The 57,671-nt window shown below is 33.7% G+C and carries 55 protein-coding genes (2 of these 55 running past the window's edge); 16 read left to right on the forward strand and 39 right to left on the reverse strand.

Translation table 11 applies throughout. The features are described 5' to 3' along the window. Together HYN56_RS12650 and HYN56_RS12655 are read right to left on the reverse strand one after the other, a co-directional pair. On the reverse strand, nucleotides 1-891 hold the start of the coding sequence (locus tag HYN56_RS12650) for a hypothetical protein (protein WP_109192505.1). Its footprint begins 2,949 nt before the window's first position; 891 of the gene's 3,840 nt are visible here — the first part of the coding sequence; its start codon is at nucleotides 889-891; the stop codon falls past the left edge of the window. Nucleotides 892-922: 31 nt separating this feature from the next. After that, nucleotides 923-1,543 (reverse strand): hypothetical protein, encoded by a 621-nt coding sequence (locus HYN56_RS12655; RefSeq protein ID WP_109192506.1) that lies wholly within the window; start codon nucleotides 1,541-1,543, stop codon nucleotides 923-925. A 410-nt stretch (nucleotides 1,544-1,953) separates the two neighbouring features. Between HYN56_RS12655 and prfA the strand changes: the two genes are divergently transcribed. Then, entirely contained in the window at nucleotides 1,954-3,030 is a 1,077-nt protein-coding gene (gene prfA / locus HYN56_RS12660; RefSeq protein WP_109192507.1) for a peptide chain release factor 1, read from the forward strand. A 1,286-nt stretch (nucleotides 3,031-4,316) separates the two neighbouring features. Then, nucleotides 4,317-5,648: a DUF5723 family protein gene (locus tag HYN56_RS12675; protein WP_109192510.1), complete on the forward strand. Its 1,332-nt coding sequence runs from the start codon at nucleotides 4,317-4,319 to the stop codon at nucleotides 5,646-5,648. Between the two features lie 411 nt (nucleotides 5,649-6,059). Here the strand turns inward: HYN56_RS12675 and HYN56_RS12680 are convergent, their stop codons facing one another. The 11 genes from HYN56_RS12680 to HYN56_RS12730 all read right to left on the reverse strand — a co-directional run bounded on the left by HYN56_RS12680 (nucleotide 6,060) and on the right by HYN56_RS12730 (nucleotide 12,683). Next, nucleotides 6,060-6,434 carry a hypothetical protein gene (locus tag HYN56_RS12680; RefSeq protein WP_109192511.1) on the reverse strand — a complete coding sequence of 125 codons (375 nt, stop codon included), beginning with the start codon at nucleotides 6,432-6,434 and terminating at the stop codon, nucleotides 6,060-6,062. A 32-nt stretch (nucleotides 6,435-6,466) separates the two neighbouring features. Then, nucleotides 6,467-6,823, reverse strand: a complete 357-nt coding sequence (locus tag HYN56_RS12685; protein ID WP_109192512.1) for a hypothetical protein — start codon at nucleotides 6,821-6,823, stop codon at nucleotides 6,467-6,469. A 46-nt stretch (nucleotides 6,824-6,869) separates the two neighbouring features. Beyond that, nucleotides 6,870-7,154, reverse strand: a complete 285-nt coding sequence (locus HYN56_RS12690) for a YtxH domain-containing protein (RefSeq protein WP_109192513.1) — start codon at nucleotides 7,152-7,154, stop codon at nucleotides 6,870-6,872. A gap of 51 nt (nucleotides 7,155-7,205) precedes the next feature. Next, entirely contained in the window at nucleotides 7,206-7,358 is a 153-nt protein-coding gene (locus HYN56_RS12695; RefSeq protein ID WP_109192514.1) for a lmo0937 family membrane protein, read from the reverse strand. Between the two features lie 39 nt (nucleotides 7,359-7,397). Beyond that, entirely contained in the window at nucleotides 7,398-8,042 is a 645-nt protein-coding gene (locus tag HYN56_RS12700) for a porin family protein (protein WP_109192515.1), read from the reverse strand. Nucleotides 8,043-8,078: 36 nt separating this feature from the next. Further along, nucleotides 8,079-8,648 (reverse strand): DUF4142 domain-containing protein, encoded by a 570-nt coding sequence (locus HYN56_RS12705; protein ID WP_109192516.1) that lies wholly within the window; start codon nucleotides 8,646-8,648, stop codon nucleotides 8,079-8,081. Between the two features lie 258 nt (nucleotides 8,649-8,906). Further along, a complete protein-coding gene (locus HYN56_RS12710) occupies nucleotides 8,907-10,691 on the reverse strand; it encodes a sensor histidine kinase (protein WP_109192517.1) in 1,785 nt (594 codons plus the stop codon). Between the two features lie 10 nt (nucleotides 10,692-10,701). After that, nucleotides 10,702-11,151 carry a response regulator gene (locus HYN56_RS12715; protein ID WP_109192518.1) on the reverse strand — a complete coding sequence of 150 codons (450 nt, stop codon included), beginning with the start codon at nucleotides 11,149-11,151 and terminating at the stop codon, nucleotides 10,702-10,704. A gap of 21 nt (nucleotides 11,152-11,172) precedes the next feature. Then, nucleotides 11,173-11,724 carry a helix-turn-helix domain-containing protein gene (locus HYN56_RS12720; protein WP_091491510.1) on the reverse strand — a complete coding sequence of 184 codons (552 nt, stop codon included), beginning with the start codon at nucleotides 11,722-11,724 and terminating at the stop codon, nucleotides 11,173-11,175. Nucleotides 11,725-11,881: 157 nt separating this feature from the next. After that, nucleotides 11,882-12,067 carry a CsbD family protein gene (locus HYN56_RS12725; RefSeq protein ID WP_091491509.1) on the reverse strand — a complete coding sequence of 62 codons (186 nt, stop codon included), beginning with the start codon at nucleotides 12,065-12,067 and terminating at the stop codon, nucleotides 11,882-11,884. A 142-nt stretch (nucleotides 12,068-12,209) separates the two neighbouring features. Beyond that, on the reverse strand, nucleotides 12,210-12,683 hold the full coding sequence (locus tag HYN56_RS12730) for a Dps family protein (protein ID WP_109192519.1): 474 nt from the start codon (nucleotides 12,681-12,683) through the stop codon (nucleotides 12,210-12,212). Nucleotides 12,684-12,875: 192 nt separating this feature from the next. Between HYN56_RS12730 and pyrF the strand changes: the two genes are divergently transcribed. The 3 genes from pyrF (at nucleotide 12,876) to HYN56_RS12745 (ending at nucleotide 17,152) form a co-directional block, all read left to right on the forward strand. Beyond that, complete coding sequence (pyrF, locus tag HYN56_RS12735; RefSeq protein WP_109192520.1) at nucleotides 12,876-13,697, forward strand: orotidine-5'-phosphate decarboxylase; 822 nt, start codon at nucleotides 12,876-12,878, stop codon at nucleotides 13,695-13,697. Nucleotides 13,698-13,822: 125 nt separating this feature from the next. Next, the gene (locus HYN56_RS12740; protein ID WP_109192521.1) at nucleotides 13,823-14,623 is read left to right on the forward strand and encodes an ABC transporter substrate-binding protein; all 801 of its coding nucleotides are present in this window, start codon (nucleotides 13,823-13,825) and stop codon (nucleotides 14,621-14,623) included. Nucleotides 14,624-15,658: 1,035 nt separating this feature from the next. After that, the gene (locus tag HYN56_RS12745; RefSeq protein ID WP_109192522.1) at nucleotides 15,659-17,152 is read left to right on the forward strand and encodes a catalase; all 1,494 of its coding nucleotides are present in this window, start codon (nucleotides 15,659-15,661) and stop codon (nucleotides 17,150-17,152) included. Between the two features lie 171 nt (nucleotides 17,153-17,323). On the opposite strand, the gene purU is transcribed toward HYN56_RS12745, so the two are convergent. From purU to HYN56_RS12765, 4 genes are all read right to left on the reverse strand, one after another. Then, nucleotides 17,324-18,178: a formyltetrahydrofolate deformylase gene (gene purU, locus HYN56_RS12750; RefSeq protein ID WP_109192523.1), complete on the reverse strand. Its 855-nt coding sequence runs from the start codon at nucleotides 18,176-18,178 to the stop codon at nucleotides 17,324-17,326. 107 nt (nucleotides 18,179-18,285) lie between these two features. After that, nucleotides 18,286-19,005, reverse strand: a complete 720-nt coding sequence (locus tag HYN56_RS12755; protein WP_109192524.1) for a DUF4197 domain-containing protein — start codon at nucleotides 19,003-19,005, stop codon at nucleotides 18,286-18,288. 218 nt (nucleotides 19,006-19,223) lie between these two features. After that, nucleotides 19,224-19,574, reverse strand: coding sequence for a hypothetical protein (locus tag HYN56_RS12760; protein ID WP_109192525.1), 351 nt, complete (start codon nucleotides 19,572-19,574; stop codon nucleotides 19,224-19,226). A gap of 194 nt (nucleotides 19,575-19,768) precedes the next feature. Next, nucleotides 19,769-21,328: a L,D-transpeptidase family protein gene (locus HYN56_RS12765; RefSeq protein ID WP_109192526.1), complete on the reverse strand. Its 1,560-nt coding sequence runs from the start codon at nucleotides 21,326-21,328 to the stop codon at nucleotides 19,769-19,771. A 295-nt stretch (nucleotides 21,329-21,623) separates the two neighbouring features. Between HYN56_RS12765 and HYN56_RS12770 the strand changes: the two genes are divergently transcribed. Then, on the forward strand, nucleotides 21,624-25,064 hold the full coding sequence (locus HYN56_RS12770; protein WP_109192527.1) for a methylmalonyl-CoA mutase family protein: 3,441 nt from the start codon (nucleotides 21,624-21,626) through the stop codon (nucleotides 25,062-25,064). Between the two features lie 506 nt (nucleotides 25,065-25,570). Here the strand turns inward: HYN56_RS12770 and HYN56_RS12775 are convergent. Then, nucleotides 25,571-25,885, reverse strand: a complete 315-nt coding sequence (locus HYN56_RS12775) for a hypothetical protein (RefSeq protein ID WP_109192528.1) — start codon at nucleotides 25,883-25,885, stop codon at nucleotides 25,571-25,573. 208 nt (nucleotides 25,886-26,093) lie between these two features. Here HYN56_RS12775 and HYN56_RS12780 point away from each other — a divergent pair, with 208 nt between their 5' ends. Together HYN56_RS12780 and HYN56_RS12785 are read left to right on the forward strand one after the other, a co-directional pair. After that, entirely contained in the window at nucleotides 26,094-26,507 is a 414-nt protein-coding gene (locus HYN56_RS12780) for a helix-turn-helix domain-containing protein (RefSeq protein ID WP_109192529.1), read from the forward strand. Nucleotides 26,508-26,574: 67 nt separating this feature from the next. Further along, nucleotides 26,575-27,192, forward strand: coding sequence for a hypothetical protein (locus tag HYN56_RS12785; protein WP_109192530.1), 618 nt, complete (start codon nucleotides 26,575-26,577; stop codon nucleotides 27,190-27,192). 419 nt (nucleotides 27,193-27,611) lie between these two features. Here HYN56_RS12785 and HYN56_RS12795 read toward each other — a convergent pair whose 3' ends face one another. The 4 genes from HYN56_RS12795 to HYN56_RS12810 form a co-directional block, all read right to left on the reverse strand. After that, nucleotides 27,612-27,998, reverse strand: coding sequence for a secretion protein (locus HYN56_RS12795; protein WP_109192532.1), 387 nt, complete (start codon nucleotides 27,996-27,998; stop codon nucleotides 27,612-27,614). A gap of 388 nt (nucleotides 27,999-28,386) precedes the next feature. Next, nucleotides 28,387-28,788: a T9SS type A sorting domain-containing protein gene (locus HYN56_RS12800; protein WP_109192533.1), complete on the reverse strand. Its 402-nt coding sequence runs from the start codon at nucleotides 28,786-28,788 to the stop codon at nucleotides 28,387-28,389. Nucleotides 28,789-29,292: 504 nt separating this feature from the next. Beyond that, the gene (locus tag HYN56_RS12805) at nucleotides 29,293-29,694 is read right to left on the reverse strand and encodes a T9SS type A sorting domain-containing protein (RefSeq protein WP_109192534.1); all 402 of its coding nucleotides are present in this window, start codon (nucleotides 29,692-29,694) and stop codon (nucleotides 29,293-29,295) included. A gap of 572 nt (nucleotides 29,695-30,266) precedes the next feature. Then, on the reverse strand, nucleotides 30,267-30,632 hold the full coding sequence (locus HYN56_RS12810; protein WP_109192535.1) for a DUF3244 domain-containing protein: 366 nt from the start codon (nucleotides 30,630-30,632) through the stop codon (nucleotides 30,267-30,269). A gap of 449 nt (nucleotides 30,633-31,081) precedes the next feature. On the opposite strand from HYN56_RS12810, the gene HYN56_RS12815 reads away from it, so the two are divergent. The 3 genes from HYN56_RS12815 (at nucleotide 31,082) to HYN56_RS12825 (ending at nucleotide 33,702) form a co-directional block, all read left to right on the forward strand. Further along, nucleotides 31,082-31,954, forward strand: coding sequence for an AraC family transcriptional regulator (locus HYN56_RS12815; protein WP_091491483.1), 873 nt, complete (start codon nucleotides 31,082-31,084; stop codon nucleotides 31,952-31,954). A 265-nt stretch (nucleotides 31,955-32,219) separates the two neighbouring features. Beyond that, nucleotides 32,220-33,089 carry an alpha/beta hydrolase gene (locus HYN56_RS12820; RefSeq protein WP_109192536.1) on the forward strand — a complete coding sequence of 290 codons (870 nt, stop codon included), beginning with the start codon at nucleotides 32,220-32,222 and terminating at the stop codon, nucleotides 33,087-33,089. A gap of 91 nt (nucleotides 33,090-33,180) precedes the next feature. Beyond that, a complete protein-coding gene (locus HYN56_RS12825; RefSeq protein WP_109192537.1) occupies nucleotides 33,181-33,702 on the forward strand; it encodes a hypothetical protein in 522 nt (173 codons plus the stop codon). A 71-nt stretch (nucleotides 33,703-33,773) separates the two neighbouring features. On the opposite strand, the gene HYN56_RS12830 is transcribed toward HYN56_RS12825, so the two are convergent. Continuing rightward, nucleotides 33,774-34,745, reverse strand: a complete 972-nt coding sequence (locus HYN56_RS12830) for a TerC family protein (RefSeq protein ID WP_109192538.1) — start codon at nucleotides 34,743-34,745, stop codon at nucleotides 33,774-33,776. A 400-nt stretch (nucleotides 34,746-35,145) separates the two neighbouring features. Beyond that, nucleotides 35,146-36,162, reverse strand: coding sequence for a glutamine synthetase beta-grasp domain-containing protein (locus HYN56_RS12835; protein ID WP_012024410.1), 1,017 nt, complete (start codon nucleotides 36,160-36,162; stop codon nucleotides 35,146-35,148). 428 nt (nucleotides 36,163-36,590) lie between these two features. Between HYN56_RS12835 and HYN56_RS12840 the strand changes: the two genes are divergently transcribed. The 3 genes from HYN56_RS12840 to HYN56_RS12855 all read left to right on the forward strand — a co-directional run bounded on the left by HYN56_RS12840 (nucleotide 36,591) and on the right by HYN56_RS12855 (nucleotide 40,843). Further along, nucleotides 36,591-38,780 carry a glutamine synthetase III family protein gene (locus tag HYN56_RS12840; protein WP_109192539.1) on the forward strand — a complete coding sequence of 730 codons (2,190 nt, stop codon included), beginning with the start codon at nucleotides 36,591-36,593 and terminating at the stop codon, nucleotides 38,778-38,780. A 417-nt stretch (nucleotides 38,781-39,197) separates the two neighbouring features. After that, nucleotides 39,198-40,376: an AIR synthase related protein gene (locus HYN56_RS12850; protein WP_109192541.1), complete on the forward strand. Its 1,179-nt coding sequence runs from the start codon at nucleotides 39,198-39,200 to the stop codon at nucleotides 40,374-40,376. A 110-nt stretch (nucleotides 40,377-40,486) separates the two neighbouring features. Continuing rightward, nucleotides 40,487-40,843, forward strand: coding sequence for a hypothetical protein (locus tag HYN56_RS12855; RefSeq protein ID WP_109192542.1), 357 nt, complete (start codon nucleotides 40,487-40,489; stop codon nucleotides 40,841-40,843). Nucleotides 40,844-40,892: 49 nt separating this feature from the next. On the opposite strand, the gene HYN56_RS12860 is transcribed toward HYN56_RS12855, so the two are convergent. Beyond that, on the reverse strand, nucleotides 40,893-41,516 hold the full coding sequence (locus HYN56_RS12860) for a M949_RS01915 family surface polysaccharide biosynthesis protein (RefSeq protein WP_109192543.1): 624 nt from the start codon (nucleotides 41,514-41,516) through the stop codon (nucleotides 40,893-40,895). Nucleotides 41,517-41,645: 129 nt separating this feature from the next. Between HYN56_RS12860 and HYN56_RS12865 the strand changes: the two genes are divergently transcribed. Then, a complete protein-coding gene (locus HYN56_RS12865; protein ID WP_109192544.1) occupies nucleotides 41,646-43,979 on the forward strand; it encodes a GH92 family glycosyl hydrolase in 2,334 nt (777 codons plus the stop codon). 214 nt (nucleotides 43,980-44,193) lie between these two features. Then, the gene (locus HYN56_RS12870; RefSeq protein ID WP_109192545.1) at nucleotides 44,194-44,637 is read left to right on the forward strand and encodes a hypothetical protein; all 444 of its coding nucleotides are present in this window, start codon (nucleotides 44,194-44,196) and stop codon (nucleotides 44,635-44,637) included. A 52-nt stretch (nucleotides 44,638-44,689) separates the two neighbouring features. On the opposite strand, the gene HYN56_RS12875 is transcribed toward HYN56_RS12870, so the two are convergent. From HYN56_RS12875 to HYN56_RS12940, 14 genes are all read right to left on the reverse strand, one after another. Next, nucleotides 44,690-46,546 (reverse strand): M61 family metallopeptidase, encoded by a 1,857-nt coding sequence (locus tag HYN56_RS12875; RefSeq protein WP_109192546.1) that lies wholly within the window; start codon nucleotides 46,544-46,546, stop codon nucleotides 44,690-44,692. A 112-nt stretch (nucleotides 46,547-46,658) separates the two neighbouring features. Continuing rightward, on the reverse strand, nucleotides 46,659-46,937 hold the full coding sequence (locus tag HYN56_RS12880) for a DUF2805 domain-containing protein (RefSeq protein ID WP_109192547.1): 279 nt from the start codon (nucleotides 46,935-46,937) through the stop codon (nucleotides 46,659-46,661). 121 nt (nucleotides 46,938-47,058) lie between these two features. Beyond that, on the reverse strand, nucleotides 47,059-47,886 hold the full coding sequence (locus tag HYN56_RS12885; protein WP_109192548.1) for a sterol desaturase family protein: 828 nt from the start codon (nucleotides 47,884-47,886) through the stop codon (nucleotides 47,059-47,061). Nucleotides 47,887-48,065: 179 nt separating this feature from the next. Further along, nucleotides 48,066-48,773 carry an aquaporin Z gene (gene aqpZ / locus HYN56_RS12890; RefSeq protein WP_109192549.1) on the reverse strand — a complete coding sequence of 236 codons (708 nt, stop codon included), beginning with the start codon at nucleotides 48,771-48,773 and terminating at the stop codon, nucleotides 48,066-48,068. Nucleotides 48,774-48,801: 28 nt separating this feature from the next. After that, on the reverse strand, nucleotides 48,802-49,158 hold the full coding sequence (locus tag HYN56_RS12895) for a DoxX family protein (protein WP_109192550.1): 357 nt from the start codon (nucleotides 49,156-49,158) through the stop codon (nucleotides 48,802-48,804). 87 nt (nucleotides 49,159-49,245) lie between these two features. After that, the gene (locus HYN56_RS12900) at nucleotides 49,246-50,145 is read right to left on the reverse strand and encodes an EamA family transporter (RefSeq protein ID WP_109192551.1); all 900 of its coding nucleotides are present in this window, start codon (nucleotides 50,143-50,145) and stop codon (nucleotides 49,246-49,248) included. A 213-nt stretch (nucleotides 50,146-50,358) separates the two neighbouring features. Continuing rightward, entirely contained in the window at nucleotides 50,359-51,501 is a 1,143-nt protein-coding gene (locus tag HYN56_RS12905) for a peptidylprolyl isomerase (RefSeq protein ID WP_109192552.1), read from the reverse strand. A gap of 37 nt (nucleotides 51,502-51,538) precedes the next feature. Further along, nucleotides 51,539-52,615 carry a peptidylprolyl isomerase gene (locus HYN56_RS12910; protein WP_109192553.1) on the reverse strand — a complete coding sequence of 359 codons (1,077 nt, stop codon included), beginning with the start codon at nucleotides 52,613-52,615 and terminating at the stop codon, nucleotides 51,539-51,541. A gap of 15 nt (nucleotides 52,616-52,630) precedes the next feature. Beyond that, on the reverse strand, nucleotides 52,631-53,287 hold the full coding sequence (gene gldI, locus HYN56_RS12915) for a gliding motility-associated peptidyl-prolyl isomerase GldI (protein ID WP_109192554.1): 657 nt from the start codon (nucleotides 53,285-53,287) through the stop codon (nucleotides 52,631-52,633). A gap of 7 nt (nucleotides 53,288-53,294) precedes the next feature. Continuing rightward, nucleotides 53,295-54,302 (reverse strand): DHH family phosphoesterase, encoded by a 1,008-nt coding sequence (locus tag HYN56_RS12920; protein WP_109192555.1) that lies wholly within the window; start codon nucleotides 54,300-54,302, stop codon nucleotides 53,295-53,297. Nucleotides 54,303-54,610: 308 nt separating this feature from the next. Further along, the gene (locus tag HYN56_RS12925; RefSeq protein ID WP_109192556.1) at nucleotides 54,611-55,855 is read right to left on the reverse strand and encodes a voltage-gated chloride channel family protein; all 1,245 of its coding nucleotides are present in this window, start codon (nucleotides 55,853-55,855) and stop codon (nucleotides 54,611-54,613) included. 138 nt (nucleotides 55,856-55,993) lie between these two features. Continuing rightward, the gene (locus tag HYN56_RS12930; RefSeq protein WP_109192557.1) at nucleotides 55,994-56,374 is read right to left on the reverse strand and encodes a RidA family protein; all 381 of its coding nucleotides are present in this window, start codon (nucleotides 56,372-56,374) and stop codon (nucleotides 55,994-55,996) included. A 148-nt stretch (nucleotides 56,375-56,522) separates the two neighbouring features. Beyond that, nucleotides 56,523-56,828, reverse strand: coding sequence for a chaperone modulator CbpM (locus HYN56_RS12935; RefSeq protein ID WP_109192558.1), 306 nt, complete (start codon nucleotides 56,826-56,828; stop codon nucleotides 56,523-56,525). Beyond that, a protein-coding gene (locus HYN56_RS12940; RefSeq protein ID WP_109192559.1) for a DnaJ C-terminal domain-containing protein crosses the window boundary here: on the reverse strand, nucleotides 56,818-57,671 show its 3' portion. The gene runs 76 nt beyond the window's last position; only the last 854 of its 930 coding nucleotides appear in the window; the start codon falls outside the window, past its right edge; its stop codon occupies nucleotides 56,818-56,820. The genes HYN56_RS12935 and HYN56_RS12940 overlap by 11 nt, the downstream gene beginning before the upstream one ends.

Consider the following 57,671-nt stretch of genomic DNA (forward strand, 5'->3'; position numbering starts at 1 on the left):
ATCTTCATTATTACTTTGAAGGTTGATGACATATTGTGTTAAATCTAATGAGGATTTCTCTTTAAAATCATAATATAGTACTCGACTTGATAATATCAAACTTTCGTGATTTTCCTCCACAGGTCTAAACATTTCGAATAAAATTCTTGTTTTGCCAAGACCAGAAAGGCCTATTAATCTGATAGTTTCTTTTTTTTGTTTAATAGAATTAACTATTATAGTTTTTAATTTATTTATATAATCATTTTGATGAAATCTTTGAGAGGAATCAAATTCTAAATTCCAATCATTCCAGTTTTTAAAAGGTCTATATTTTTCTTTCTGATTTTTTAGTATATATAAAGTTGTTTCTTCAATTTTGCTAACAATTGTTTTTACCAGCTGACTTTTTATATCATCACTGTTTTTACTTTTTTTATTGTAAGTATATTCTATAGGGAATCTTAAATGTCTGATATCAAATGTAACATTTGAATTGTCTTTGCTGGGTGATCCATAAAATGAATTAAGAATTCCAATTATTCTTTCTGGGCCAACAGCATCATATGCTATTCCATATTCTATCAAAACATTATCATTGTGGGCTGGTTTATATTTTTGATTTTCAAATGTTTTTTTTAAAAACTTAATAAAGCATGAGGTATGATTGACAATTGATAAATCTGCAATAAAAATATCGCAATTCGGAATTCTTTCATCCATTATTTTATTTGGAATAGATGGGGATCCAGATAGTCCTCTAGTGCCTTCTTGAATTATATAATTTATACTTTTTAGGTTTTCTCTGTGTTCTAATTCATTGACAGCTTCGTGTAAGCATGTTAATATGAAATCTTTATTATATTTTGCTTCGGTGCTAAGTTGCCAAGAAAAAAAAATTTTTATTTGCATTTTTTATAGAATAAAATTAGAATCTTATCGCCTAATTTGGAGAGGTTGTTTGTGGAACTGTTTTGCCTAGAATTAAAGTTAAAAACACAAAACTAATTATTAACTGTATTATTGTTATGTGGTAACTTGTTGTTGTGTGAGGTGTTACGTTTGGATATTCTGCTGTTAATGAATTAGCGCAACTAAACCACATGGCGTCTATACTGCTAGATTTATTCTGAAGCCATGTAAACTCGCTATTATATGGGAAACGAAATAAGTAAGCAAAGCAAAGATTAGAAAAACCTATTGATAAAATTAATGTTATAAATCTGCGTCTTACTCTGTCTATAAGAAAAGATTCGGTGTTCATAGCTTGCTTGTCCCAAATATGATGATAAAAGTAGGTATATAGATTTGTAAAAATTAAATACCAAGTAAATATAGTAAAGTAAATATTCGTTAATCCAATCTTCATTGCATACAAAATTAAGAGCCACTTTAATAAAATAAAAAAATCCACGACATATCTTTCAACTGTCGATTTTTTATCGTTATTGCTATTACGAAAAAAAGAATAGACGGCTATGAATTTTAAAAATTCTACAATTGAAATATATTTTAAGTTTTCTATTAAAAATTTTGATATTATGTAGATGGGACCGTTTTTCATATAAATATTTTTTGAATTGTAATTAAATTGTAAAACTTTATTAGTAACAAAAATTAAACAAACATCGTCTTTATTTAAAATTAATTAGTAGGTAAAAACACCTGATTTTTATAATTTTTTTGATAAAGCTAAACTCTTTAAATTCAAATTCATTACGGAAAACCGTAAACCATATCATAAAAAACAAAACACCTAGCCCTGATAGCAGCGGCATCCTTTTTAGGCAAACGAAAAAGATCTTATTAAAGCCGTAAACCTTCTGCCTAAAAAGATATAGCGGATAGCAGGAATTAGCTCCTAAAAACCATCCTAATTCCACGAAACATTCAACTTAAATCCCTCAAAAAATAACCACTAGAAAAATCAATAAAAATTTTGTAATTTTGCCGTCCAATAAAAGGAATTAGAAAATGTTAGATAGACTTCAATATGTAAAGCAGCGTTTTGATGAGATTTCGGATTTGATTATTCAGCCGGATGTTATTTCTGATCAAAAACGTTACAAACAGCTTAACCAGGAATACAAAGGGATAAAAGCTCTGGTTGAAAAGAGAGAAGAGTACATCATAGTTTTAGCCAACATCGACGAAGCAAACGAAATTATTGCTGACGGAAGTGATGCTGAAATGGTGGAAATGGCCAAAATGCAGTTGGATGAAGCAAAAGAACGCCTGCCGGAATTGGAGGAGGAAATCAAATTCATGCTGATTCCTAAAGATCCTGAAGACGCGAAAAACGTTATGGTGGAGATCCGCGCCGGAACGGGTGGGGACGAAGCGAGTATTTTTGCAGGAGATTTATTCAGAATGTACACGAAATACTGTGAAACACAAGGATGGAGAACATCTGTTGTAGATATGAACGAAGGAACTTCCGGAGGTTTCAAAGAGGTTATTTTTGAAGTTACTGGAGAAGATGTGTACGGAACTTTGAAGTTTGAAGCTGGTGTGCACCGTGTACAGCGTGTACCTCAGACCGAAACTCAGGGACGTGTACATACATCGGCTGCAACGGTTATGGTATTGCCGGAAGCAGAGGAATTTGATGTTCAGGTAGATATGAACGATGTTCGTGTCGATTTCTTCTGTTCGTCAGGACCTGGTGGGCAGTCGGTAAATACTACGAAATCGGCTGTACGTTTAACGCACATTCCGACAGGATTGGTGGCGCAATGTCAGGATGAGAAATCACAGCACAAGAATAAAGATAAAGCTTTAATGGTATTACGTTCTCGTTTGTACGAAATGGAATTGGCCAAAAAGCAGGAAGAAGATGCTAAAAAACGTAGTTCTCAGGTAAGTTCCGGAGACCGTTCGGCTAAGATTCGTACGTACAACTATGCACAAGGACGTGTAACCGATCACCGTGTTGGTTTAACACTTTACGATTTGGGAAACATCATGAACGGTGATATCCATAAAATTGTTTCTGAGCTTCAGTTGGTTAATAACATGGAGAAATTGAAGGAAGCTTCGGAAGTTTACTAACATGAACTTCTTAGGTTCTGAGATGCTAAGATACTAAGGGACTAAGTTTTCCCTTTAAACATATAATTAAGCCGAACTTGCGTTCGGCTTTTTTTTGGAAAAAACTGCCAATCTTTGTGGAGTTTCTAGTGTGATCTTTCCTTCGTCAAGATGACAAAAAAGAATAAAAGCGTATTGATTGAAAACATAGCCAGTGGTTTCAACCACTGGAACGCAAAGTGTATATCCGCCAAATTCGCTAAATCTGCGAGAAACAACACGGCCAATCTTTGTAGAGTTTCTTGCGGAGATTCCTCCTTCGTCGGAATGACATATATTGTGGTAATTCGTAGAAAGGAAAAAAACTTTATAATCTGCTGTCCCGATAGCTATCAGAAGCGGAAACAAAAATTGCCAATCTTTGTGGAGCTTCTAGTGTGATCTTTCCTGCGTCAAGATGACAAAAAAGAATAAAAAGCGTATCGATTGAAAAGATAGCCAGTGGTTTTAACCACTGGGACACAAAGTATAATATTTGAGTATATATTTTGGAAATCTGCAAAATCTGCAAAATCTGTGAGAAACAAAATGGCCAATCTTTGTGGAGTTTCTAGTGTGATCTTTCCTTCGTCAAGATGACAAAAAAGAATAAAAGCGTATTGATTGAAAAGATAGCCAGTGGTTTCAACCACTGGAACGCTAGTATAATATTTGAGTATATATTTTGGAAATCTGCAAAATCTGCAAAATCTGCGAGAAACAAAATGGCCAATCTTTATGGAGTTTCTAGTGTGATCTTTCCTTCGTCAAGATGACAAAAAAGAATAAAAAGCGTATTGATTGAAAAGATAGCCAGTGGTTTCAACCGCTGGGACACAAAGTATAATATTTGAGTATATATTTTGGAAATCTGCAAAATCTGCGAGAAACAAAACGGCCAATCTTTGTGGAGTTTCTAGTGTGATCTTTCCTTCGTCAAGATGACAAAATAGGAGAGAAAACTTTGCGACTCTGTAACTCTGTACCTTTTAGAAAAAAAAGTTATTTTTTTAAGAAATTAATGTAAAGTTTTAAATCATTTAAAAATTAGTATTACTATTTTTTTTAGGTTTAAATTAAGGACAATACTACAGTAGGTAAGTAAGCGGTAAGATTTATAAGAAGTTTTAGTAAAACTTAGAATCTTAGAACCTTAGTCTCTCAGCATCTCAAAAAAAACTTCACGAATCGATAGATTCATGAAGTTTTTTTTTAACATTTTTTGTTTCATATTTGTTGCACCAAACCAACCAATCTAAATTTTATTTATGAAGAAAACTTTACTTTTCTGTTGCTTCTTAGGAAGCATTTTTTATTCGCACGCACAGTCTTATTTTGGTTTTCGGGACGACAATTATGCCGGGATTCAGGGCGTATTGTTTAATCCGTCTGCAGTTGTAGATTCTAAGTACAGATCTGACGTTACGATTTTTTCTGCCAGTGGGACAGGGCAGAACGATTTGTACGGAGTAAATGTCCTGGATGTTTTAGACGGAGATTACGATCTGGACGTTGATGCGAGCAAAAACTTCAAAAGCAATAACAGAGGAAACTTAAATCTGGATGTTCTGGGGCCTTCTTTTACGCTTAATATTACGCCTGTACACAGTATTGCGCTTTTTTCACGTGTTCGCAGTATAACCAATATGGTAGGTGTAAATGGTGAACTTGTAGATGAGGTCAATAAAGATCTTGATGTTTCGAACAGCTTTTTAATTTCAGGCGGAAATCCGAACGGAGTTACGAATTCGTGGGCCGAAATTGGCGCTTCTTATGGAACAGTTTTGTTAGACCGTGATGATCATTTTGTAAAAGGCGGAATTACCTTAAAATACCTAATGGCTGGCGCAAACGGTTATATTAACGGAAGTGATATTAGTGTGGCTTTCAATAAAAACGCTGTTAATCCGGCGTTGAGTGAATATTATTCAACCGGAACTTTAAGAACCGCTGCAAGTTATGATTACGAAAACGGAGACAAGATGAAATTCGATCCGTCTTCAGCCGGAGTAGGCGTAGATCTTGGTTTTACTTATGAATATCGTACCAATTGTCATACTTGTATTGGAAACCGTTATAAATTTAAAGCAGCAGCTTCGGTAACGGATATTGGAAGTCTGAACTACAAAAACATTACGGAGAACACCTATAATTTAAACGGAAGAGTAACGCAGCAGGATATTGATGATGCCGAAGATATTTTCGAATTCTTTGATCAAAATTATACTAAAACATCCTCTAAAAAAGCGGTTAAAGCCAATCTGCCAACAGCATTACATACCAATTTTGACTGGAATATCGACAATAGATTTTACTTGAATTTAAGCGGTGATTTCAGTTTGGTTAATGCCAACAAAGTCAACAGAACAACTATCGCGAATTCGGTTACATTTACGCCAAGATATGAGACAAGACAGTTTAGTTTTTATCTTCCGGTAACGTATATGGAATACAGCGGAACTCAAATCGGAACTGGTTTCAGAGCTGGCCCAATTTTTATTGGTTCAGGAACTTTGGTTTCAAACCTGTTTTCAAACAGTTCTAAAGGAGCTAACGTTTATGTTGGTTTGAAATTGCCGATTTATCAGAATTATAACTAAGGATCTGAGTTGCTAAGATTCTAAGATACTGAGATTCTAAGTTTTTTTAAGTTCTGCGAACTTTTTTAATTAAAAAACGGTCTGTTTCACTTGTGAAACAGACCGTTTTATTTAAAGGCCAGATTGCTTTTAACTATGAATTAGGGTTTTACTAAATTTCGATTTATCGAAATAAAAAACTCAGCATCTTAGCATCTTAGAACCTTAGCAACTTTAAAATATAGTGAAGGTCACATCTTCATTAACCGCTCCCCCAAAAGCGTATAATGAAAGTTAGACACCTAAAAATACTCTTGTGTATTCAAAACATTTATATAGGTTCGAGTAAACGTATACACCATTTTTTAATACTATTTCGCTTAACTTTTCCATAATACATAAATTTAGTTTGACAAATTACTCTTGCGATGTTTAATACTGTGATGAATATTCCTCTTCTTCAGAAGTTTCATGCGAAGATTCGTTTTGTGGTTTAGAAACCAAATTGGTAACGATAAGCTGAACAATTGAGCCTAAAATGCCTTTGAACATGGTATCGCCTTTTCCGACTATAAATCGTTTAGCCAGATATCCAATTCCGATACTGATGGCCGATTGTGCTAGATGGCTTTTAAAACCTACTGTCTCGTTAATTTCCTCAACAGTATTTCGAATTAAATTGATTGGTTTTAAATTCTCTTTCAAATCATCGATATGATCTTTTATAGCACACCATTCATTGTCCTGACGAACTTCTAATTCTTGTATTTTTTGATTTAATTGATCAATATTGATAATAGCCTCCATAGGTTAGTTTTTTGTATTAATAAATTAAATCTCTATTTCGTTTCTTTCAGAATACTTGAAATAATAGTATTCCCAATTGGTGTTTTTATGATTTTATGGTGTGATTTGACCACGATTATTGCAACTATTAAATAAAATAATGCCATAATAAAAAAACCATAGTAATACTCTCCAAGCTCTTTACCAATCCATAAACTGATCCCTACATTTAAAAACAAGGTAAAAAATGCAACAACAATCCCGATTGCTATCTTTGATGCTAATGATGAAACACCATCAGCAACTGAACACACTGTTTTTAGTTTTAGTAATTCTAAACTTGTTTTAGCATAGTTTTCAGCTTTTTCATAAAGATTAAGATCCTCGTTTGTTGTTGCATTTGGTTCCATGATATAGGGTTTTATGGTTTGAAAAAATCACTAATTTGATTAGCTTTTAGTAGTTTGATTTTACTGCTTTAGCATCGTCTTTCAGTGTATTGAAATCGTCTTTAACCTGAGCTAGTTTAGATTTCCCATCTTCGATAATATCTTTACCGTTTGATTTAATTGTGCTTACAATACCGTCAAACTTTGTTTTAATGTTATCTCCGTAATCTTTTGATTTATCTTTGATTTTTTTTCTTGTGTTTGAACCTTTATCCGGTGCGAATAAAACTCCTATTGCTGCTCCCGCCGCTGCGGCTCCTAAAATTCCTAAAATTGTTGTGCTAGTTTTCATAATAATTAATTTTAAATTGGATTAATATTTATAATTTGTTGATTTAAATTTTTAAATTTCCCGACCTTTAATAAGTCTGAGAAGTACTGCGATAATGGCGATTACTAAAAGAATATGGATAATGCTTCCGAAACTGTAAACAAAGAACCCTAAAGCCCAAAGTATAACCAGAATCACCGCGATTGTATATAATAAGTTAGACATGGTTTTTTTATTTTAGAGGTTAATAATTAATTTCTCTTTTTAATTCAGTTTATACGAAAGGTATAAAGTCAAATTGCTGTTTCTAACATCTGGAAATGTATAGGTTGTTCCTCCAATAGATCTTTCTTTACCGACTGTTGTTAAGCCATAGTTATAGCGTACACCAAGGCTAATTGGATCGAAATCAACTCCAACACCTGCAGCTATACCAGCATCAAATTTGTTAAGATCATCTGTGTCAATAGCTTCATCAAATGCGATATCCCCATCTCCAGTAACTTTAGAGCTTACTAAATATGATGCATATCCACCTGCTTGTAGATTAAAGTTTTTAGTAATATTTACTCTTACTAAAAGAGGAAGTTCAATATAGTTTAATCTAAATTTTGCATTTCCTTCTATGACATTGTTGTATTCTAATTCAGCTCCTTTCGTAGTGAATAAAAGTTCTGGTTGAATCGCTACAAAATCTGAAACGGGAAGGGTAGCATAAAATCCTGCATTAAAACCGTACAAAACGTTTTTGTCATTAACATCATCTCCGCTATCAATTAGGTTTGACATGTTGAATCCTCCTTTTACACCGAATTCGGTATTTACATTATTGTCCTGAGCGTGCAGCGTTCCAAATGTTGCTGCTAAAAAAAGTGTTAAGGCGCATAAAAAATTGGCTTGTAATTTCATAGTAAAAAATTTAGTTAATAGATAGATAATAGGCGTTTATACATTTTGTTTTCTTATTCTTTCTGTCTCTCTTAAGAGCTTGTATTGTTCAGGCAAATATCTCAGGACTAGTTCCAGAATCTGTTTATCGTTTGTTTCTCTGGAAATGGTTTCAAATAATTCAATCTGGTTGCCTAAAGCGTCTTTCATGGCGTTTAAGTAGACATCGTTAAATTCGCTGCCTTTTGCATCAATGAGGTTGTACAGGTCTCTTTTGTGTGTGGCATTTATTTCAGTAATGACAATGAGCTTCATGGCGGCCATTTTTGATATTTCGTCCAAAATCTGATTTTCCTGATTCTCGATTCTTTTTCCTAATTCCTGAACGATAGCGTCTGAACTTTTTTGTTGTGCAATTTGACTTTTAGAAATAATTGATTTACTCGCATTTGCCGTCGAAATAAAGAAATAGGTTTCTGTCTCTTCTTTTTCTGTTATCACAAAAGCCTGATTCTTTAAAGAATTTTCTATCGGATTAATCTTTCTGCATGACGTCATGCATAATACTAATACGAACAAGAAAAAGACTTTTAAAACAGAAGCTTTTAAGGGGGGAATTGCTTTCATTGTTATTTCCTCAAGTATTACATTACAAAGATGCTAACGAATGAAAGATTTTGCTTTACAGCATAAAAACGAAACGTTATATAATTCCCATAACGAGATTATTTAATTGGTTTACCCTTTGTAATTCAGGGGTTTGATTCGTTTTTGTTTGGCGTAAAAAAAAAAGAAACCACAGATTTTTCTATGATTTCTTTTATTATTTTGAATATAAAGTGCAGATTTTTTTTCTTACAATTTCTTAAAGCTTTTTTCAGATTTCTAATCCGGAAGAAAAACGGTGAATTCAGAACCTTTTCCAAGAGTACTATCAGCAAGAATATGGCCTTTGTGATTCTCGACAATTTTTTTACAAATTGCCAGTCCAATTCCGGTTCCGGGATAATCTGTTTTAGAATGCAACCTTTGGAAAAGAATAAAAATAGTTTCCTTAAACTGAGGGTCAAATCCCATTCCGTTGTCGGTGAAAGTTATTTTGTGAAATTTCTTGACAGATTGTTCCAGTACTTCGGGATAATCTGCAGAGTTTACCTTTTCGCTTGTAATTGAAATTTCAGGTTCAATTCCGGGCTGACTGTATTTTAATGAATTTCCAATTAAATTAATAAACAGTTGTTCGATCTGATATGGAATTACCGAAAGTTTAGGAAGCTTATTGGTTTTGATAACCGCTTTCTTTTCTTCGATAACTTCTGCCAGCTCGGATTCGGCATTGTCCAAAAGTTCGTTCAGGTTTATTTTAATGAATTCTTTTTTGGTTGTATTGGTTCTCGAAAATAAAAGAAGATCATCAATCAAAACACGCATTCTTTTTGCTGAACTTTCAATTTTACTGATGTAATTTTTGGCACTGTCAGACATAACGGCTTTATCAGCATCTGAAACTCTCGAGATAAAAGTCTGGATTTTTCTAAGCGGTTCCTGTAAATCGTGACTTGCAACGTGATTGAAAGAAGCCAGCTCTTTATTGCTTTTTTCCAGTTCTTTATTTCGTTCCTGAAGTTCGATATTTAACAAATGCTCGTCTGTGATGTCAAAATTAATTCCAAGCAAAATTTTACTTCCCTGTTGATCGGTTACAATTTTAGCAGTTGTTTTAAAATAACGCACTTCATGATTAGGACGGACAATTTTATAATAAACAAACGGAAGTTGTTTTCTCTCCACAATTCCGTCCATATAATTAGCAAATGTTTCTTTATCGTCGGGATGAACAAATTTTAAAAGTGTCGCTTTATTAGGAACAAAAGAGTTTGGCTCGTGTCCTAGAAGACGATATTGATTATCTGAATAATCAATTTTATCCGAATCCAGATCCCATTGCCAGGTGCTGAAATTACCAATGCTTTCCGATTCGGCAATTAAGCCGCTGGAAATTAAAAGTCTTTTATTGAAAATTTTTAAGCGTTCAAAATCACGACTGATTTGTCTATAAGCCAATAAAATAAAACATAAAGCAACCAGAAACAATGAAATAGAAAAAAGCGGACTTAAAGAAATTTCAGAATCGTATATTTTAAGTCTTGTTTTTAGAAAAGTTTTTTCGATATCATTCATTTCATCAACCTTAAAACGAATGTTTTCCATTAAGATTCGTCCACCAAACATATGATTGTCGAGTTTTCTTTTGTCATACGTTTTAGGATCACTGTATTTTAAACAGTTTTCAAAAGAAACAAATCGCTGGGTGATGAGTTTGAATAATTTTTGAAGATTTTCCTGTTGCTGCGGATTATCAGCAGTCAGTTTTTTTAAAGTAATAAAAGAAGTGTTTACTTTATCTCTCGAATAAATGTAAGGAGTAAGAAAACGGGCATTACGAGTTATGATATAACCTCGCTGGCCCGTTTCTGCATCTTTTATCGCCGACATTAGTCGTTCGAGCTGAATGTTTATTTCATAAGTATGCATAACCACTTTGCTTGATTCATTCAAGTCCTGATTATGCTTATAAGCAATTGAAGAAAGAAATAACAGAATGAAAACTGCGATTACAAAAATAACTCTCAAAGAGTTTGAAGAATTAAAATTTGGTATCCACTTCATTTATGTGTGCTTATTTTAGTCGCAGCAAGAAATTATCACGGTTAAGTCCTGAAGTATGATAATGCCAGTTTACGGTCACGACCTCATTAATTATTTTTTTAAGCGTATTAAAATCGCTTGGTTTTTTGATATAAATATTGGCACCCTGAATAAAAGTATCTTCAATGTCTTCTTCAGATGAAGAAGTAGAATAGATCGCAATAATTATATCTTTTAAATGCTCTGTTTTCTTGATTTCAATCAAACATTCTTTACCTGTTTTTTTAGGCATGTTCAAATCCAGAAACAAAATATCGGGAAGTTTATTGTCTGTGTTTAATAAATGATCCATCAGCTGCATTCCGTCATGAACAAAACTTACATTTGTCTGAATTTTGATTTCCTCAAAAGCATCTTTGAAGAAAAGACGGTCATCTTCATCATCGTCGGCTAATAAAATGTGTAATGCGTTTTTTTGCATTTGATCGTGGTATTTGGGTTTTTATTTTAAATTTTCTCTTCGTTTCTTGATAATTCTCTGAAAAGCAGACGGAGTAATTCCGGTTGTGTTTTTAAACTGCGTACTCAAATGGGCAACACTCGAGTAGTTTAGTAAAAAGGCAATTTCGGTCAGACTCATTTCATTGATAATAATCAATTGTTTTGCTCTTTCAATTTTCTGTAAAATAATAAAGTTTTCAATAGAAGAATAGGTTACTTCTGAGAAAACATTAGATAAATAACCATAGCTGTGGTTTAACTTTTCGGCCAAAAACACAGAACTTTTATAATTATTACTGTCGTCCATAAAAACAAGTTCAATAATTGCATCTTTAATCTTTTGGACCAAAACACTTTTCTGATTTTCAACTACTTCAAAACCGCATGGAGCTAATTTAGTTTTTAAATTATCCAGTGCTTCGGCATCTATATTGTCTTCAATCTCGATTTCTCCAAATCCCAGAGTAGTAAAATTAATATTATTTTGTTCCAGATTTTGTTTCAAATAAAGAGAGCAAATTGTATTTATGTCGAACTTTATAAATAGTTTCATTTTATAGAAATTTGGTTAAAGATACTTATTTTATTTGGTGTTTTTGCTTAAAAAAAGCTTAGAATTACAAGTTAAATGCATTTTAAAATAAAATTATCAAAAAAATACCGCCTAATATTTTTACTAGACGGTATTTTCCCGGTTGAGTTGTAAGGATTTACAAATCTGACAGGATTTTGTGGAATTCTTCTTTAGTTTTCCCCAATTTTTGCTGAAGTCTTCCGTACATTTCGTCTTCTTTTCCTTCAGCAAACATCAAATCATCATCTGTTAATTCAGCATATTTTTGCTTTAATTTTCCTTTTAACTCGTTCCAGTTTCCTTTTATTTCAGTAGTATTCATGATGTTTTTTTGTTTGAAATTATTGTATTGTAAAATTGCAAATTAAAAAACAGGATCATGTTACATTTATTTTAATAACTGTTGTATAATTTTCATTTCAATTAAAAATTGAGAATTAAAAAATTAAACCTGACAGTGCAGATTAAACCTGATAGCGTCTTAAAATCCACGCCATTTTTTCGTGTTCCTGAAGCAATCCTGTAACAAAATCGGCAGAACCGGCATCGTTGGTTTCGTTTTCAAAAACAGGAATATAACCTCTGAATTCCGTTACTAGTTGTTCGTGGTTTTCTAAAAGTTCAGACAACATATGTTTTTGCGAAGCATATTCTTTAGGAGATTCTTTAAGAGTAGAATTTTCAATAAACTCTTTCATGGTGCCAATTGTTTTTTCGCCCAGTTGATTGATTCTTTCGGCAACTTCGTCGATTTGGGCTTCAAGAATTCGGTATTGTTCTTCAAACAGCTTATGTAATTCCATAAAGCTGTTTCCAGAAATATTCCAGTGAAATTTTCTGGTTTTTACATATAAAGTCATTTCGTTAGATAAAATCGTGGCTAATATTGCAGCACTCTTTTTTAGGTTTTTTGATGTAATTCCGATATTAGGGCTCATAATTGTCTGTATTAAAGGTTTTCTCAAAGATACCTTCAAGCTATAATTTTCTCTTACACAATTTTTTACAGATGTTACAGAAATTCAATGTTAATTAGGAAATTAGATAATGTTGTGAAACCTGAAACCTGAAACTTGAGACTTGAAACCAACAATATTATTTGTAATTTTGCCGCACAAGCAAAACACAATATGACAACACAACAACTACACGAACAAATTCTTCAAAAAAAATCATTTTTATGCGTTGGTTTAGATCCGGATCTTGCTAAAATGCCACAGCATTTATTAGAATCAGAAGATCCAATTTTTGAATTTAATAAAGCGATAATCGATGCTACTCATGATTTGACTGTTGGTTACAAACCGAATACAGCATTTTTTGAAGCATACGGAATAAAAGGATGGATGTCTTTGCAAAAAACAATCAATTACATCAACGAAAATTATCCTGATATTTTTACCATTGCAGATGCAAAACGTGGTGATATCGGCAATACCTCAAGCATGTATGCCAAAGCTTTTTTTGAAGATTTGAATTTTGATAGTGTAACAGTTGCTCCTTACATGGGAAAAGATTCTGTTGAGCCTTTCTTGGCTTTCGAAAATAAACATACCATCATGCTGGCTTTAACTTCTAATGAAGGTGCTTTCGATTTTCAGACTTTAAATACTAATGGAAAAGAATTGTACAAACAGGTTTTGGAAACTTCTAAAACCTGGAAAAACAGCGAAAATCTGATGTATGTTGTTGGTGCAACAAAAGCCGAATATTTTACCGAAATCAGAAAAATTGTTCCGGATAGTTTTTTATTAGTTCCGGGAATTGGTGCTCAGGGCGGCAGTTTGTCTGAAGTTTGTAAATACGGAATGAATGATAAAGTAGGTCTTTTAGTAAATTCTGCAAGAGCGATCATCTACGCTTCTAAAGGAACTGATTTTGCTGAAAAGGCCAGAGAAGAGGCTTTGAAAGTGCAACAAGAAATGGAAGAGATTATTAATTCCAAAGCATAATAATTTTAAATAGATTAACCGCAAAGTTCGCTAAGGTTTTTCGCAAGGTTCCCAAAGAAAAAACTTTGTGTTCTTAGCGTAAATCTTTGCGAACTTTGCGGTAAAAAAAAAAACAATCTAAACTCATGAAACAATTTCAAGACCAATTAGGAACGATTCATTCTTTTGAAACAACTCCAAAAAGAATTGTTTCGCTGGTTCCTTCCCAAACAGAATTATTGTATGATTTAGGTTTAGAAGATAAAATTATCGGAATAACGAAGTTTTGTGTCCATCCGTTTCATTTTAAGTCTACCAAAAAGATTGTCGGTGGAACAAAGAAAATTCATTTTGAAAAAATCAAATTGCTGCAGCCGGATATTATCATTTGTAATAAAGAAGAGAATACCGAAGAAATTGTGAATCAGTTAAAAGAAATCTGTCCGGTTTGGGTTACGAATATTGTTTCAATCGAAGACAATTTTCAAATGATTTCAGATTTCGGACAATTATTCAATTGCAGAACCGAAGCTCAAAAGTGGAACAACAAATTGACTTTCGCTTTAAGCGATTTCAAAAATTACATAAAAGAGATTAAGGAAAAGAAAGCAGCTTATTTTATCTGGAAAGACCCATATATGGTTGCCGGAAAGGATACGTATATAAATGAGCTGTTAAAACTTAATCATTTTAAAAACATCTACGAAGACAAAGGCCGTTATCCTGAAATCGAATTAAGGAAAATGCGTTTGGAAGGCGATCCGGATATTGTTTTCTTGTCATCAGAACCGTATCCTTTTAAAGAAGAAGATGCTTTCGAAATCGGAAGATTTACGCATCATGCCAAGACTATTTTCGTAGACGGCGAAATGTTCTCCTGGCATGGAAGCCGATTATCAAAGGCTTTTTCTTATTTTAAATTGTTACAGGAAAGACTTAAAAATTAGTTTCAGGTTTTCTTTGTCTCAGGTTTCAGGTTAGCTTTAGAGTGCTTTGATTTAACCGCAAAGAGCGCAAAGAATTACGCAAAGTTCGCAAAGTTTTTTACACAAAGCTTTGCTAACTTTGCGCTTTTTGTAAAGCCTTTAAATAAAAAACTTTGCGCTCTTTGCGGTTAAATTATGTTCAAAGTAAGGTGACCTGAAATCTTAAGCTTGAAACAAAGCAAACCAAATTTTTATAAAAAAGAATGCCGACATCTCAAAGACGCCGGCATTATTTAACTAACCAAAACCAAAATAATAAATAACCAGTTTATTACATTACAAAGATCCGACATAAATCAATGTAGTGCTGTTAAGATCTTGTTATTACTTTGTTGGATATAAGTTAATGTCTAAAATTTAAAAATCCCAAAATTTTCAAAATCCAAATTCCAAACTTGTTTAAATTGGAATTAGGATTTTTTTTATTGGAATTTAATCAAAAAATAATGCCGGCTCCTCGAAGACGCCGGCATTATTTAACTAACCAAAACCAAAATAATAAATAACCAGTTTATTACATTACAAAGGTCATACATAAATCGATGTATTGCTGTTAAGATCTTGTTATACTTTGTTGGATATAAGTTAATGTCTTAATTTAATTCCAATATTTAAAATTCCAAATTCCAATTTTTGCTATATGTGGCTAAGATTGGAATTTGGAATTTTTTATTTAAGTTATTTAAATTTATTTGGAATTTAATATAAAAAAGAATGCCGGCTCCTCGAAGAAGCCGGCATCATTTAACTAACCAAAACCAAAATAATAAATAACCAGTTTATTACATTACAAAGGTCATACATAAATCGATGTAATGCTGTTAAGGTTTTGTTATTACTTTGTTGGACATACGTTAAGATTTTTAAATACCCGATTTTGAGCTTTTTGCAACAATAAATAACTTTTGATTATTAAAATATAGTGCCAATCAATTTTGTTTATGAATATGGTAAGGATAAGTTTGTATATTTGGTAAAACATTAAAAATCAGCATTATGGATTCGAGTAAAAAATTAACAACTGCTACAGGAACTCCCGTTCCGGACAATCAAAACATTCAGACTGCAGGTCCTCGCGGACCCGTTTTATTACAGGATTTTTGGTTTTTAGAAAAGATGGCGCATTTTGACCGCGAAGTGATTCCCGAAAGAAGAATGCATGCCAAAGGATCTGGTGCGTATGGAACTTTTACCGTAACGCACGATATTACAAAATATACCAGAGCCGATATCTTTTCTGAGATAGGAAAAAAGACTGAAATGTTTGCCCGATTTTCGACAGTAGCGGGAGAAAGAGGTGCGGCAGATGCGGAAAGAGATATTAGAGGCTTTGCCTTGAAATTCTATACCAACGAAGGAAACTGGGATTTGGTAGGAAACAATACTCCGGTATTCTTTTTTCGCGACCCAATGAAATTTCCAGATCTGAACCATGCTGTAAAACGTGATCCAAAAACCAATTTAAGAAGTGCTGATAATAATTGGGACTTTTGGACACTATTACCGGAAGCTTTACATCAGGTTACCATTGTAATGAGCGACAGAGGAATTCCGAAATCTTACAGACAAATGCACGGATTTGGAAGTCATACTTTTAGTTTTATAAACAGACAAAATGAAAGGCATTATGTAAAATTTCATTTTGTAACCCAACAAGGTATTGACAATCTTTCTGATGAAGAAGCAGCAAAACTAGTTGGAGGCGACCGCGAAAGCCACCAAAGAGATTTGTTTGATGCTATTGAAGAAGGAAACTTCCCAAAATGGAAAATGTTTGTTCAGATTATGACAGAGGAACAAGCAGAGAATTATCGTTTTCATCCTTTCGATCTGACTAAAGTTTGGTTGAAAAAAGATTTCCCATTGATTCCTGTGGGAGAATTTGAACTAAACAAAAATCCGGAAAATTATTTTGCCGAAGTAGAACAGGCAGCTTTTAATCCGGCGCATGTGGTTCCGGGAATTAGTTTTTCTCCAGATAAAATGCTTCAGGCACGTTTGTTCTCTTACGGAGATGCACACCGATATCGTTTAGGAGTTAATAATTTCCAGATTCCGGTAAATGCATCAAGATGCCCGTATAATACTTTTCACAGAGACGGAGCAATGCGCGTTGATGGAAATAACGGTTCTAAAAAACATTACGAACCAAATAGCTTTGGCGAAATGCAGGAACAACCGGAATTTAAAGAACCGCCTTTAAAACTTCATGGCGATGCCTGGGCACATAATTTCAGGGATGATGATAATGATTATTTCTCTCAACCTGGATTATTGTTCAACTTGTTAACTCCAGAGAAAAAACAACTGTTATTCAAAAATACTGCAGCCCAAGTTGGTGGTGCACAAAAATTTATTCAGGTTCGCCACATCAGAAATTGCTTTAAAGCCGATCCTGCATACGGAGAAGGTGTAGCAAATGCTCTTGGAATGACGATGCCAGAAGTAGATGCCTTTGACGATCCGAGATTGGCGATTGTGGTTAGATAAAAAGGTTCAAAGGTTCAGAGAGGCAAAGGAACAAAGGTTTCTCTTAGAGTTTTAAAAACAAACCCGACAGGTTTTAAAAACCTGTCGGATTTGTTTGTTTTAAGGATGAGAATCATTTCAAAAAGAAAACCTTTGAGCCTTTGTCCCTTTGTCTCTTTGTACCTTAAAAAACTAAGAAAAAACCACCGTTTTGTTGCTATAAACCATTGTTTTTCGTTGAGAATGTAATTTTATAGCTCTTGCTAAAACGATTCTTTCCAAATCTCGTCCTTTCATGATAAAATCTTCTACAGAGTGAATATGCGAAACTCTTGCAATATCCTGTTCGATAATCGGACCTTCGTCCAGTTCTTCGGTTACGTAATGACTTGTGGCACCAATAATTTTTACACCGCGTTTAAAAGCAGAATGATAAGGCTTAGCTCCCGGGAAAGCAGGTAAAAACGAGTGATGAATATTGATGATTCTGTTTTCGTAAAGTGAAATCAGTTTTGGAGTGATAATTTGCATATAGCGCGCTAAAACAATAAAATCAATGTGGTACCTTTTTAATAACTCAATTTGTTTGGCTTCGCCTTCTTCTTTATTGTCTTTAGTAAAAGGAACAACGTGAAACGGAATGTCAAATTTTTCAGCTATTGATCTTAAATCATTATGGTTGCTTATAATAACCGGAATTTCGATATTCAATTCACCGGCACTATAGCGACCCAAAATATCAAAAAGACAATGATCATATTTAGAAACAAACAATGCCATTTTAGGTTTTTGTTCCTGACTGTACAAATCCCAGGACATATCAAATTTTGATGCAAGCGTTTGGTCAAAGTCTTCTTTAAAGCTTTCAATTGTAATTTCAGAATTGGCAAATTCACATTCCAATCGCATAAAAAATACATTTTGCTCCACATCAACATGTTGGTCGATGTAGGTAATGTTTCCGCCTACTTTAGCAATAAAAGTAGTTACGGAAGCGATAATGTTTTTCTGGTCTTTACAGTGAATTAAAATGGTTATTTTTTGCATTCTTATATAATTGGTTATTTTGGTTAGTGACAAAGTTACAAAGGTTCAAAGTAGCAAAGGCTGCTCTGAACCTTTGTCACTCTGTCTCTTTGAATCTTTAGGAAAAATTATTTTCCATCCTGCATAGCAAAAACCTTTTGTAATAAAGGTGTTGTTCTGGCAGAAATATCATTTCTTATTTCTTTTTCTTCCACAGCAATCATTTTAAAAACACCTGCCAAAGCCTGATTTGTTGTATAATCAGTCAAATCCGGATTTACTTTTTTTACTAATGGAATAGTGTTGTATTTTGTGATAATGTTTTTCCAGACTACATCGGCGCCTACTTTTTCAAAAGAACTTTTAATCACAGGATTAAATTTACCATACAAAGCTGTTGTTGTACTATTTTGCAAATAACTAGTTGCAGCGCTGTCGTTTCCTAAAAGGATGTTTTTAGCATCTGTAAAACTCATGTTTTTAACCGCAGAAACAAAAATAGGAGTTGCTTCTTTCACAGCATCTTCAGCAGCACGGTTCAGCATTTTGATTCCTTCATCAGCCAGTGAGCTTAAACCTACTTTGCGTAGTGTTGCATCTACTTTTTGTAATTCTTCCGGCATTAATATTTTTACAACTTCATTTTTATAGAATCCGTCAACAGCAGTTAATTTGCTTACTTGTTCTGTGATTCCTTTGTTTAAAGCTTCCTTCAATCCTGAAGCAATATCTACAGTTCCTGTTGTTGGAATCTGAGATGCTATCTGAGGCAATTGATTTAAAGTCTGTTGTACCTGTGCGCAAGACGTTAGAGAAAATGTAACGGCTAATAGAAAAATCTTTTTCATTATTGGGGTTTTATTTAAGTTTCAAAAATAGTACTTATTCAAAAATAAAGCCACAATTTTATATGTTAGACCGCAACATTTTGTGTTAGAATTAACAAAATATCCCCAGTCTCAAAGATAAGTAGGTCAAAGGGATAGTATAAGGTTGATTTTAGGACAATATTTCCTAATTAGGATCTTTTTTTATACAATCGTTGATGCTGTTTTTAGAGCAGTTTTTATTTGTAAGATAATCGGGTTTGCGGATTGTAAACGGGTTTGTTTGTATTTAAATCCTTTAAAATAGTATCCGTATAATCTTTACCTCCTTTAATTAGATAAAAAAGCGATTTTGCCACATAAACCGGCCCATACGGAAATATGCGCCAACCCGCAGAAAGGTTGATAAAGAAATGTTTTAAAGCATATTTGAAAGTACTCTCATTCGGACGAATAAAATAAATATTGGATTCTTTAATTCTTTTGACCATTTTGGACAGAATAAAAGGAAAAATGATAAACTTTCCTCCCTGTTGGATTAAGACGTTTATTTCAAACATTGTTAGGCCTTCAATATTATTTGTTTTCATAATAGTTAATTTTTTAAATATTATAAATCAGTGGTATAATTGGAGTGCAAAGATCTTGAGATCCGGAAAGAGTTGTTGCCTGTAAAAGGTTTTAAAATAATGAGTTAAGACTTTTTTTTGGCGGTAATTTAGAAAAAAAAAGTGAGAATTTATCAAAATTGATAAATTCTCACTACACTTGAATTGAATTATTTTTATTGAGCAGCAATGGCACTTTCGCCAGTTAACTCTTTATCTTTTTCGTATACATCCTGAAAGAAACCAATTTCCCCATTTTCATTAACTAATGAAGTAAAATAAGTAATGTAAATAGGTACTTTTTTAGATAATTTGAAACTGCTTTCTACTTTTCCTTCCATTGCTTTATCAATTTTAGCTTGTGTCCATTCCGGATAATCTTTAAGCATAGCAACAGCTAATTCTTTAGCCATTTTTACATTAATGCAACCATGGCTAAATGTTCTTTTTTCAAAATCAAATAATGTTTTAGAAGGTGTATCGTGCATGTAAATATCATCAGAATTTGGGAACATGAATTTTACCAACCCTAAAGAATTATCCGGACCTGGTTTTTGTCTTACTTGTCCGTTTACCATTTCCATATTTTTCTCTGCTAAATAATTTGGATCTGATGCAATTTTAGATCGTAATTCATTTTGAACAATGCTTTGTGGAACGGTCCAATAAGGACTAAAAACGATTCTGTCAATTTCACCATTGAAAATGGTAGTTTTAGTTAAAGGAGCTCCAACAAAAACAGGTGAATTTAACTGTACTTTTCCATTTTTAACGTATACCATTTCATACGAAGGCACATTGACCAAAACATATTCGTCGCTTGCCGCAATTTGAGATGCAATGGCGCGGCATCTTTCCATATTCAGTTTTAAAGTTTCCATTTTCTCAGAAAGCGGAATATTCATTTCTTTAATATGTTCTTCTGCAAGAATATAGTTTGGTTTAAATCCGTTACGGACTTTGTATTTCATTACAGCATCCATCAGTTCACGGTCGTAAACATCACTTTTAGAATCCTGTTTTAAATCGCCTAATAGATACAAACGATTTCTAACCTGAGCAATAGTGCTGGAAACAGCGTCCGGGCGTAACTCTTTATAAGGAGATTCAGCAGGAACAATTGGTTTCCATTTATGTGAACGGTCTAGTTTTTTGTATTTTTTCAATACATCTTCCAATTTATAATATTGGTCGTATTCTACTTTGGCATCAAGATTCGCAGTAGCAGATGATTCTTCGATAGTACTGTAGTTCAAAAAATCTTTCAACATGTCATTGTAGGACAATTTTTTCTTGTCTGTATTGCTTTTTTTAGTGTACAAAACATACATTGAACTTAAAAGCATGTCAGCATCCGTTTTAGATGGATTGTTTTCTAACGAATCATCAAAAAGTTTGTCAATTTCATTTTGGTAAGGAAATACTAAATCATTAGTTTTTTTTGCTTTTTCATATAATACAGAACCAAATTCATTGATTTCGTCTTCATCAAACCAAATCGTTCCAAGAGTTCTGGTTCTGTATAATGACATTACATCTGATTTGTATTTTTTTAAATCAGCATACCTTTTAAAAAAGTCATTCGCTTTTTCAGCGTTTGCAAGATCTGTATCGTTGAAAACGGTTGTGTGGTTTGAAGTTTTTTTATGGGAAAAATTGCTGTTTTCAAGTGTATTGAAAGAAGATATAAAGAAACTCAAACCCAAAATTGCGGTGAATGAATAAAATGTTTTCATTTTTTTTAATTTTTACGTTATTACTTTTTTTGATGGTAAGCTTTGGTAAAAATTTGGGGGCTTTTCTACATTGCTAAATTACTTTAGAGCGCCTTAAAACATGTTTCCTGATTTTATTTAAATGTTGCGAAATTGCCATGTCTTTTAGCTTTCTTTAACTATATCAATTAGTTACGTAATTTGTTACCCTTGTAGTTCACGAAATCGATTTATTTTTGTTAAGATAAGCTTAGAGTAAGGATCGAATATTAAAATATTTTGTAAATTGCCTCCATAAAATTATCATATTCATAAAATGGAACAACAAATACCATATATTCCTAAAAATAAAGTAAGAATTGTCACTGCAGCTTCACTTTTCGACGGACATGATGCCGCCATCAATATTATGCGCCGTATTATCCAGTCAACAGGAGTTGAGGTTATTCATCTTGGTCACGACAGAAGTGTTGAAGAAGTGGTCAATACCGCCATTCAGGAAGATGCCAATGCTATTGCGATGACTTCTTATCAGGGCGGTCATAATGAATACTTTAAATATATGTATGATTTGCTTCACGAAAAAGGAGCGGGACATATTAAAATCTTCGGAGGTGGAGGTGGTGTAATTCTGCCAAGCGAAATCGAAGAATTGCACGAATATGGTATTACAAGAATTTATTCTCCGGATGATGGCCGTTCTCTTGGTTTACAAGGAATGATTAATGATTTGGTGCAACGTGCCGATTTTCCTATCGGAGATAAATTAAACGGAGAAATCGATCATATCGAAAATAAAATTCCTACCGCAATTGCGCGTTTGATTTCGGCAGCAGAAAATTTCCCTGAAATTGCAAAACCTGTTTTTGATAAAATCCACGAAAGCAATTCCGATTCTAAAATTCCGGTTTTAGGAATTACAGGAACGGGTGGAGCAGGAAAATCATCTTTGGTGGATGAATTGGTTCGTCGTTTTTTAATTGATTTCCCGGAAAAAACAATCGGATTAATTTCTGTCGATCCTTCGAAAAGAAAAACGGGAGGAGCGCTTTTAGGAGACAGAATCCGAATGAATGCTATTAATAATCCTCGTGTGTATATGCGTTCGCTGGCAACACGTCAGTCGAATTTGGCTTTGTCTAAATATGTAGCCGAAGCGATTCAGGTTTTAAAAGCAGCAAAATACGATTTGATTATTCTGGAAACTTCAGGAATTGGTCAGTCTGATACGGAGATTATGGATCATTCTGATGTATCCTTATATGTAATGACACCAGAATTTGGAGCGGCAACACAATTGGAAAAAATTGACATGCTTGATTTTGCCGATTTAGTAGCTTTAAATAAATTCGATAAACGCGGCGCTTTAGACGCGTTACGTGATGTAAAAAAACAATATCAAAGAAACCATAATCTTTGGGATAAAAGTCCAGACGAAATGCCAGTTTTTGGAACAATTGCTTCGCAGTTTAACGATCCGGGAATGAACACGCTTTACAAAGCGATTATGGATAAAGTAGTTGAAAAAACGGCTTCAGATTTGAAATCGACTTTTGAAATCACAAAAGAAATGAGCGAGAAAATCTTCGTGATTCCGCCACACAGAACGCGTTATTTATCTGAAATTGCAGAGAATAACAGATCTTATGATGAAATAGCACTTTCACAACAAAAGGTAGCTCAGAAATTATACGGAATTTTCAAAACTATCGAATCGGTTTCTGGAAAAGTGCCTCAAATCAATAAAGCTGGAATTGACGATTCAACTGTTTTACCAAGTGGAATTCAAGAGCACGACGAAAACAGAATCTTTTTAAATCTTTTACTGAATCAGTTTGATAAAGTAAAAATGGATTTAGATCCGTACAATTGGGAAATTATTCTGAATTGGGATGAAAAAGTAGCGAAATACAAAAATCCGGTTTACTCGTTTAAAGTTCGTGATAAAGAAATCAAGATTGCAACGCATTCTGAAAGCCTATCACATTTACAGATTCCGAAAATTGCTTTACCAAAATATGAAGGTTGGGGCGATATCTTGCGTTGGAATTTACAGGAAAATGTTCCGGGAGAATTTCCTTTTGCTTCAGGACTGTATCCTTTTAAACGTGAAGGCGAAGATCCGTCAAGAATGTTTGCAGGCGAGGGCGGACCAGAAAGAACTAACAAACGTTTTCATTATGTAAGTGCGGGAATGCCTGCAAAACGTCTTTCAACAGCTTTTGACAGTGTAACTTTATATGGAAACGATCCAGATTTACGTCCGGATATTTACGGAAAAATCGGAAATGCGGGAGTTTCAATCTGCTGTTTAGATGATGCCAAAAAACTATATTCAGGTTTCGATTTGGTTCATGCCTTGACTTCGGTAAGTATGACCATTAATGGGCCTGCGCCAATGTTGTTAGGTTTCTTTATGAATGCGGCAATCGATCAGCAATGTGAGATTTACATCAAAGCAAATGATTTAGAAAAAGAAGTTGAAGCGAAAATCAACAAATTATACAAAGAAAAAGGAATCGAAAGACCAAGATACCAAGGCGATTTGCCAGACGGAAACAACGGTTTAGGATTAATGCTTTTAGGAGTTACAGGCGATGAGGTTTTACCTTTAATAGTTTATAATGAAATAAAAGCCAAAACATTATCGCAAGTTCGTGGAACGGTTCAGGCTGATATTTTAAAAGAAGATCAGGCGCAGAATACTTGTATTTTCTCAACCGAATTTGCGTTGCGTTTAATGGGCGACGTTCAGGAATATTTTATTGCTAAAAACGTTCGTAATTTCTATTCGGTTTCGATTTCAGGATATCATATTGCCGAGGCGGGCGCAAACCCAATTACACAATTGGCCTTTACGCTTTCAAATGGTTTCACTTACGTGGAATATTATTTGAGCCGCGGAATGAACATCAACGATTTTGGTCCAAATTTATCGTTCTTCTTCTCAAACGGAGTAGATCCGGAATATTCAGTAATTGGTCGTGTGGCGCGTAAAATTTGGGCAAAAGCCATGAAAAACAAATATGGAGCCAACGAAAGAGCACAAATGCTGAAATATCATATTCAGACTTCTGGGCGTTCGTTACACGCGCAGGAAATTGATTTCAATGATATCAGAACGACATTACAAGCTTTGTATGCGATTTATGACAACTGTAATTCATTGCACACCAATGCTTACGACGAAGCGATTACAACGCCAACAGAAGAATCAGTGCGTAGAGCAATGGCCATTCAGCTGATTATTAATAAAGAATTAGGATTAGCCAAAAACGAAAATCCAATTCAAGGTTCCTTCATTATCGAAGAATTAACTGATTTGGTAGAAGCTGCGGTTCTTCAAGAATTCGACAGAATTACAGAAAGAGGAGGAGTTTTAGGTGCAATGGAAACGATGTACCAGCGTTCTAAAATTCAGGAAGAAAGTTTGTATTACGAAACCTTAAAACACAACGGTGATTTCCCAATTGTGGGTGTAAATACTTTTCTAAGTTCAAAAGGTTCGCCAACGGTAATTCCGGCTGAGGTTATTCGTGCCACAGAAGAAGAAAAACAATATCAAATTACGATGTTGGATAACTTGCATAATTTCCACGAAGCAAAAGTAAACGAGCATTTAAATACGTTACAGCAAGCCGCTATTAAAAACGAAAACTTATTCGACCATTTAATGGAAGCTACAAAGGTTTGTTCTTTAGGGCAGATTACTTCGGCTTTGTTTGAGGTTGGTGGGCAGTATAGAAGGAATATGTAAAGTGATACATTTTTGAATGTCCTAAATTATCGGACGTTTAATCAATATGGAAGCCTCTCGGAAATGAGAGGTTTTTTCATATAATATGTCTTTCAGTTTAAGGACCTTCTAAAAAGGCCAAAGGCCTAAAAGCATTTTAGCATTGGGCAAAGCCCAATGTCTATCACAGGTTTTGATAAGAAAGCCCTGAAAGGGCGTAAGCCATTACATAACGAGTATAGCTATCGCCCTTTCAGGGCTTCGAGTTGCATTGAGTTTTATGTAATAGGGGAGCGGGGTGTTCTCTAATAGGGCGTTGCCCTATTTTGGAGCTGGTAGCCTTTCAGGCTTTTTTATGCGAGATTTTTTAGCACTAGACCTTTCGTTCGCTCGTGCTAGGAAATAACAAAAATTCTATTATCAAATATAGCCCGTGGTTTCAACCACGGGTACACAATCCAGATAGGACAATATCACGTTCCCGTGGTTGAAACCACGGGCTATGTGTATACCGTTTGGAAAAAAAATCACTCAAAAATCTCCCCAACATAACCCAAAAACTCCATTTCATCCATAGGAAACAAATGCAAAACCGTTTCTAAAATAAGAGAAACATTAATAGCAGAACTATTATCTTTCTTAGAAAAGTTATGCATGTCATTGTCAAGGGCGAGAATACATAATTTTAATAAATCGGTAATAAGACAGCCGAGTTCTAAATAATTGACCACTTTAAATTGTGCAGTATAAGAATTGCCTTCATTGGTTGGTTGTAGCGTTGTAAAATACTGGGTGGTTAATTTTTGCAATTTTTTTAAAGTTTCGGTTTCGTTGGCTTTCATGATAATGTGTTTCTAGTTAGTATTTTGTTTTTTACTTCACAATTTGGCTTTTATAAAATTATTATACGAAAAATTGTACTTTTGTTTGGTTGGACGAAGAAAGAAATAGAATTTCACTGTACCAAATCATTTTTATCTGTATCGTACGGCAAAAAAATCTGTTTTTTACATTTTACGAATTTTGACACTTTATTATTATCTTTGAATTATGAGCACACTAACAAAACCAAATCATATTGGGCGAAAAATAAGCCGTATTCGCGAACTTCGTGATATGAAACAGGAAGCTTTGGCACAGGCTTTAGGAACAAACCAGCAGGCGATTTCGGCTATGGAAAACAGCGAAACTATTGATGATGAAAAATTGGTTGAGGTGGCAAAAGCACTTGGTGTAACGGTTGAAGCGATTAAGAATTTTTCAGACGAAGCGGCAATTAATTATTTCAATAGTTTTAATGAAGCGGTTCATAATAGTCATTTTGGAAATAATAATCATTGTACTTTCAATCCATTGGATAAATTAATGGAAACTGTGGAAGAAAATAAAAAGCTTTACGAGCGTTTGCTTCAGTCGGAAAAAGATAAAATCGAATATTTGGAAAAATTGCTAAAGGAAAAATAGTAGTTTTACAGAAATATAAAGCATCCACTACGGATGCTTTTCTCATTTAAAGAAAAACAGCTAACGGTTGAAAATAGTATTAGAAAATAAAGGAATAAAAACAGATCTTTTTTATATACCACCTTTTACTTTGTATGAAGGGGAAATAATTGTTTTGTATTTGCACAACGGAAAACATTTATACGATACGGAGATTTTTCTCAGAGATATTTTTTGTGGCAAGATTAAACATGAAAATGTGACTTTGTATAGAAAAATGACTTTTGTTGAGGACTTTAAAAGATCTTACTTTAGGGATACTTTTTTTCCTTTAACAGTAAAAAGATACCTTAAGAAAAACGCAAATCGTAAGAGTCCATTGTATAAAAAAATATTTGAAGATAAGTGGAAATGGATAACGCCCGAAACAAAATTAGAGAAAATTCCAGGAACGCCTAAAAAGCTTTTAACTTTATATGCAGCTCTTTCAAAAACGAAAGATATTGTATTTGACCTGGGAGCTTTGGATGATGAAGGTTATGAGTATTCTTTTAAAGCAATAGAAGGAATTTTAAAACAAGATGGAGGTTCGGCAATTTTACCGCATTGCTTTGATAATATGGAAGAATGTGCACCTAAAATTATAACTTTAGAATGGAATACAGGTCATCCTCCACCGGAAAATGAATTTCATTTTAATTTTTAAATGTAAAAGTAGTTAATCCACGAATGAGACGCTTGAGTCAGCAAAATGAAACAAGTATAATATGTCTTTCAATTTAAGAATCTTCCAAAAGGCCAAAGGCCTAAAAGCATTTTAGCATTGGGCTTTGCCCAATGTCTGTAATAAGCCTCAATAGGAAAGCCCTGAAAGGGCGTAAGCAATTAGATAACGAGAATGGCTATCACCCTTTCAGGGCTTCGAGTTGTGATGGGTTTTGTGTACTAGGGTGTTTGGGGTGTTCTCTAATAGGGCGTTGCCCTATTTTGGAGCTGTTAGCCTTTCAGGCTTTTTTTATGAGGGCTTTTAAGAATCTAAACCTCTTAATAAATTTTATAAAAAAAAAAGCAGTTCTCCTGGTAAAAGAACTGCTTTTTGACTTTTTCTTTGGGGACAAAAAAGGCTTAGCGACGGAAAGATGGACTGTGGTTAACAGTTTCTTCTAACTTCACTGCCTTTACTTTTTTTGCAGCAACTTTAATTTCGTGTTTCGAAACTTTGTCGTTTGCTTTTACTTCCAGAACATAAGTTCCGGCAGGAAAACTTTCTAAACTAATCGTTTTAGAAACTTCCAACTTGTTTGCTGCAGACTCTCCAGCATAAAGTAAATTGTGATTCTCATCATAGATAGAGAAAGATGAATTCTCAACAGTGTCTAAAGTAAAGCTCATTACTTTTCCGTTTCCTGTTTTAATGTTTAGAATAAAATCACCTTTTCCATCAATGGCATAGGTAAAAACAGTCGCTAAAAAAAAGGCAGCAACTAAACCGGCTTTGGTAAATTTTGTCATGTTTTTTTTAAATGTTAATTACTAAATGTGGAACGAGCAAAACTACAAATAGAAATTCAATTTTTAGCAATAAAAAGCCGTTTTCAAACACTTAAGTTGCTGAATTTTAAACTTTTTTGAGTTTTGTTTGAACTATGTACGTAAATACTGGGCTCGCGGTTTTTTGCTTTTTGATATTTTTTTAAAGTTTTTTTGAGCTTTAAAACGCAATCGTTTGAATTAGTAAGAATATATTTTCAGGACATTATTTTGTGTGAAAAATACATTTTATATAAAACAAAAAAAAAACAGCTCCATAACCAACAATGAGCTGTTTTCTTTTCTTCAAACAATAAAATATTTTAATCTTTTAACCTTATTTTATACCTTTTATATGGAGTATAAAATTTTAACGTGCAGCCACGCTTGAATTTTTAGCAAAACCTGCTTTGTAAACAGAAGAAATTGCAGTTCTTGATAATGAAGCATTATCATCGATTGTGATTTCGTATTTTGCTTTTTTAATATTGTCTTCAATCTCTAAGAAATAAGTTCCTTCCGGAAATTCTTCCAGGCTGAAAGTTCTCAAGATTCCTTCTTTGCCAGTAGCACTTTCAGAATAAATAAGAGTTCCTTCTTTGTCATAAATGGCTAAGTTCGCTTTCTGTGTTTTGTTAAGTGCGAAAGTGATCAGTTTTCCATTAGCTTTCAATACATGAAGATTAAATTCTCCATTTCCATCAATTGCGTAAGTGCTAATTCCTGTGAAAAGCAACGCCGCCGCTAAACTCAATTTTGCAATCTTTTTCATGGTACTTAGTTTTTAAATTAATAGTTCTAATTCTCTGATGCTAAATTACTTATGATATACATGAAAAAGCGCAACTGTATTTTCCGATTTCTATGCTATATTCTCATTTACGAAACCGTTATAGGTTAAAACTTGAATTATTTTTAACGTTTTTGTTAATTCAGTTATTATTTTTTAATGTTTTGCTTGATTTTGAATTTACTTTGGGTTAAGAATTTATTTACATATAAGATTGTGTAGTTTAACCGCAAAGTACGCTAAGATTTACGCAAAGCACACTAAGAATTATTATGGCAGAGGTTTAAAAAAAAAACGAAAAAGTTCGCAAAGCTTTGAGAAAAAAACTTTGCGAACTTTGCGTAAATCTTAGCGTCTTTGCGGTTAAAAATAAAAAAAAAACAGCTCAGTAACCACAAAGAGCTGTTTTTAAAACTTTTGAAAGTTTTTTAACTTACTAACTATCTAACCTCACTTTTTATACTGTATGAGAGTATAAAAACTTTTTTAGCGTACTGCTACGCTAGTATTTTTAAAATCTGATTTGTAAACAGAAGAAACTGCTTTTTGAGATAAAACAGTAACGGTGTCTGTTACAGCGATTTCATATTTTGCTTTTTTTGTATTGTCTTCAATTTCTAAAAAGTAAATTCCTTCCGGGAATTCTTCTAAACTGAAAGTTCTTAAGATTCCTTCTTTGCCTGAAGCAGTTTCAGAATAAATAAGAGATCCGTCTTTATCATATATAGATAAGTAGGCTTTTTGAGTCTGATTAAGACCAAAACTGATTAATTTTCCATTAGATTTGATAACATGAAGATTAAAATCTTCCGCTCCATCAATTGCGTAAGTGCTTATTCCAGAAAAAAGCAACGCAGCTACTAAACTCATTTTTGCAATCTTTTTCATAATACTTAGTTTTTAAATTAATTAGTTCTAATTCTCTGATGCTAAATTACTTCTGTTGTAAGTAAAAAAACGCAACTATATTTTCCTATTTATATGCTATATTTTCATTTACGAAACCGTTATATGTTAAAATTTGAGTTATTTTTTATCGTTTTGGCTAATTCGGTTATTATTTTTCAACGTTTTTCTTGATTTTTACTTCACATTGAATTAAAGATTTGTTTGCAAATTGTAGGAAATTTTTAAGTTGCTGGGATTCTAAGATGCTAAGGTTCTAAGTTTTTTAATTGTATTGTGTGTTTATACCGCAAAGATGCGCAAAGAAAAAAACGCAGAGATTCGCAAAGCTTAAAATAACTTTGCGAATCTCTGCGAAAAAACTTTGTGAATCTTTGTGTAATAAACTCTAATAAACTTTAGAGCAAAAAAAAACGGCTCAGTAACCACAAAGAGCCGTTTTTAAAACTTTTGAAAGTTTTTAACTTACTAACTATCTAACCTCACTTTTTATACTGTATTAGAGTATAAAATTTTAAGTGCCGTGAAGAATTGCACTTAACCTTACTATTTTCTTAGTAAAGAGAAGTAGTTCCTTTTGAAGACAAAATAGAACTTTTCGCATTTACAGTAATATCGTATTTTACTTTTTTGTAATTATCAGCAACTTCTAAAATATATTTTCCTTCTGGAAATTCTTCTAAACTGAAAGTTCTTAAAATTCCTTCTTTACCGGAAGCATTTTCAGAATAAAGAACGTTACCATTAGTATCATATATACTGATAACTGCTTTTTGTAATTGATTAATTCCAAAAGCAATTACCTTGCCATTTCCTTTTAATACATGAAGATTTAATGCTTCATTTCCATCAATTGCATAAGTACTCATTCCTGTTAGAAGTACTGCACATACTAAACTTAATTTAATAATCTTTTTCATATTCTGTAGTATTTAAATTCTTAGTTCATTTCTCTGAGGCAAAGTTATGGTAGCAGTTGTGTTATTTTAACATCTATATTTTCCAATTTATGTGCTGTATTCTCATTTACGAAACCGTTATAGGTTAAAATTTGATTTAAATCTTATGTTTTTGTTAATTTGATTGTTTTTCTTCAAAGTTTTGTAATAATTGAATACTTCTTAAAATTTCCGTTTTTCTTACAAAATTTACCATATTTATATTTATTCGGGTTTTAAATAAGATTATTGAAAAAAATATAGAGAAAAAAAATGAGACGTGAAAAAAAAGCGGGTTTTGATATGAATTTTTCAGTGTTAAGAACGTTATTTTAATGTAAAATTCGCATTTACGAAACCGTTGTAGGTTAAAAATTAGATTATTTTAGGTGTTTTTGTTAAATTTGCTATTATTTTTTAAAGAAATTATCATGAAGACAATTGCCCCAGCTCTTGAAGTGATAACTAATTCATACGGAAGTTCTTTTACCTATACCAAACACGCCGAAAAGACCAATAGTAAAGCTCATTTATGGCATTATCATCCAGAGATTGAGTTGGTTTATGTAAATGGCGGGGCAGGAAAAAGACAAATAGGAAGCCATGTTTCTTATTATACCAATGGTAGTTTACTTTTAATAGGAGCCAATTTGCCCCATTGCGGATTTACAAATGAAAATACGGGAAATACAAACGAAACCGTAATTCATATTAAACCTGAATTTTTAGGCAACGATTTTTTTATCGCTCCGGAAATGAAAAAGGTTCAGAATATTTTAAAACAAGCTAAAGGCGGAATCGCTTTTGGTGGTGAAACGAAAAAGAGAATAGGAAAGAAAATCGAAATGATGGAAAATGAACCGCCATTTCAAAGATTGCTTACTCTTTTAGGAATTTTGGATGAATTAGATTCTTCTACAGAATCAACAATATTAAATGCTGATGGTTTTTCATTAGAACTGCAGACACAGGATAACGATCGTATGAATGTGGTTTTTAATTTTGTTAAGGATCATTTTCAGGAATCTATTTCGATAGACGAAGTTTCGAGTCTGGTAAGTATGACGACACCTTCTTTTTGTCGTTATTTTAAAAAGATTTCCAACAAAACATTTACGGAGTTTGTAAATGAATACCGTTTGGTGCATGCTTCTAAACTTTTGGCAGAACAGCCAATGAGTATTAACGAAGTTTGCTACGAAAGCGGATTTAATAATTTCAGTCACTTCAGTAAATCGTTTAAACAATATACAGGTAAAAGCGCATCGCAATACCGTCATGAGCATAAGATAATAATAAGTTAATTTTTTTGCCACGACCCGAGCGATAGCAAACAGGCAAAGCAATTACACGAATTAGCACGAATTGAAATTTATAGTTTGTGAATAGAAATTAAATCCAATCGGTCAAAACTGGTTGGATTTTTTTTATGACTTTTATTTAGTTGCGGAAAGTGATTTAAATAAATTAGTGGAAATTAGTGGCATAAAAAAGCAGGTCGGATTTTTGATATATTCTATTCTGAAAAAAAAGTATATTTACAAACCCTAATCAGAAAAATAGATCGAAATGAAGAAATTTAAAATACTGTTGTCTGCATTTTTGCTTTGTCTTACCACCATGACATACGCAGCAAAAGTAGATACTTTACAAATTGCCAGCACCGCTATGGGAAAAACCTATAAAGCAGCGGTAGTTTTACCAAATTCTTATGCTAAAAGCAAAACCGCTTTTCCAGTAATGTACTTACTGCACGGAGCTTACGGGCATTTTAGCGATTGGCTAAAAAATACTCCCAACAAAAAACTGGTTCACAATCTGGCAGATCAATACAATATGATCATTGTAATGCCGGAAGGAGAGACTTTTAGTTTTTATATAGACAGTCCGGTAAACAAGGAAAGTCAGTTTGAGACTTTTATTACCCAGGAAGTAATTCAGAAAGTAGATAAAACGTATAAAACAATTGCCAATAAAAACGGAAGAGTTATTACGGGACTTTCTATGGGCGGACACGGTGCTTTGTACTTGTCGGCCAGACATCCTGATTTGTTTTGTGCAGCCGGAAGTATGAGTGGAGCGGTAGATATGAGTACAATGCTGAACAGAGATTCTTCGGCTCAGGTTGTAAAATTAATGCAGCCGGTTTTTGGAGATAAAAGCGGTAATACAGAATTATACGAGCAAAATTCAGTTTTGAGAATGGCGGATAAAATTAAAGCCAACAAACTTCCTTTGATTATAGATTGTGGTGTAGACGATTTTTTAATTGAGCCAAACAGAGAATTGCACAGAAGGTTGGTTTATAACAGGGTAGATCATGATTATACCGAACGCCCCGGAGCACACACTTGGGATTATTGGGAAAATTCACTTCCGTATCACGTTTTGTTTTTCAATAAAATATTGCTTAAAAATCAGGTAACTGCAAAAAAATAAAGTCTTTTTTACTCTAAAATAAGCTCATTTACTTTTTTTGGTTTAATTTTTGGAATACCTTTATAGTATAATCCTTAAAAAAAATAAAATTATGAAAAAGATACTTACACTATTCGCTGTTGTTGGACTAATAGCGTTTTCGAGTTGTGAAGGGCCAGAAGGGCCTCCGGGAGAGCCAGGACCAGCTGCAGAGGTTTTTCAGGTTAAAGGTGTGAATTTTACTTCAGCAAATGATTATAATCCTATAATTGATTTGAATCCATCGATTTTTTCTTCTGATATGGTATTGGTATATAGACAAGATGGAAATGCTGGAGGGGCTCCCGTTTGGAAAATGGCACCAGAATTATATTATCTTCCTAACGGATCATTAGATTTTGGTTATAACTTTAATTTTACAGTTAATGATGTTAGTATTTATATGGATGGAAATGATTTAGAAAGTGTTTTAAGTGGATTTAGATTGAATCAGACATTTAGAATTGTAATTATTCCAGGATATTTGACAGGTACAGCTAAGTCAGTTAATAAGCCAGATTTCTCAGATTACCATGCGGTAATTGCAAAATATGGTATTGATGATAGTAAAGTAAAAGAAGTAAAAGTTAAATAATTTTGTAACTAACATAAAAAAAAAGGAAATCGCAAGATTTCCTTTTTTTATGAATATATGTTTGAGAATAATTATTCTTCGCTTGACGAATCATTTAAAACTTTTTCTTCTCCAAATTTTAGGGAGACCAAAATTCCAACTAAGAGAGATAAAGCAATAAACCCTAAAGAAGCCCATTCCGGAACGTGGAAGAAATCATGTAAAAGCATTTTTAATCCTACGAAAGCTAAAATAGCCACTAAACTGTATTCTAAATAACTGAATTTTGCCAGCATATTAGCCAGGAAGAAATACATAGAACGCAATCCAAGAATCGCAAAAATATTAGAACTGAATACTAAAAACGGATCTTTGGTAATAGCAAGAATTGCTGGAACGCTGTCTACAGCAAATAAAACGTCCATCACTTCAATTACAATTAAAGCTACAAATAATGGAGTGGCTGCTTTTTTTGCAGTTTTGGTGGAAATGAAAAATTTCTCACCATCCATTTCTGATGTAATCGGCATCACTTTTCCTAATGTTTTGTAAACAAAAGAATCTTTTGGGTGAAAATCTTCTTCCTCTCCGGAAAAAAGCATTTTTATAGCAGTAAATATTAAGAAAGCTCCAAAAAGGTAAGTTGTCCAAGTGAATTTGTTAATCAGCATAACGCCAAAGAAAATCATTAAACCACGAAAAACTATGGCTCCTAATATTCCCCAGAATAGTACACGATGTTGGTATTTCTGCGGAATTTTGAATGAAGCAAAAATGATTGCAATTACAAAAATGTTGTCGACACTTAAAGAAAGTTCAATTAAATAACCTGTTATAAATTTCATTGAAGCCGCCATTGGTTGCAGTTTGTCGGGATTTTCGATATAATCCGTTGTGTACAGCCAATAAATTACTCCTGAGAATAAAAAAGATAAAGTAACCCAAACAAGAGTCCATTTGCTGGCTTCTTTAGTACTAATAATATGTGGTGTTTTGTTGAATACACCAAGATCTAAAGCAAGAATAAAAATTACAGCAAGTAAAAAGAGTGACCAGACTATCATAAATTGTTTTTTTTAAATGATATACAAAGATAAGTTTTGAACTTTAACTTAAAAATTAAATTTAGTTTTAAAGTTAAGTAATGTTTGTTATTTGTAAAATGTTAATTGTTATGAAGTTATGAGGTTTTTTGAAGAAAGTATGGAGTTGTTCTGTTGTTAAGTTTATCAAATTTCACTCTTAATCTTGTCATTCCGAGGAACGAGGAATCACACTCGGGATTCGACAAAGATTGACGACATTCTGTGTAGAGTTTCTAGTGTGATTGCTTCGCCGGTTCGCTATCGCTCGTGCCCTCGTTCCTCAGGAATGACAAACAGTGCGGTTGGGTCGGATTAAAAGGCATAAAAAAAGTGCCAACAAATAATGCCGGCACTTTTAGAATATATTGTAAGCTTTAAATTATAGCGCTGATTTAACAGTTTTGATAATTCTTGCAGCAATTTTGTAAGGGTCTCCGTTTGAAGCTGGTCTTCTGTCTTCCAACCATCCTTTCCATCCTTTTTGAACAGTCATTAAAGGAATTCTGATAGAACATCCTCTGTCTGAAACTCCATAAGAGAAATCGTGGATAGAAGCAGTTTCGTGCTTACCAGTTAAACGTTGGTCGTTGTAAGCTCCGTAAACCGCGATGTGCTCAGCAGTAACAGGACGGAAAGCTTCGCAAATTCTTTCGTAAGTTGCTTGGTCTCCACATGTTCTTAATACTTCGTTAGAGAAGTTAGCGTGCATTCCAGAACCATTCCAGTCAGTATCTCCTAGTGGTTTTGGGTGATATTCAATATAGTAACCATATTTCTCAGTCAAACGATCTAATAAGTAACGAGCAACCCAGATTTCGTCTCCGGCTTTTTTAGCTCCTTTAGCGAATAATTGGAATTCCCATTGTCCACAAGCAACCTCTTGGTTGATTCCTTCAAAGTTGATTCCTGCAGCGATACATAAATCAGCGTGCTCTTCAACTAATTTTCTACCGTGTGTGTTTTTTCCACCTACTGAACAGTAGTACATCCCTTGTGGAGCAGGGTATCCTCCAACTGGGAAACCAAGTGGAAGTTGTGTTTTAGTATCCATGATGAAATACTCTTGCTCAAATCCGAACCAGAAATCATCATTATCATCATCAATTGTGGCTCTACCGTTAGATGGGTGTGGTGTTCCGTCAGCATACATAACTTCAGACATTACTAACCATCCATTAATACGTGTTGGATCTGGATAGATTGCAACAGGAACTAATAAACAGTCAGAAGATCCACCTTCAGCTTGTTTTGTTGACGAACCGTCAAATGACCAATTTCCAAGTTCTTCTAATGTTCCTTTGAAATTTTCGTGCTCTTCAACTTTAGTTTTACTTCTAAGATTTTGAGTTGGTTCATATCCGTCTAACCAAATGTACTCTAACTTAATTTTAGCCATAATAATATAAATTTATTTTTTTTGTTTTTTCGCTGGGTCAAATATAGATTTATTTTTTTAGTCCTAAAAATTAGGGGGCTATTTTGTTTTAGGAAGTACTATTTTTTAGAGAAGCGCAATTTTGTTAGGGGTATATTTTTAAAAAAGTAATTTTTAACGCTGTAAAAAAATAAATTCGTAAAAAAAACGTACTGTTTTTGAATTTTTGGGTTAAGGAATTGTGAAAAAATGTTTATTTAATGGAGAGTATTGAGGTATTTTGTTATATTTCTTTACAACGGCTTCATTATTCTTTAAAAAAGGGGAGTTATATTGAAAAATCCTTTTGTTAAATTCTCTGTTTTTAGTTTAAAACAGGGATTTTATTTGTTTATATTTGCAGATCATTTTTTATATGAAAAATAATACGAATTTTTAAAATTATAATCATGTCAACATTACGTTTCCAAGCCCTAAAAGAAGCTTCAAACAGAAAGCCGGTACATTTTGAAGAAATTGACAGAAAGTCCAGCCTTTTTGGTTCAAATGTGTTTAACGAAAAAGCAATGAAGCAGTACTTAACTCCCGATGCTTTTAAAGGAGTTAGAGATGCTATTCAGCACGGAACTAAAATAGACAGAAAGATGGCAGATTATATTGCCATGGGAATGAAAGAGTGGGCTCTTGCAAAAGGAGTTACTCATTATACGCACTGGTTTCAGCCTTTAACAGGAACTACAGCAGAAAAACACGATGCTTTTTTTGAAACTTCTTATGACGGAAGTGATCCTGTAGAGAAATTTGGCGGTGCACAATTAGTACAACAGGAACCGGATGCTTCAAGTTTTCCTAACGGAGGAATCAGAAATACATTCGAAGCAAGAGGTTATACAGCTTGGGATCCAACTTCACCAGCCTTTATATATGGTACTACTTTATGTATTCCGACTGTTTTTATCGCTTACACAGGTGAAGCTTTAGATAATAAAATACCTTTATTAAGAGCGTTGTCTGCAATTGATGAAGCAGCTACAGAAGTTTGCCGTTATTTTGATAAAAACGTAAAAAAGGTCACTGCTACTTTAGGTTGGGAACAGGAATATTTCTTGATTGATAAAGCGTTGGCAAATTCTCGTCCTGACTTGATGATGACAGGAAGAACTTTATTAGGACATACTTCTGCAAAAGGACAACAATTAGACGATCACTATTTCGGATCGATTCCAACTCGTGCGCTTACTTATATGAGAGATTTAGAGCAGGAATGTATGCTGTTAGGAATTCCTGTAAAAACACGTCATAATGAAGTTGCGCCGAATCAGTTTGAGTTAGCTCCGATTTTTGAAGAAACGAATTTAGCGGTTGATCACAACTCTTTATTAATGGATGTAATGCAGAGAGTGGCAGAGCGTCATGATTTTAAAGTATTATTTCATGAAAAACCATTTAAAGGTGTAAACGGATCCGGAAAACACAATAACTGGTCGTTGGCAACAGATACTGGAGTTAACTTGTTGAGTCCAAGCAAAACGCCAATGAGCAATTTACAGTTTTTGACTTTCTTTATTAATACGATTAAAGCAGTTAATGATAACGAAACGTTGTTAAGAGCATCTATTGCAACTGCAAGTAACGATCATAGGCTAGGAGCAAACGAAGCGCCGCCAGCGATTATGTCTGTTTTCATCGGAGCGCAGTTGACTAAAGTTTTGTCTGAGTTAGAAAGCGTAACCACTGGAAAATTATCTCCAGAAGAAAAAACAGATCTTAAGCTAAACGTAGTTGGAAAAATTCCAGACGTATTATTAGATAACACAGATCGCAACAGAACTTCACCTTTTGCTTTTACAGGAAATAAATGGGAATTTAGAGCTGTTGGTTCAAATTCAAACTGTTCCAATGCAATGACAACTTTAAATGCTATTGTTGCCAAACAGTTAATCGACTTTAAAAACGAAGTAGAAAATCTTATTGAAAATAAAGACATGAAGAAAGATGATGCAATCTTTAATGTCTTAAGAGAATACATCAAACAATCTAAAAAAATCCTTTTTGAAGGCGACGGTTATAGCGAAGCTTGGGAAAAAGAAGCGGCTAAAAGAGGCTTAAGTAACTTTAAAACAACTCCCGAAGCGATTAAAGCTAAAGTTTCGAAACAAGCTTTGGACTTATTTGCTGAACTAGGAATCTTTAATCATGTTGAAGCGGAAGCACGTTACGAAATTGAATTAGAAGAATACACTAAAAAAATCCAGATTGAAGGAAGAGTTTTAGGTGATATTTCTAGAAACCACGTAATCCCGACAGCCATTCGTTACCAAAATACATTAATTGAAAATGTAAAAGGTTTGAAAGAAATCTTTGGAAAAGAGTTTGAAACTCTTGCAAGTGAGCAGATTGTTTTAATTAAAGAAATCTCAGGTCATATTGAAGGAATCAATTCTAAAGTATTGGCAATGACAAACGAAAGAAAGAAAGCCAATCAATTGACAGATGCTCAAAAAATGGCAGAAGCGTATTGCAATAAAGTGAAACCGTATTTTGATGAAATTCGTAATCACTGTGATAAATTGGAATTATTAGTAGATGATGAAAGCTGGACATTGACTAAATACAGAGAGTTATTGTTTATGAAATAATCTTCTATTTCATTGTATTAAAGCCTGTTTCCATGCGTGACAGGCTTTTTGTTTTTACTAATTTGAAAAAATAGAAAGTAAATTCCTGTTTTTATTTTTCGAGAATTTCGAAGTTCATCGGGATAGTCTTACAGTTTGTCGAAAAGATGCTAAGTTGTTGAAAATATGTGGGTTTGCTTAGTTGCTGTTTTAATAAGTTTTCTAATTTTGGTTATGATTTTGAGACTAAATCAATTATTTCAAAGCAGTTTTGAAAAGATAAAAATAACAAGCCAAAAGCTTCATAACCAATTTTATTTAGGGAAATCGGCGGAAGAACCCATTCTGCCGATTTTTTTTATGAATCAAATAATCGAATAAGTCAAAGAATTAAAAAAAGGGATTATCTTTGCACCACATCAACACAAACTAATTTTCATGAGTTCAGATTCTAGCAAAAGGTACGCGCAAAGAGGTGTTTCGGCATCAAAAGAAGATGTACACAACGCCATTAAAAATATTGACAAAGGTTTATTTCCGCAGGCTTTCTGCAAAATTGTTCCCGATTATTTAACGCAAGATGCAGAGCACTGTTTGATTATGCATGCTGACGGAGCAGGAACAAAATCATCTTTGGCTTATATGTATTGGAAAGAAACTGGAGATCTTTCAGTTTGGAAAGGAATTGCTCAGGACGCTTTAATCATGAATATTGATGATTTATTATGTGTTGGAGCAACTGATAATATCTTGCTCTCTTCGACTATTGGAAGAAATAAAAATTTAATCCCAGCTGAAGTTATCTCAGCAATCATCAACGGAACAGAAGAATTAATCAACGAATTAAAATCGTTTGGTGTTACGATTCATTCAACAGGTGGAGAAACAGCAGACGTTGGAGATGTAGTTCGTACTATTATCGTAGATTCTACAGTAACAGCTCGTATGAAACGTTCTGATGTGGTAGATAATGCAAATATTAAAGCAGGTGACGTAATTGTAGGTTTGGCATCTTTTGGACAGGCGACTTACGAAAAAGGATATAACGGTGGAATGGGAAGTAACGGATTAACATCGGCACGTCATGATGTTTTCGGAAAATATTTGGCTAAAAAATACCCTGAAAGTTATGATGCTGCCGTTCCGGAAGAATTAATTTATTCGGGACAGGTTAATTTAACGGATGAAGTAGAAAACAGTCCAATTAATGCAGGTCAGTTGGTACTTTCTCCAACCAGAACTTATGCTCCAATTATCAAGAAAATTTTAGATAAATATACTCCGGAAGATATTCATGGAATGGTACACTGCAGCGGAGGAGCGCAGACAAAAATTCTTCATTTTGTAAAAGACTTACATGTAATTAAAGATAATTTGTTTCCGGTTCCGCCATTGTTTAAATTAATTCAGGAACAGTCCAAAACAGACTGGAAAGAAATGTATCAGGTTTTTAACTGTGGTCACAGAATGGAATTGTATGTTCCTGAAAACATTGCACAAGATATTATTGAAATTTCAAAATCATTCAATGTAGATGCACAAATCGTAGGTAGAGTAGAAGCTTCTGATTCTAAAAAGCTTACTATTACGAGCGAATACGGAACATTCAATTATTAATTTTTAAGATACAAAGAGGCAAAGGTTCAAAGTTACAAAGGTTTGATCTTTTGTTTGAAATAATCCAAGAGACACACAAAAGTGTGTCTCTATTTATAAATTGTAGAATTATGTACGAATTACTTTTTTGGAGATATCTGGACGAAATTTACCTGAACAATCAGGAAGTTTATGAAGCACTTGTTGAAAAACAAGAAGTGGAGGGTCTGGCTGTTCTTCAAATTGAAGTAATCGTAAACAGAATCAATTCTGTTTTTTCAGACTGGGAAAGAGTAGACGAAAACAGCTGGAAAAATCAAAAAGGAAAAGGTGCATTTCAAGTTATTACAACTCCGCAAAGTGTAAAAATTGATTGTTACGGAACAGAAGGAAAAACCATGAATAAACTAGTAGATATCATGGAAGAGTTCAAATGTCCGCTTTACGATCCGCAGGTTCCGGAACGTTATGATGAAATGAATGAATAATTATTAATGGTGAGCCATTAATTAATAATTCACCATTCACCATTAAGATTTATCCGTCTTTCAAAAGTAAATTCTGTTCTTTTCTCAGTTTTACTACTAACTGATCAATATACGTTTTTATTTTCTGCGGAAGCGAATTCCAATTTTGATCTTTTTTAAAACTTCTGCAATAATCCAGGTCGCATTCGACTGCCCGAATTACATATTTTTTGTTCTTGTAAACCGTAATAATTTTGACGCGTCTTATTTCACCATATTCCGTTTTACTTCCATATACAATAACAGGATCAATATAACCATCTCCATCAAGATCTTTTGTACTGCAGTATTTTGTCCAAAACCAAATAGTAGTTTCTTTTGGATCGTAATCTTCTAATAAATCATTAATTCGCCATTTTTCAAGAAAACCTCCGTGATCATTTACTACACAAACGGCCTGTATTTTGGTATTTAAAGTATCTTTTTTAGAGATTATTTTTTGATTTTCGGCTAAAACCAATTCAAAAACACCACCTTTATCCTGATATTCAAAAGCTTTGTAAATAGGGAAATCAGTTGCGTTTTCAAGTTCTCTTTCGTGGATTTCCTGTTTATTTAATTTATAACTCTCAATTTTTTGAGAGAAAAGGAATGTCGAATAAAAAGAAAGAAAAATTAAGATATATTTTTTCATGTTTGGCGATATACTTTTAGTACATCAAAGATATTTAAAACCTTTTGAGCAGCATCAAAAATATGTTTTTTAAAAACAGTTTTTGTCGTACTTTTCTAGATTAAAACAAAAAATAAGAAGAACGATAAAATGATTACAAGTAACCATAGAAATTTTCTTTTTGGAATATCTCTTTTGATGTTTGGTTTTACTCCTGTGATAAACGCACAAAAGAAAGTAAGTGAAAAACGAAACCTGATTCAGTACGTTGATCCGATGATTGGAACGGCAAAAATGGGACATACTTATCCGGGTGCAACAGTGCCTTTTGGAAGCGTTCAGTTAAGTCCGGAAACAGATACCATTGCGTATAGTTTAAACGGAAAGTACAATGGAGACGTTTACAAATATTGTGCAGGATATCAATATGAAGATAAAACAATCGTAGGCTTTAGTCACACCCATTTTAGCGGAACAGGACATTCTGATTTAGGCGATTTTTTAATCATGCCGACAACGGGAAAATTACAATTAAATCCGGGTGTTGCTTCAAAACCTTTGTCAGGTTATAGATCGGCATTTTCACATTCTACTGAAAAAGCAGAACCAGCTTATTACAGTGTTTTTTTAGAAGATCATAAAATCAAAGCTGAATTGACGGCTACAACCCGCGTGGGAATGCATCAATACACCTTTCCGAAGTCGGATGAAGCGCACATTATTTTAGATTTAACTTCCGGAATTTACAATTATGATAAAAAGAATGTGTGGACTTTTGTTCGGGTAGAAAACGATACTTTAATTACGGGATATCGCCAGACCAATGGATGGGCAAGAACCCGAACTGTTTATTTTGCCATGTCTTTTAGTAAACCAATCAAAAGCTACGGACAGGCAGCGCAGGAAAAAAGCGTATACAGAGGTTTTTGGGGAAGATTTGATCAAACCAGGAATTTCCCTGAAATGGCAGGGCAAAACTTAAAATTGTTCTTTGATTTTGATACCAGTGAAGGAGAAAAAATTAAGATCAAAATGGCTTTGTCTCCGGTGAGTTCGGCAGGAGCTTTAGAAAATATGAAAAAAGAAACTCCGGATTGGGATTTCGAAAAAGTAAAAAAACAAAGTCAGGAAATCTGGAATAATGAGTTGAATAAAATTCAGGTAGAAACGATTCAAAAAGAAGATTTGGTTAATTTCTATACTGCGTTGTATCATGCATTTCTCGGCCCTACAGAATACATGGATTTAGACCGAAATTATAAAGGTTTAGACATGAATGTTCATAAAGCAGAAAACTTTACCAATTATACCAGTTATTCGCTTTGGGATACTTATCGCGCTTTGCATCCTTTCTTTAATATTGTACAGCCAAAACGAAATGCCGATATGGTAAGTTCGATGCTGGCACATTCCGATCAGAGTGTTCATAAAATGCTGCCAATCTGGTCGCATTATGCCAATGAAAACTGGTGCATGATTGGCTATCATTCGGTTTCGGTTGTGGCAGATGCCATCGTAAAAGGCAATATCAGTTTTGATGCAGAAAAAGCGCTTCAGGCTTGTGTCAATACGGCAAAAGTACCTTATTATGACGGACTGGAATATTATATGAAACAAGGTTACGTCCCGGAAGATAAAAACGGAGCTTCGGTTTCTAAAACTTTAGAATATGCTTACGATGACTGGGCAATTGCGCAAGCGGCGAAGAAACTTGGAAAAACAGATATTTATAATGAATTCATTAAAAGAGCTGAAAACTATAAAAATGTTTATGATGCGAAAACTGGTTTTATGCGTCCAAAATTAGCTGATGGAACTTTTAAAAAAGAGTTTGATCCTCTTGATACGCACGGACAAGGTTTTATTGAAGGAAATTCATGGAATTACAGTTTGTACGTGCCATATAATCCATCAGAAATGATTAAGATGATGAGAGGAAACGATCAGTTTAAAGTTCGTTTAGACTCGTTATTCAATATGCATCTTCCGGATAAATATTTTGAAAATACAGAAGACATTACCAGAGACGGAATCATTGGAAATTACGTTCACGGCAACGAGCCTTCTCACCATGTTGTGTATTTGTACAATTGGACAGATTCTCCCTGGAAAGCACAGGATAAAATCAGAATGATTTTGAAAAAAATGTACCGCAATGGAGCAGATGGTTTAGGCGGAAACGACGATTTTGGACAAATGAGCGCCTGGTATATTTTCAGCAGATTAGGATTTTATCCTGTTGCACCGGGTTCTGATGAATATGCTTTAGGAAGTCCGCTGGTAAAAAAAGGCGTTTTCAATTTAGAAAACGGAAAAAACTTTGAAGTTGAAACAGTAAACCAATCTGATAAAAATGTATTTGTGAGCAAAGTTTTGCTGAATGGAAAACCTTTAGACAGACCATTTTTAAAACATGCAGATGTGATGAATGGCGGAAAGATTGTGTTTTATATGACTAATAAGCCTAATAAAAAGAAATATTAGATGCTAAGATTCTAAGGGACTAAGAAGCTAAGTTTTTTACAAACCTAATAAATGCCGCGCTGAGCGAAGTCAAAGGGTTTTTATAACGAAAAAAGGCTTTGACTTCGCTCAACTTGACAAGAGTGTACCATTAAATTCGAGAAAATTTGTGTAATTCGTGGCAGAACAATAAAAAACTTTACGAAATTTGCCCTTTAAATAAAGACAAGTAAATATGAAAATAAATTTAAAATCAGGAATTGATAAACTGCTTTTCGGAATGAAGCAGAATGATGTAACAGCGGCTCTAGGAAAACCTGATAAAAACTATAAAGACGAAGATGAAAACGTGATTTTTGTGTACAATGCACTAAAAGCACGATTGACTTTTTATCAGGAAGAAGATTTTAGATTAGGTTACATCGTAGCTTCAAGTAATAATCTGGAAGTTTTCGGATTCAAATTAATCGGAAGAAAAATTGCTGACGTAAAGAAAGATCTGGCAACAAAAGGAATAACAAAATACAATCAGGAAACTTTTGATACTTTTGAAAACTACTTTAACGAAGACAACTGGTTTATTCTGCAAACAGAATTTGATGAGGTTGTAAAATTCGAAATTGGAGCTATCATCAATAATAAAGATGAATTTGACTGGAAATTTCCTTTGAAGAAATAAGCATAAAAAAACCGACAAGTAATTGTCGGTTTTTTTATGTCTTAAAAAGAAATTATCCTTTTAACCATGCATTTCTAAGTTTCTCTTTTGAAGGATCAACAACTTTAAAAGTTTCAGCTTCTTCAAATGGTAATTTTACAGTTCCTTTTATAGTTTCTTCTTTTGTACCACGTTTAATTTTCAAAGTGATTGGATCATTATCTTTCCAGTTTTCACTTTCAGTAATCAAATCATAAATGTTATCTAAATTGTATGATTTGTTGTTTACTGTTAAAATTTTATCACCACCTTTTAAATTCAGATTTTTGAAGAATTCAATTGATTCTGACTCAGGACGAACAGCAATTTCTTTTGTTGCTTTATCTATTGTGATATTTGGAATCTGTCCTTTAATGAATGGATTTCCGGCTTTTTTCTCAGTTGCTTTTCCTACGCCAACTTTTGCTAAATAGAAATCATAAGGAATTGGAGTTGTTCCTGCGACATATTTGTTTAAGAATTCCCCAACTTCAGGATATGTTAATGAAGTGATTTTTGCGAAAAGTTCATCATCATTAAATGGTTTTTCAACACCATATTCGTTAGATAATTTATGCATTAAATCTAAAATACCTCTTTCGCCGTTGCTTTTCTCTCTGATGATAATATCAATACACATCCCGATTAAAGCTCCTTTTTGATATACATTTAAGTATTGATCTTTATAAGGCTGTTCCAATACATTTTTACTCATAACAGTAAACGACATCGTATCATTTAATTGTTTAGCCTGCTCAATTTTATCAGCAATACGAGTATAGAATTCAGCTTCATCGATCAAACCCTGATTGATTTGGAAAAGGTTTGCGAAGTATTCAGTAACACCTTCATACATCCATAAATGCTCAGACATTTTTGGTGCATTATAATCAAAAAACTGAATTTCTTTTGAGTGAATTGTTAACGGTGTTACTATATGGAAGAATTCGTGAGAAACTACATCTTTCATTGTTTCTACCAATTTTTCCTTAGGCATAGATTCCGGTAAAACAACCGTTGTTGCAGTTGGATGTTCTAAAGCTCCAAAACCATGTGCATCGTCTTTTGCCATACTTGATAAATATACTAAAACGCTATATTTTTTAGTTGCATTTACTGGTCCTAAGAAGTTTTTTTGAGCAGTCATCATCGTTTTCATTTCCGGTGTGATGCTTTCTGCAGTATATTTTCCTGTTGGAGAATAAACGGCGATCAGAATATCCATTCCATTTACATTAAACGTAGTGTAATCCGGTTTAGCATACATAATCGGATTTTCTACTAAAACCGCATAACGAGGAGTTTTAAATACGTCTGATGTGTTGCTTGCATCTTCGTCTGTCATAGAAGTTGCTCCCCAAAGTGTTTCAGGATGCGTAATGGTAACTTTGTAAGGAACATCTAATTTGTCTTGAAAATAACCTACAAAACCATGTGTATTGACCATGAAGTTTTTACCGGCATCAATGTTTGTTCCAGCAGGAGAGAAAACATCGTCGTTTCCAAATCCGGTTCCTTTTTCAGTATCGAAAGTATCGTTTACTAAATAAGTAATTTTTTTTAAAGTTTTTGCATTGGAGATTGACCAAGAATTATCGTCAATTCTTTTTACGGTAAGCGGATTTCCTTTGGCATCAAAAGCTTTGAAATCTTCAGAGTATTTTCCGTAGTTGTCTGTAGAATAAGTTCCCGGAACAGTTTTAGGAATACTGTAAACAATTTCGTCTGTCTTAATGGCTGGCGGAGTAACAGTAACTAAAACTTTGTCGTCTTTTACGTCAGTTAAATTAATGTTCACTTCTACCGTATTGCTTTTAGCGGCTCCAGTGCTACCTGTTTTACAGCTCCAAAAGGTTACCGCCAGAGCTAAGGTGTAAAGTATTTTCTTCATTTGTCTATGTTTAGTTAATTGTATTTGACACAAAAAGTATCGAAAAGTTACTAAAAAATCACATTAAATTTAAAAATAAAAAAAAGCTCCTGAAAACAAGAGCTTTAAATTTTTAGTCAAATTTATTTTTTATATAATATTTTCCATCCAAATCTTCATCAAAATCATCTATTTTTATCGGTTTTGGTTTTGGTTTGTTTGCAACTGCCTTCTTTTTCCACATCTCAAATTTTTCAAGAGGCATTTTCTTCTTCATGATTTCCAAGACTTCTTTTTCTGCTAATCCAAATTCTTTTTTTATAATTTCAAATGGATTTCTTTCTTCTAAAGCTAACGAAACAAGTTTTTCAGTTTGTTCCGGAGTCAATTCTTTGCGGCTACTCTTTTTCATCTCGTGAAAATTAATTCAAAATAGGGTGTTAATTATTAATAGATTGATTTTCAATTTCTGTATCAATATTAAAAAAAAAAATAATAGGTTGGTTAAGTAAAGTCTACTTTTTTTACTGATTTTAACTGTTTTTGAAAGATCGTGATTTTTGAAATGGTATTTTTAGCAGATTCTTTAACTCGTTATTTTCCTCAGATTTCATATGAGTATCTACGCCATAAATTAGTTTTTCTTTTGGCAAAGTGGTAAAAGTGCCAAAAAGCCTGTCCCAAATCGAGAAAATATTTCCATAATTGCTATCGGTATAAGGAAGCACATAATGATGATGTACTTTGTGCATATTTGGCGAAACGATGAAATAGCTCAGGAAAGTATCCAGTTTTTCAGGAAGAGCAATATTGGCATGATTAAACTGTGATGCGACTACAGATAATGACTGATAAAGAAAAACCATCCACATGGGCGCGCCAACGATTAAAACACCTACGGTGGTAAAAACAAATCGAATAACACTTTCGCCCGGGTGATGTCTGTTAGCAGTCGTAGTGTCAATCCAAGTATCGGTATGATGCACCAGATGAAACTGCCATAAATATTTGAATTTATGTTCTACATAATGTGCCAGATAAGCACCAATTAAATCAAGAAGTAATAAACCTAATACGGTGTAAAGCCAGATTGGCATTGGAGAAATCCATTGTAAAAGACCAAAATGATTTTCGATTGTCCATTCGGCTGTTCTGATTAAGATAAATGCTAAAACAAAATTGACCACAATGGTCGTGAAAGTAAAAAAGAAGTTTATCCCGGCATGTGGCCATTTTTTGTACTCCATTCTGAATAAAGGAAAAGCGTTTTCAATCAGCCAGAAAATGGTGATGCCGCCAACTAGAATAAGGCTTCTGTGGGTAGACGGAATTGTACTGAAATAAGCTATGATATCATTCATAATTCAACAGTGTTTTTATTCAAAAATAAATATTTTGACAATACTATATCGATATCGTTGGTGATTTTTTATAGAAAAGTTTGTTGTATTATAGAGGCTCGATTTCAAAAAATAAATAAGGCATAGTAAATCTACTATGCCTTATTTAATATTGTTATTTAGGTGAAAGTGTTTTTTAGTTATGCTTCTGCATGATTTTGTAACAGCGTTTTATAAATAAAACCGGCAACTACGGCTCCAAGAATAGGGGCGACCCAAAACAGCCAAACTTGAGATAAAGGTTCTCCGCCTACAAAAATAGCCTGAGATAAAGATCTGGCCGGGTTTACAGAAGTATTAGTAATTGGAATGCTGATTAAATGAATTAATGTCAAGGCTAAACCAATAGCAATTCCTGCAAATCTTCCGTTGGCAAATTTATCTGTAGCGCCCAGAATGACTAAAAGGAAAAATAAAGTAAGAACAAATTCTGCAATGAAAGCAGATTGTAAAGAATAACCATCTGGAGAAAATGCGCCAAAACCATTTGATGCAAAAGCTCCGGCTTTAGTATTATCAATCGCAAAACCGGCTTTTCCGGAAGCTATTGTGTACAAAGTTCCCGCTGCAGCTGCAGCTCCAACACATTGTGCAACAATATACGGAATAAGGTCTTTGGCTGGAAATCTTCCTCCTGCCCACAAACCAAAGGAAACAGCGGGATTGAAATGACCGCCTGAAATATGACCAACAGCATAAGCCATTGTAAGTACTGTTAAACCAAATGCCAATGCAACTCCGGCGAATCCTATTGCTAAATTAGGAATTCCTGCTGCAAATATGGCACTTCCGCAACCACCAAAAACAAGCCAGTAAGTCCCAAAAAACTCTGCAAATAATTTTTTCATAATAAAATAATTTAATGGTTAATGAATGTTAGTATAAATATTGGTAAGCCCAATAAATCAAAACTAATTGTAAGGGCAAACGTACAAATAAAATCCATCTTGGTAAACCAAAACCTGCTTTTTTATTTTGAAGCATATACACATTTGCCGGGAATACCGCTATTAACAAAGCTATAATTCCCCAGGCAGCAAAACTTCTCGTAAAAGGCAGGGTTAGGAGGATGCCTAAAATTATTTCGGCAGCTCCACTTAAAATATTTATTAATTTGGGGTTCTTAAATGCGGGTGGAATGATTTTAATATACATTCCAGGTTTTCTAAAATGATTAATACCTGCCATTATATAAAGCAAAGCCATTAAATATAAATGCCAGGGTAGAATCATGATATCTAATTGTTTATCACGAATTTATAAAAAAATTAACAATTATTGCATTACAGGAATGTTTTTTTTGAGAAAGTAAATTTAGGGTTATTTTTTTCGCTTGAAATTTACATTCATAATAATTATGGCAAGAATGATTAAGATGATTCCAATCCATTGAGAGAAAACAACTTTCTCTTTTAAAAGTACAAATGCCATCATAACAGAAACAGGTAGTTCTAATGCAGAAACGATACTTCCTAATCCTATACCCGTAAGAGGAAAGCCAAGATTCATCAACATTGGCGGGATGATGGTGCCGAACAGCGATAATACGATTCCCCATTTTAGAAAAATTTCGAGATTAAAGGTTGTTTCCTGAGTTGCTAATGCAAATGAAAAAACAATAATGGAACCGCCTAAAAGCATATAAAGACTTCTTTGTGCTGATGAAATTTCCGTTGCCACACGATTGGCCGTAAACATAGTTGTAGTAAAAGAAGCTGCTGCTAATATTCCCCAAACTAAACCACGCCAGTCTAATGTAATCTCATTTTTCATGATATTTGTGGCTAAAACAGTTCCGAAAAGGACAATGAATACAGCAATGACCTTTTGCTTAGAAGGTAGTTTTTTTTCTAAAATCATTTCCAGTAAAACTCCCATCCAGACAGTTTGCATTAATAAAACGATTCCGATAGAAACAGGAATGTATTTTACAGCGAGATAGTAAAAAAGACTTGTCATTCCTAGTGAAGTTCCGGCAAGCATAAGGCTGAAAATATTTTTTGGAGTAGCTTTTACAGCTTTATTTTTATTTTTTATTCTCTGAAAAAGATTGATTAAAAGTATACCTGTAATTCCATAAATAAATTGTGAAGTCGTTACTTCTGCAGTGGTATATCCTTCAGAATAGGCCATTTTTACAAAAGTAGCCAGCATTCCGTATGTTGTAGCACCTAAAGCAACCAGAAAAACACCTTTTAATACATTGTTTTGAGACGTCATAATTTATTTGTTTTTAAAAAATTTAAGCCGGCAAAGGTAAGCTATTTTGGTTAGGATTCTATCGTACTATGTTGAGAATAGTGATTTATTATTAATCAAATTGAATTTTGAGGCTTTGAATTGTGAATTCTTTAAAAAGAGAAAAGACCATCAAAAATGAATTTGATGGTCTTTTTATATTTTTTGAAGATATGATTTTTCTCTTCTAAATTATTAAGGCTGTTTTTGATAAGTTTCGATTTCAAAAACCAAAGTAGCATTTGGAGGAATTACACCACCGGCACCTTTTTCTCCATAAGCAAGGTTAGAAGGAAGGAAGAAAATAGCTTTTTCTCCATCAGTCATCATATCAAGGGCTTCAATAAAACCAGGAATCATTCCGTCTTTTTTACCTACTGTAAAAGGAAATGCTTTGTAACCACCTTGTGTATCTCTGTTAGCATCGTATTTTCCGTAAGCTTTTGCTACTCCAGCCATACTGCTGTCAAAAAGAGTTCCGTCCTCAAAATATCCGGCGTAGTGGAAATAGATCGTTGATCCTTCTGCGCCTTTAACTCCGGTTCCTTTTTGAGTGATAACATATTTTAAACCAGATGGAGTTGCAGTTGCTTTTGCTTTTGTTGCTGTAAAATAAGCTGCTTTTTGTGCCACTACTTTTTTAGCTTCTTCTTTTTTCAGTTCACCTTGTTTCATTTCATCGCTAAAAACTTTTACAGCATCAAATTTCTTTGCAGCTGCGCCTTTACGGGTGATAGTGATTTTAGTCATGATATCGTCCTGAACAATTTTATTTACATTGTCCATTCCTGAAACTACGTGTCCAAAAATAGTGTGTTTTCCGTTTAACCACGGAGTGTCTTTATGAGTGATAAAAAACTGGCTTCCGTTTGTTGCAGGGCCTGAATTAGCCATTGCTAAAACACCGCCTTTCTCGAATTTCAGTTCTGCTACAAATTCATCTTTAAAAGAATAACCCGGATCTCCGGCTCCCGTTCCTTGAGGATCACCGCCCTGAATCATAAAATCGTTAATCACTCTGTGGAATTTTAAACCATCATAAAAAGGTTTTCCTTTTAAACGCTCTACTTTTACGTAAGGGTTTTTCCCTTCAGCCAAAGTGATAAAATTAGCCACTGTTACAGGAGCTTTTGTATATTCTAATGAAACTACAATGTCTCCTTTTGAAGTAGAAATTGTTGCAAAAATTCCGTCTCCCGGATTTGTAGCCGGTTTCGCTGCAGGTTTTGCAGCTGTTGTTGTTTTAGCTTTAGTAGCAGGTTTTGCAGCAGGCTTTTTTGTCTGTGCCTGAATATTTACTACTGCTAAGCAGAATAAAAATAAGAATTTAAATTTCATTACTTTTTTAGATTTAAGTATATGATTATTACCCTTTTTATGGTTTTTCCAATAATTGAACTTCGAAGATAATATTTGCGTTTGGTGGAATTACTCCTCCTGCACCAGTTTCTCCGTATGCTAAATGTGATGGAATAAAAAGAATTGCTTTGTCTCCAAAAGAAAGTTGCTCAAGACCTTCAATAAAGCCAGGAATCAAACCGCTTTTGCTTCCGGCTGTAAAAGGAATTGGGCTATATGCTTTTGCTTCTGCTCTTGCAGGATCAAATTTTCCAAATTGTTTTGCAACATCTTCAGAACTGGTGTCAAATAAAGTTCCGTCTTCAAGAAAACCAGCGTAAGCAACATATACTTGTTTTCCGGCAGCAGGTTTTTGACCAGAACTTTTTTCAGTAATCACATATTGTAAACCACTTGCTGTTTTAGTTGCTTTTGCTTTTTCAGAAGCGTAGTAAGCTACTTTTTCTTTTTGAACAGCAGCATATTTACTTTGTTCTTTTGCGATATCTACGAAGTAATCGTGGAATACTTTTACAGCATCAAACTTTTTAGCCGCTTCTCCATTTCTGATGATAGTTACGGCAACAATATTGTCGCCCTGAACTACTTTGTTTACCACTTCCTGTGTTTTTTGATCGACAACATGACCAAAAATAGTGTGTTTGTTGTCTAACCAAGGAGTTTCAACATGTGTAATAAAAAATTGACTGCTATTGGTTCCCGGTCCATTGTTTGCCATTGCCAAAACACCCGCTTTGTCAAATTTTAAATCTGAAAATTCATCTTTAAATTTGTATCCTGTATCTCCGGAACCTGTTCCTAATGGATCACCGGTTTGAATCATGAAATTTTCGATAACTCTATGGAATTTTAAACCATCAAAAAACGGTTTCTTTTTTAGGTTTTCGTGTGTTACAAATTCATTTTTTCCTTCAGCCAGAGTTATAAAGTTGGCTACAGTTATCGGAGCTTTTTTATAATCTAATTCAACAATGATATGACCTTTGTTTGTTTCGATATCGGCATATAAACCGTCTGGCAGATTACTATGATCGTTTTTACAAGAATAAAATGAGCTAACGGCTATTAGTAATAATAAAATACTCTTTTTCATTTTAAGATATTATTTTTATTGAGTTAATGTGTCTTTTTTCGCAGTATTTGCAGGTTTTGGCGCTGCAGGTTTTGGTGTTACGGTTTTAGGAGTTTGCGTTCCTGATACGGCTTTTTGTGCCGCTGGATCCGGTACAAAATTTCTAAGTGTAACCGTAACAATTAAAGATTCGTTTGGACCAATTTTTTTGTTATCTCCATGATAGCCATAAGCACTGTGTGATGGAAATAAGAAAGTAACAGTCTCATTTTTATGCATTCTTTTGATTCCATCGCGAAGTCCCATCATGATGTCTTGTTTGTCGACATAATAGGTTTGTGGACCAAGATCAGAATCAGAGTAAATGATATTGCCTTTTATATCTTTTACTTCCATATTAAAGTAAGCGATATCTCCTTTTCTCGGAGCTGCAGTTTCTGCTTCGTTTCTTTCTTCGTAATTAAACCAGTATCCTTTTGGAGTAGCGTAGTATTTTACTTTCGGATTGCTTTTGATGATTTTTTTAATGACTTCTTCTTCATTAGCCACTAATTTTTTATTACGGTCAGCAGATTTTTTCATGAATGTTCCTGAAGCTCTCGAAATAGGTCTTCTGGCTTCCTCAGGATGCTTACAGCTGATGAGCAGAACAGCAAAAAGTAAGCTGTAAATAGTAAGTTTTAGGTTGTTCATGATTGGGCTATAATTTTAGTTTTGTTACTAAATCTTCAAATTTCTTTACCGTTTCTTCCATCGAAGTTTCAGATCTTCCCCCGGCTGCATTGCTGTGACCTCCGCCATTAAAGTGATCTCTTGCAAACTGATTTACATCAAAACCTCCTTGTGAACGGAATGAAATCTTGATAATTCCTTCGTCTTTATTTTCGATAAAAATAGCAGTAAAAACAATATCTTTTATACTTAAACCATAATTAACAATTCCTTCAGTATCACCTTTAACATAATTAAAAGAATCCAGTTCTTCCTGAGTAAGTGTCGTATAAGAAGTTTTATGTTCTTCAAAAATCTTCATGTTTTGCAAAGCACGGCCTAATAACTGTAATCTGCTGAAAGAACTATTATCATATAATAATACCGGAATCTCTGTGTTTTCTACTCCAAGATCTATTAATTCTGCTATAATTCTATGCGTATTTCCTGTTGTTCCCGGAAAACGAAACGAACCCGAATCAGTTAAGATTCCAGTGTAAATACAAGTGGCGATGGTTTTATCAATATCTTCTTTTTTATTTAAGAAATTGATAAAGTTGTAAACCATTTCACAAGTAGATCCGTACGATGTATCAGAATATGTATAAGCTGCATAATCATCAGGTTTTTGATGATGATCAATCATTATAAACGGAGCAGTAAGCTTTTTTAGTGTGTGCTCCATCATTTCGCCCGTACGATGAAATGCATTAAAATCAAGAGTAAAAATTAACTCAGCTTCTTCTAAAATTTTGGTACAGTTTTCAGCGTCTTTTTCAAATATTTTGACTGTCTCTGATCCCGGAAGCCAGGCTAGAAAGTTGGGGAAATCATTCGGCGCAATAACAGTTGCCTGATGATTGTTTTTTATTAAAAAATGGTATAAACCTAACGTAGAACCCATTGCATCACCATCTGGTCCTCTGTGCGGAATGATGACAATTTTCTTTGGGGTTTCGAGTAATGACTGAATCGCCTGAATGTCTTGTATTTTCATAGTTTGCGAATTTACATTTTTTAATGTAATGCTGAAAATAATTTTAGTATTCGCTTGGAGTGGTAGGTGCTCAGATTTTTAGTATTCAGTTGAGTTTTATAGGTATTTAGAACAGTTTTGCATTGGAAATTAATTTTGTGTATTAAGTTTGAACGCTGATGAAACGGATTTTTTATTCTAGATTTTCAAATTCCGTAGGAATGCTCATTTTGTAGCAACGGATTTTAATCCGTTGGAAATAATTAGGTTCTATGTTTAAGTTCCGTAGGAACGATACATATTTAGATTGGAATTTGGAATTTCAAAATTCAAAAATTGGAATTTAATCTCTGATACAACTTATATTTCGCTCCTTTTACAATCTGTGATTTATAAATACCAACAGAACCAGAAGAAAAATAAGCAATTGTACAGCCAATAGCGATGAATAATCCTGGAGCAATTCCGAATAATTCCATTCCCATAATGGTGCAGGCGATAGGAGTGTGGGTTGCACCGGAGAAAACCGAAACAAATCCAATTCCTGCTAAAAGTGCAATTGGCATTGGAATTAGAATCGATAAAGCACTTCCCAATGTAGCTCCGACAAAGAATAACGGTGTTACTTCTCCACCTTTAAATCCGGCTCCCAAAGTGAATCCTGTAAATAGGATTTTTAACAGAAAATCATACCATTCGCTTGGATTCGAAAAAGAATCAACAATTACAGGAACTCCCAATCCGGAAAATTTTGTAAATCCAAGGCCCGCGATTGCAATGGCTAAAACTACGCCGCCAATTACAGGACGAAGCGGAGGATATTTAATGTTTTTAGAAAAAAGAGAACCCCAAAAATGTGTGCTTCTTGAAAATAGTAAAGCCGTAAAACCAGATAAAATTCCAACAATAAATGTAAAAACAATATTGTTTAAACTTAATTCAGGAACAGCAGGAATACTGTAATGTGTATGCTTTATTTTCCAAAATTCTACAGTAAAATAAGCAGCGTAAGCAACTAAAAATGAAAAGAAAATGCTTTTAAAATTGATTTTGCTGAAATACAAAACTTCCAAAGCAAAAATAGCTCCTGCTAAAGGCGTTCCAAATACAGAAGCAAAACCCGCACTGATTCCCAGTATGATTAAAATTTTACGTTCTGAATTATCGAGTTTGAAGATTTTTGTGAATTGATCGGCAATTGCGCCGCCCATTTGAACAGCAGTTCCTTCACGACCTGCAGATCCTCCAAATAAATGCGTAAGCAAAGTTCCCAAAAGTACTAAAGGAGCCATTTTGAACGGAATGACTTTCTTTGGTGTCTCGTATTCTTCGAGCAGTAAATTATTGCCTTTTACCACAGATTCTCCCCAATAATAATAACTCGCTCCAACCAGAAATCCACCCAAAGGTAAAAGCCAGATAATCCAATCGTGATGAATTCTAAACTGTGTTACCCATTCTAAAGAAACTAAGAAAAAAGCAGAGACAGATCCTGAAAATATACCAATTAAAGCACAGATAAGAATCCATTTTGGAAGGGAAAGCAGGTATTGTTTTGTGTTTTGGGAAGTCATTAATGAATTCTAAAAGTTTGCCACGAATTTCACGAATTTTCACGAATTAAAAGAAAAAAAATCATTTTAAATCTATTATCTGTGGCAAAAGAAAAACAATTAGTGGAAATTCGTGAAATTTGTGGCAAAAAAACTTTACTATACTACAGCAGTAAATTCGATTTCTACCAAATATTCAGGTGCAACTAATTTACTGATTCCGTAGAATCCTGTAGTTGGTTTTACATCTTTAAAGAAAGCAGAGTGCGCTCTGGCAACTTCTTCAAAAGTAGAAACGTCTGTTGTGAAAATTCTAGTTCTGATAACATCTTTCATACCTACATTTAAATCTTCTAAAACTTTTTCAACTCGCTCTAAAATGTTATAAGTTTGAGCATAAGCGTCATCTGCCTTTACTTTTTCGCCGTCTACTATAGCTACAGTTCCGGAAACTTCGATGATATTTCCAATTCTTACAGCACGACAGTATCCCATTTTGTCTTCCCAAGGAGATCCCGTTAAGATATTTTCTCTTTTCATTTTTTATATTTTGCGAATTTGTTCATTGATTTTTAAAAGCAAATTCAGGTTAATTAAGATGTTGCAATTTAAGAATTATGCTTCGGGCAATCATTAAAAAAAGCTTGAAATCAGAGTGGAAATCAAGCTTTTTTGTGATATTAAAATGTTATTCAATATTCTTTTCCTCGTATAAACGAAGCTTATTATGTGCTGTATTTAAGCTATGTTGTAAAGCTTCTATTTTATTTAATAAATGAGCTATAGCATCTATTCCTTCCAGATTAATTTTGAGATCGTAATGCATACGAATCATTTTTTCGACCGTTGGAAGTTGTTCCGGTTCCAGAAATTCATCATTTTCTTTGGTGATAATTTGTATTAGACCAAAATTATTAAGTTCGGTTATAAAAGTGTTTTCGATTTCGTGATATAAACAAAACTGTTTTATCTGGATTAGGTTTTTACTTTTCATGATTTCTTAGTTTTGCCAGTTCTTCAAATAGTTCTTTTTCTTTATCTGATAATTTTGTTGGAAGTTTTATGGAGTAGGTGATGTATAAATCGCCAAATTCATTTTCTTTTTTATATACCGGAAAACCTTTTCCTTTTAGTTTAACCTTCGTTCCCGGCTGAGTTTCTGCCGGAACTTTAATTTTTACTTTTCCGTCAAAAGTATTGATATGAGTTTCACCACCTAAAATAGCTGTGTAAAGATCAAGTGGAGCATCGGCATACAAATTATTCCCTTCGCGTTTGAAATCAGAATTATTTGCAATTATAAAAGTAATGTATAAATCACCATTTTGTCCGCCATTTACTCCGGGACCACCATGATTAGGAATTTTAATAACCTGACCATTTTCAACACCTGCAGGAATTGTGATTCTGATATTTTTACCGTTAACCGTTAAGTTTTGTTTATGTGTTGTATAAGCCGCTTTAAGGTCTAGTTCTAATTCGGCATTAAAATCCTGACCTCTGTATTTGGATTGTGATCTACTGCTTCTGCCTCCGCCATACATGGAATTGAAGAAATCAGAAAAATCACTTCCGGAGAAATCACCTCCTTCAAAACCTGAAAAGTCGCCTCCGGAATATTGAGATCTGCTTTGTTGTCTGTTTTGTTGCTGATTCGGATCGTAACCGGCTTTTTCAAATTCGTCGGCATGTTTCCAGTCTTTTCCGTATTTATCGTATTTTTTTCGATTTTCGGGATTGCTTAAAACTTCATTAGCTTCATTGATTTCCTTGAATTTTTTTTCAGCCTCTTTATCATTGGGGTTTAAATCCGGATGATATTTTCGAGCCAGTTTTC

Origin of the sequence: Flavobacterium crocinum, from assembly GCF_003122385.1 — a bacterium.
Lineage (GTDB): Bacteria > Bacteroidota > Bacteroidia > Flavobacteriales > Flavobacteriaceae > Flavobacterium > Flavobacterium crocinum.

Excerpts from the sequence above, each read along its gene's own strand:
- HYN56_RS12820 (WP_109192536.1), top strand. The coding sequence starts at position 32,220 with ATGAAGAAATTTAAAATACTGTTGTCTGCATTTTTGCTTTGTCTTACC.
- HYN56_RS12695 (WP_109192514.1), bottom strand. The coding sequence starts at position 7,358 with ATGTCTAACTTATTATATACAATCGCGGTGATTCTGGTTATACTTTGG.
- HYN56_RS12700 (WP_109192515.1), bottom strand. The coding sequence starts at position 8,042 with ATGAAATTACAAGCCAATTTTTTATGCGCCTTAACACTTTTTTTAGCA.
- HYN56_RS12725 (WP_091491509.1), bottom strand. The coding sequence starts at position 12,067 with ATGAATACTACTGAAATAAAAGGAAACTGGAACGAGTTAAAAGGAAAA.
- HYN56_RS12710 (WP_109192517.1), bottom strand. The coding sequence starts at position 10,691 with ATGAAGTGGATACCAAATTTTAATTCTTCAAACTCTTTGAGAGTTATT.
- aqpZ (WP_109192549.1), bottom strand. The coding sequence starts at position 48,773 with ATGAAAAAATTATTTGCAGAGTTTTTTGGGACTTACTGGCTTGTTTTT.
- HYN56_RS12690 (WP_109192513.1), bottom strand. The coding sequence starts at position 7,154 with ATGAAAACTAGCACAACAATTTTAGGAATTTTAGGAGCCGCAGCGGCG.
- HYN56_RS12880 (WP_109192547.1), bottom strand. The coding sequence starts at position 46,937 with ATGAAAAAGAGTAGCCGCAAAGAATTGACTCCGGAACAAACTGAAAAA.
- HYN56_RS12715 (WP_109192518.1), bottom strand. The coding sequence starts at position 11,151 with ATGCAAAAAAACGCATTACACATTTTATTAGCCGACGATGATGAAGAT.
- HYN56_RS12760 (WP_109192525.1), bottom strand. The coding sequence starts at position 19,574 with ATGAAAACAAATAATATTGAAGGCCTAACAATGTTTGAAATAAACGTC.
- HYN56_RS12840 (WP_109192539.1), top strand. The coding sequence starts at position 36,591 with ATGTCAACATTACGTTTCCAAGCCCTAAAAGAAGCTTCAAACAGAAAG.
- HYN56_RS12655 (WP_109192506.1), bottom strand. The coding sequence starts at position 1,543 with ATGAAAAACGGTCCCATCTACATAATATCAAAATTTTTAATAGAAAAC.
- HYN56_RS12910 (WP_109192553.1), bottom strand. The coding sequence starts at position 52,615 with ATGAAAAAGAGTATTTTATTATTACTAATAGCCGTTAGCTCATTTTAT.
- HYN56_RS12870 (WP_109192545.1), top strand. The coding sequence starts at position 44,194 with ATGAAAATAAATTTAAAATCAGGAATTGATAAACTGCTTTTCGGAATG.
- HYN56_RS12895 (WP_109192550.1), bottom strand. The coding sequence starts at position 49,158 with ATGATTCTACCCTGGCATTTATATTTAATGGCTTTGCTTTATATAATG.
- HYN56_RS12775 (WP_109192528.1), bottom strand. The coding sequence starts at position 25,885 with ATGAAAGCCAACGAAACCGAAACTTTAAAAAAATTGCAAAAATTAACC.
- HYN56_RS12685 (WP_109192512.1), bottom strand. The coding sequence starts at position 6,823 with ATGGAACCAAATGCAACAACAAACGAGGATCTTAATCTTTATGAAAAA.
- HYN56_RS12800 (WP_109192533.1), bottom strand. The coding sequence starts at position 28,788 with ATGAAAAAGATTGCAAAATTGAGTTTAGCGGCGGCGTTGCTTTTCACA.
- HYN56_RS12925 (WP_109192556.1), bottom strand. The coding sequence starts at position 55,855 with ATGACTTCCCAAAACACAAAACAATACCTGCTTTCCCTTCCAAAATGG.
- HYN56_RS12835 (WP_012024410.1), bottom strand. The coding sequence starts at position 36,162 with ATGGCTAAAATTAAGTTAGAGTACATTTGGTTAGACGGATATGAACCA.
- HYN56_RS12730 (WP_109192519.1), bottom strand. The coding sequence starts at position 12,683 with ATGAGCCCTAATATCGGAATTACATCAAAAAACCTAAAAAAGAGTGCT.
- HYN56_RS12720 (WP_091491510.1), bottom strand. The coding sequence starts at position 11,724 with ATGAAACTATTTATAAAGTTCGACATAAATACAATTTGCTCTCTTTAT.
- HYN56_RS12930 (WP_109192557.1), bottom strand. The coding sequence starts at position 56,374 with ATGAAAAGAGAAAATATCTTAACGGGATCTCCTTGGGAAGACAAAATG.
- HYN56_RS12755 (WP_109192524.1), bottom strand. The coding sequence starts at position 19,005 with ATGAAAAAGATTTTTCTATTAGCCGTTACATTTTCTCTAACGTCTTGC.
- purU (WP_109192523.1), bottom strand. The coding sequence starts at position 18,178 with ATGCAAAAAATAACCATTTTAATTCACTGTAAAGACCAGAAAAACATT.
- HYN56_RS12795 (WP_109192532.1), bottom strand. The coding sequence starts at position 27,998 with ATGACAAAATTTACCAAAGCCGGTTTAGTTGCTGCCTTTTTTTTAGCG.
- HYN56_RS12740 (WP_109192521.1), top strand. The coding sequence starts at position 13,823 with ATGAAACAATTTCAAGACCAATTAGGAACGATTCATTCTTTTGAAACA.
- HYN56_RS12805 (WP_109192534.1), bottom strand. The coding sequence starts at position 29,694 with ATGAAAAAGATTGCAAAAATGAGTTTAGTAGCTGCGTTGCTTTTTTCT.
- HYN56_RS12905 (WP_109192552.1), bottom strand. The coding sequence starts at position 51,501 with ATGAAATTTAAATTCTTATTTTTATTCTGCTTAGCAGTAGTAAATATT.
- HYN56_RS12885 (WP_109192548.1), bottom strand. The coding sequence starts at position 47,886 with ATGAATGATATCATAGCTTATTTCAGTACAATTCCGTCTACCCACAGA.
- HYN56_RS12780 (WP_109192529.1), top strand. The coding sequence starts at position 26,094 with ATGAGCACACTAACAAAACCAAATCATATTGGGCGAAAAATAAGCCGT.
- HYN56_RS12920 (WP_109192555.1), bottom strand. The coding sequence starts at position 54,302 with ATGAAAATACAAGACATTCAGGCGATTCAGTCATTACTCGAAACCCCA.
- HYN56_RS12865 (WP_109192544.1), top strand. The coding sequence starts at position 41,646 with ATGATTACAAGTAACCATAGAAATTTTCTTTTTGGAATATCTCTTTTG.
- HYN56_RS12935 (WP_109192558.1), bottom strand. The coding sequence starts at position 56,828 with ATGAAAAGTAAAAACCTAATCCAGATAAAACAGTTTTGTTTATATCAC.
- HYN56_RS12705 (WP_109192516.1), bottom strand. The coding sequence starts at position 8,648 with ATGAAAGCAATTCCCCCCTTAAAAGCTTCTGTTTTAAAAGTCTTTTTC.
- HYN56_RS12680 (WP_109192511.1), bottom strand. The coding sequence starts at position 6,434 with ATGGAGGCTATTATCAATATTGATCAATTAAATCAAAAAATACAAGAA.
- HYN56_RS12850 (WP_109192541.1), top strand. The coding sequence starts at position 39,198 with ATGAGTTCAGATTCTAGCAAAAGGTACGCGCAAAGAGGTGTTTCGGCA.
- HYN56_RS12900 (WP_109192551.1), bottom strand. The coding sequence starts at position 50,145 with ATGACGTCTCAAAACAATGTATTAAAAGGTGTTTTTCTGGTTGCTTTA.
- HYN56_RS12810 (WP_109192535.1), bottom strand. The coding sequence starts at position 30,632 with ATGAAAAAGATTATTAAATTAAGTTTAGTATGTGCAGTACTTCTAACA.
- HYN56_RS12765 (WP_109192526.1), bottom strand. The coding sequence starts at position 21,328 with ATGAAAACATTTTATTCATTCACCGCAATTTTGGGTTTGAGTTTCTTT.
- HYN56_RS12855 (WP_109192542.1), top strand. The coding sequence starts at position 40,487 with ATGTACGAATTACTTTTTTGGAGATATCTGGACGAAATTTACCTGAAC.
- gldI (WP_109192554.1), bottom strand. The coding sequence starts at position 53,287 with ATGAACAACCTAAAACTTACTATTTACAGCTTACTTTTTGCTGTTCTG.
- HYN56_RS12875 (WP_109192546.1), bottom strand. The coding sequence starts at position 46,546 with ATGAAGAAAATACTTTACACCTTAGCTCTGGCGGTAACCTTTTGGAGC.
- HYN56_RS12815 (WP_091491483.1), top strand. The coding sequence starts at position 31,082 with ATGAAGACAATTGCCCCAGCTCTTGAAGTGATAACTAATTCATACGGA.
- HYN56_RS12830 (WP_109192538.1), bottom strand. The coding sequence starts at position 34,745 with ATGATAGTCTGGTCACTCTTTTTACTTGCTGTAATTTTTATTCTTGCT.
- HYN56_RS12770 (WP_109192527.1), top strand. The coding sequence starts at position 21,624 with ATGGAACAACAAATACCATATATTCCTAAAAATAAAGTAAGAATTGTC.
- pyrF (WP_109192520.1), top strand. The coding sequence starts at position 12,876 with ATGACAACACAACAACTACACGAACAAATTCTTCAAAAAAAATCATTT.
- HYN56_RS12675 (WP_109192510.1), top strand. The coding sequence starts at position 4,317 with ATGAAGAAAACTTTACTTTTCTGTTGCTTCTTAGGAAGCATTTTTTAT.
- prfA (WP_109192507.1), top strand. The coding sequence starts at position 1,954 with ATGTTAGATAGACTTCAATATGTAAAGCAGCGTTTTGATGAGATTTCG.
- HYN56_RS12745 (WP_109192522.1), top strand. The coding sequence starts at position 15,659 with ATGGATTCGAGTAAAAAATTAACAACTGCTACAGGAACTCCCGTTCCG.
- HYN56_RS12825 (WP_109192537.1), top strand. The coding sequence starts at position 33,181 with ATGAAAAAGATACTTACACTATTCGCTGTTGTTGGACTAATAGCGTTT.
- HYN56_RS12860 (WP_109192543.1), bottom strand. The coding sequence starts at position 41,516 with ATGAAAAAATATATCTTAATTTTTCTTTCTTTTTATTCGACATTCCTT.